General features: G+C 58.8%; 49 protein-coding genes. 24 read left to right on the forward strand and 25 right to left on the reverse strand.

Annotated elements, in window-relative coordinates; translation table 11 throughout:
• Window positions 1-71 precede the first annotated feature (71 nt).
• From ACODR8_RS17350 to ACODR8_RS17400, 11 genes are all read right to left on the reverse strand, one after another.
• Window positions 72-2,312 (reverse strand): acyl-CoA dehydrogenase family protein, encoded by a 2,241-nt coding sequence (locus tag ACODR8_RS17350; RefSeq protein WP_489008418.1) that lies wholly within the window; start codon window positions 2,310-2,312, stop codon window positions 72-74.
• A 43-nt stretch (window positions 2,313-2,355) separates the two neighbouring features.
• Entirely contained in the window at window positions 2,356-3,108 is a 753-nt protein-coding gene (locus tag ACODR8_RS17355) for a 2-oxo acid dehydrogenase subunit E2 (protein ID WP_489008419.1), read from the reverse strand.
• Between the two features lie 2 nt (window positions 3,109-3,110).
• Window positions 3,111-3,341, reverse strand: a complete 231-nt coding sequence (locus ACODR8_RS17360) for a biotin/lipoyl-containing protein (protein ID WP_224551141.1) — start codon at window positions 3,339-3,341, stop codon at window positions 3,111-3,113.
• Entirely contained in the window at window positions 3,342-4,334 is a 993-nt protein-coding gene (locus tag ACODR8_RS17365) for an alpha-ketoacid dehydrogenase subunit beta (protein ID WP_489008420.1), read from the reverse strand. It lies immediately after the preceding gene.
• A 12-nt stretch (window positions 4,335-4,346) separates the two neighbouring features.
• A complete protein-coding gene (locus ACODR8_RS17370) occupies window positions 4,347-5,330 on the reverse strand; it encodes a thiamine pyrophosphate-dependent dehydrogenase E1 component subunit alpha (RefSeq protein ID WP_489008421.1) in 984 nt (327 codons plus the stop codon).
• A 14-nt stretch (window positions 5,331-5,344) separates the two neighbouring features.
• Window positions 5,345-6,493, reverse strand: a complete 1,149-nt coding sequence (locus ACODR8_RS17375) for an acyl-CoA dehydrogenase family protein (RefSeq protein ID WP_224551138.1) — start codon at window positions 6,491-6,493, stop codon at window positions 5,345-5,347.
• On the reverse strand, window positions 6,493-7,689 hold the full coding sequence (locus ACODR8_RS17380) for an acetyl-CoA acetyltransferase (protein ID WP_489008422.1): 1,197 nt from the start codon (window positions 7,687-7,689) through the stop codon (window positions 6,493-6,495). Before ACODR8_RS17380 ends, ACODR8_RS17375 begins: the two co-directional genes overlap by 1 nt.
• A gap of 2 nt (window positions 7,690-7,691) precedes the next feature.
• The gene (locus ACODR8_RS17385) at window positions 7,692-9,146 is read right to left on the reverse strand and encodes a 3-oxoacyl-[acyl-carrier-protein] synthase III C-terminal domain-containing protein (RefSeq protein WP_489008423.1); all 1,455 of its coding nucleotides are present in this window, start codon (window positions 9,144-9,146) and stop codon (window positions 7,692-7,694) included.
• 58 nt (window positions 9,147-9,204) lie between these two features.
• On the reverse strand, window positions 9,205-10,017 hold the full coding sequence (locus ACODR8_RS17390; RefSeq protein WP_489008424.1) for an enoyl-CoA hydratase/isomerase family protein: 813 nt from the start codon (window positions 10,015-10,017) through the stop codon (window positions 9,205-9,207).
• A 5-nt stretch (window positions 10,018-10,022) separates the two neighbouring features.
• Entirely contained in the window at window positions 10,023-10,943 is a 921-nt protein-coding gene (locus tag ACODR8_RS17395) for an SDR family NAD(P)-dependent oxidoreductase (protein ID WP_224551134.1), read from the reverse strand.
• 68 nt (window positions 10,944-11,011) lie between these two features.
• Entirely contained in the window at window positions 11,012-11,872 is an 861-nt protein-coding gene (locus tag ACODR8_RS17400; RefSeq protein ID WP_489008425.1) for a MaoC/PaaZ C-terminal domain-containing protein, read from the reverse strand.
• A gap of 321 nt (window positions 11,873-12,193) precedes the next feature.
• On the opposite strand from ACODR8_RS17400, the gene ACODR8_RS17405 reads away from it, so the two are divergent.
• From ACODR8_RS17405 to ACODR8_RS17420, 4 genes are all read left to right on the forward strand, one after another.
• Window positions 12,194-12,706: a PaaI family thioesterase gene (locus ACODR8_RS17405; protein ID WP_489008426.1), complete on the forward strand. Its 513-nt coding sequence runs from the start codon at window positions 12,194-12,196 to the stop codon at window positions 12,704-12,706.
• Window positions 12,707-12,760: 54 nt separating this feature from the next.
• A complete protein-coding gene (locus tag ACODR8_RS17410) occupies window positions 12,761-14,899 on the forward strand; it encodes a molybdopterin-containing oxidoreductase family protein (protein ID WP_489008427.1) in 2,139 nt (712 codons plus the stop codon).
• 33 nt (window positions 14,900-14,932) lie between these two features.
• Window positions 14,933-15,667 carry an NADPH-dependent F420 reductase gene (locus ACODR8_RS17415; protein ID WP_489008428.1) on the forward strand — a complete coding sequence of 245 codons (735 nt, stop codon included), beginning with the start codon at window positions 14,933-14,935 and terminating at the stop codon, window positions 15,665-15,667.
• Window positions 15,668-15,743: 76 nt separating this feature from the next.
• Window positions 15,744-16,604, forward strand: a complete 861-nt coding sequence (locus ACODR8_RS17420; protein ID WP_489008429.1) for a TIGR03619 family F420-dependent LLM class oxidoreductase — start codon at window positions 15,744-15,746, stop codon at window positions 16,602-16,604.
• Between the two features lie 51 nt (window positions 16,605-16,655).
• Here the strand turns inward: ACODR8_RS17420 and ACODR8_RS17425 are convergent, their stop codons facing one another.
• Together ACODR8_RS17425 and ACODR8_RS17430 are read right to left on the reverse strand one after the other, a co-directional pair.
• Window positions 16,656-17,444 carry an SDR family oxidoreductase gene (locus ACODR8_RS17425; protein ID WP_489008430.1) on the reverse strand — a complete coding sequence of 263 codons (789 nt, stop codon included), beginning with the start codon at window positions 17,442-17,444 and terminating at the stop codon, window positions 16,656-16,658.
• A gap of 95 nt (window positions 17,445-17,539) precedes the next feature.
• Complete coding sequence (locus ACODR8_RS17430) at window positions 17,540-18,307, reverse strand: SDR family NAD(P)-dependent oxidoreductase (RefSeq protein WP_489008431.1); 768 nt, start codon at window positions 18,305-18,307, stop codon at window positions 17,540-17,542.
• Between the two features lie 94 nt (window positions 18,308-18,401).
• Here ACODR8_RS17430 and ACODR8_RS17435 point away from each other — a divergent pair, with 94 nt between their 5' ends.
• On the forward strand, window positions 18,402-19,202 hold the full coding sequence (locus ACODR8_RS17435; RefSeq protein WP_489008432.1) for an enoyl-CoA hydratase/isomerase family protein: 801 nt from the start codon (window positions 18,402-18,404) through the stop codon (window positions 19,200-19,202).
• A 10-nt stretch (window positions 19,203-19,212) separates the two neighbouring features.
• On the opposite strand, the gene ACODR8_RS17440 is transcribed toward ACODR8_RS17435, so the two are convergent.
• A complete protein-coding gene (locus tag ACODR8_RS17440) occupies window positions 19,213-20,451 on the reverse strand; it encodes an acetyl-CoA hydrolase/transferase family protein (protein WP_489008433.1) in 1,239 nt (412 codons plus the stop codon).
• A gap of 116 nt (window positions 20,452-20,567) precedes the next feature.
• Here ACODR8_RS17440 and ACODR8_RS17445 point away from each other — a divergent pair, with 116 nt between their 5' ends.
• The 3 genes from ACODR8_RS17445 to ACODR8_RS17455 are packed head-to-tail and all read left to right on the forward strand — an operon-like array spanning window position 20,568 to window position 23,061.
• Entirely contained in the window at window positions 20,568-21,020 is a 453-nt protein-coding gene (locus ACODR8_RS17445) for a MaoC family dehydratase (RefSeq protein ID WP_489008434.1), read from the forward strand.
• Between the two features lie 11 nt (window positions 21,021-21,031).
• On the forward strand, window positions 21,032-21,883 hold the full coding sequence (locus tag ACODR8_RS17450; RefSeq protein WP_489008435.1) for an HpcH/HpaI aldolase/citrate lyase family protein: 852 nt from the start codon (window positions 21,032-21,034) through the stop codon (window positions 21,881-21,883).
• On the forward strand, window positions 21,883-23,061 hold the full coding sequence (locus ACODR8_RS17455) for an acyl-CoA dehydrogenase family protein (RefSeq protein ID WP_489008436.1): 1,179 nt from the start codon (window positions 21,883-21,885) through the stop codon (window positions 23,059-23,061). The genes ACODR8_RS17450 and ACODR8_RS17455 overlap by 1 nt, the downstream gene beginning before the upstream one ends.
• Before the next feature lie 86 nt (window positions 23,062-23,147).
• Here the strand turns inward: ACODR8_RS17455 and ACODR8_RS17460 are convergent, their stop codons facing one another.
• Complete coding sequence (locus ACODR8_RS17460; RefSeq protein ID WP_224551122.1) at window positions 23,148-23,564, reverse strand: nuclear transport factor 2 family protein; 417 nt, start codon at window positions 23,562-23,564, stop codon at window positions 23,148-23,150.
• Window positions 23,565-23,839: 275 nt separating this feature from the next.
• On the opposite strand from ACODR8_RS17460, the gene ACODR8_RS17465 reads away from it, so the two are divergent.
• Window positions 23,840-24,364 carry an SRPBCC family protein gene (locus tag ACODR8_RS17465; RefSeq protein ID WP_224551121.1) on the forward strand — a complete coding sequence of 175 codons (525 nt, stop codon included), beginning with the start codon at window positions 23,840-23,842 and terminating at the stop codon, window positions 24,362-24,364.
• A 320-nt stretch (window positions 24,365-24,684) separates the two neighbouring features.
• Window positions 24,685-26,109 (forward strand): FAD-dependent oxidoreductase, encoded by a 1,425-nt coding sequence (locus ACODR8_RS17470; RefSeq protein WP_489008437.1) that lies wholly within the window; start codon window positions 24,685-24,687, stop codon window positions 26,107-26,109.
• Window positions 26,110-26,186: 77 nt separating this feature from the next.
• Here ACODR8_RS17470 and ACODR8_RS17475 read toward each other — a convergent pair whose 3' ends face one another.
• Together ACODR8_RS17475 and ACODR8_RS17480 are read right to left on the reverse strand one after the other, a co-directional pair.
• Entirely contained in the window at window positions 26,187-26,936 is a 750-nt protein-coding gene (locus ACODR8_RS17475; protein ID WP_489008438.1) for an NADPH-dependent F420 reductase, read from the reverse strand.
• 47 nt (window positions 26,937-26,983) lie between these two features.
• A complete protein-coding gene (locus ACODR8_RS17480; protein ID WP_489008439.1) occupies window positions 26,984-27,409 on the reverse strand; it encodes a MarR family winged helix-turn-helix transcriptional regulator in 426 nt (141 codons plus the stop codon).
• Window positions 27,410-27,557: 148 nt separating this feature from the next.
• Here ACODR8_RS17480 and ACODR8_RS17485 point away from each other — a divergent pair, with 148 nt between their 5' ends.
• From ACODR8_RS17485 to ACODR8_RS17495, 3 genes are all read left to right on the forward strand, one after another.
• A complete protein-coding gene (locus ACODR8_RS17485; RefSeq protein WP_224551117.1) occupies window positions 27,558-28,466 on the forward strand; it encodes an LLM class flavin-dependent oxidoreductase in 909 nt (302 codons plus the stop codon).
• Between the two features lie 103 nt (window positions 28,467-28,569).
• On the forward strand, window positions 28,570-29,667 hold the full coding sequence (locus tag ACODR8_RS17490; RefSeq protein WP_224551116.1) for an NADH:flavin oxidoreductase: 1,098 nt from the start codon (window positions 28,570-28,572) through the stop codon (window positions 29,665-29,667).
• 69 nt (window positions 29,668-29,736) lie between these two features.
• Window positions 29,737-30,138, forward strand: a complete 402-nt coding sequence (locus ACODR8_RS17495) for a putative quinol monooxygenase (RefSeq protein WP_224551115.1) — start codon at window positions 29,737-29,739, stop codon at window positions 30,136-30,138.
• A gap of 85 nt (window positions 30,139-30,223) precedes the next feature.
• On the opposite strand, the gene ACODR8_RS17500 is transcribed toward ACODR8_RS17495, so the two are convergent.
• Window positions 30,224-31,807, reverse strand: a complete 1,584-nt coding sequence (locus tag ACODR8_RS17500; RefSeq protein WP_489008440.1) for a class I adenylate-forming enzyme family protein — start codon at window positions 31,805-31,807, stop codon at window positions 30,224-30,226.
• A 401-nt stretch (window positions 31,808-32,208) separates the two neighbouring features.
• Between ACODR8_RS17500 and ACODR8_RS17505 the strand changes: the two genes are divergently transcribed.
• The 3 genes from ACODR8_RS17505 to ACODR8_RS17515 are packed head-to-tail and all read left to right on the forward strand — an operon-like array spanning window position 32,209 to window position 35,274.
• The gene (locus ACODR8_RS17505; RefSeq protein WP_489008441.1) at window positions 32,209-33,453 is read left to right on the forward strand and encodes an acyl-CoA dehydrogenase family protein; all 1,245 of its coding nucleotides are present in this window, start codon (window positions 32,209-32,211) and stop codon (window positions 33,451-33,453) included.
• On the forward strand, window positions 33,446-34,519 hold the full coding sequence (locus tag ACODR8_RS17510; protein ID WP_489008442.1) for a phosphotransferase family protein: 1,074 nt from the start codon (window positions 33,446-33,448) through the stop codon (window positions 34,517-34,519). The genes ACODR8_RS17505 and ACODR8_RS17510 overlap by 8 nt, the downstream gene beginning before the upstream one ends.
• A gap of 8 nt (window positions 34,520-34,527) precedes the next feature.
• The gene (locus tag ACODR8_RS17515; protein ID WP_489008443.1) at window positions 34,528-35,274 is read left to right on the forward strand and encodes an SDR family NAD(P)-dependent oxidoreductase; all 747 of its coding nucleotides are present in this window, start codon (window positions 34,528-34,530) and stop codon (window positions 35,272-35,274) included.
• 69 nt (window positions 35,275-35,343) lie between these two features.
• On the opposite strand, the gene ACODR8_RS17520 is transcribed toward ACODR8_RS17515, so the two are convergent.
• The gene (locus ACODR8_RS17520; RefSeq protein WP_489008444.1) at window positions 35,344-36,207 is read right to left on the reverse strand and encodes an SDR family NAD(P)-dependent oxidoreductase; all 864 of its coding nucleotides are present in this window, start codon (window positions 36,205-36,207) and stop codon (window positions 35,344-35,346) included.
• A 43-nt stretch (window positions 36,208-36,250) separates the two neighbouring features.
• Entirely contained in the window at window positions 36,251-37,009 is a 759-nt protein-coding gene (locus ACODR8_RS17525) for an SDR family NAD(P)-dependent oxidoreductase (RefSeq protein WP_489008445.1), read from the reverse strand.
• Between the two features lie 552 nt (window positions 37,010-37,561).
• On the opposite strand from ACODR8_RS17525, the gene ACODR8_RS17530 reads away from it, so the two are divergent.
• Window positions 37,562-38,722, forward strand: a complete 1,161-nt coding sequence (locus tag ACODR8_RS17530; RefSeq protein WP_489008458.1) for an acetyl-CoA C-acetyltransferase — start codon at window positions 37,562-37,564, stop codon at window positions 38,720-38,722.
• 174 nt (window positions 38,723-38,896) lie between these two features.
• On the opposite strand, the gene ACODR8_RS17535 is transcribed toward ACODR8_RS17530, so the two are convergent.
• Entirely contained in the window at window positions 38,897-39,832 is a 936-nt protein-coding gene (locus ACODR8_RS17535) for an IS5 family transposase (RefSeq protein ID WP_489008446.1), read from the reverse strand.
• Between the two features lie 419 nt (window positions 39,833-40,251).
• Between ACODR8_RS17535 and ACODR8_RS17540 the strand changes: the two genes are divergently transcribed.
• Window positions 40,252-40,917: a TetR/AcrR family transcriptional regulator gene (locus ACODR8_RS17540; RefSeq protein WP_489008447.1), complete on the forward strand. Its 666-nt coding sequence runs from the start codon at window positions 40,252-40,254 to the stop codon at window positions 40,915-40,917.
• Window positions 40,918-41,102: 185 nt separating this feature from the next.
• Here ACODR8_RS17540 and ACODR8_RS17545 read toward each other — a convergent pair whose 3' ends face one another.
• Both ACODR8_RS17545 and ACODR8_RS17550 read right to left on the reverse strand, forming a co-directional pair.
• A complete protein-coding gene (locus tag ACODR8_RS17545) occupies window positions 41,103-42,065 on the reverse strand; it encodes an NAD-dependent epimerase/dehydratase family protein (protein ID WP_489008448.1) in 963 nt (320 codons plus the stop codon).
• A gap of 105 nt (window positions 42,066-42,170) precedes the next feature.
• Window positions 42,171-43,394, reverse strand: coding sequence for a cytochrome P450 (locus ACODR8_RS17550; protein WP_489008449.1), 1,224 nt, complete (start codon window positions 43,392-43,394; stop codon window positions 42,171-42,173).
• A 205-nt stretch (window positions 43,395-43,599) separates the two neighbouring features.
• Between ACODR8_RS17550 and ACODR8_RS17555 the strand changes: the two genes are divergently transcribed.
• The 4 genes from ACODR8_RS17555 (at window position 43,600) to ACODR8_RS17570 (ending at window position 47,997) form a co-directional block, all read left to right on the forward strand.
• Window positions 43,600-44,208 (forward strand): TetR/AcrR family transcriptional regulator, encoded by a 609-nt coding sequence (locus ACODR8_RS17555; RefSeq protein ID WP_489008450.1) that lies wholly within the window; start codon window positions 43,600-43,602, stop codon window positions 44,206-44,208.
• 232 nt (window positions 44,209-44,440) lie between these two features.
• A complete protein-coding gene (locus ACODR8_RS17560; protein ID WP_489008451.1) occupies window positions 44,441-44,794 on the forward strand; it encodes a MarR family winged helix-turn-helix transcriptional regulator in 354 nt (117 codons plus the stop codon).
• 59 nt (window positions 44,795-44,853) lie between these two features.
• A complete protein-coding gene (locus ACODR8_RS17565; RefSeq protein ID WP_489008452.1) occupies window positions 44,854-45,615 on the forward strand; it encodes an SDR family NAD(P)-dependent oxidoreductase in 762 nt (253 codons plus the stop codon).
• A gap of 120 nt (window positions 45,616-45,735) precedes the next feature.
• Entirely contained in the window at window positions 45,736-47,997 is a 2,262-nt protein-coding gene (locus tag ACODR8_RS17570) for a TonB-dependent receptor (protein WP_489008453.1), read from the forward strand.
• A gap of 84 nt (window positions 47,998-48,081) precedes the next feature.
• Here the strand turns inward: ACODR8_RS17570 and ACODR8_RS17575 are convergent, their stop codons facing one another.
• On the reverse strand, window positions 48,082-48,960 hold the full coding sequence (locus ACODR8_RS17575; protein WP_489008454.1) for an SDR family oxidoreductase: 879 nt from the start codon (window positions 48,958-48,960) through the stop codon (window positions 48,082-48,084).
• A gap of 135 nt (window positions 48,961-49,095) precedes the next feature.
• Between ACODR8_RS17575 and ACODR8_RS17580 the strand changes: the two genes are divergently transcribed.
• Complete coding sequence (locus ACODR8_RS17580; protein WP_489008455.1) at window positions 49,096-49,725, forward strand: TetR/AcrR family transcriptional regulator; 630 nt, start codon at window positions 49,096-49,098, stop codon at window positions 49,723-49,725.
• Between the two features lie 2 nt (window positions 49,726-49,727).
• On the opposite strand, the gene ACODR8_RS17585 is transcribed toward ACODR8_RS17580, so the two are convergent.
• Window positions 49,728-50,378, reverse strand: a complete 651-nt coding sequence (locus tag ACODR8_RS17585) for a glutathione S-transferase (RefSeq protein ID WP_489008456.1) — start codon at window positions 50,376-50,378, stop codon at window positions 49,728-49,730.
• A 109-nt stretch (window positions 50,379-50,487) separates the two neighbouring features.
• Here ACODR8_RS17585 and ACODR8_RS17590 point away from each other — a divergent pair, with 109 nt between their 5' ends.
• On the forward strand, window positions 50,488-51,051 hold the full coding sequence (locus ACODR8_RS17590; RefSeq protein ID WP_489008457.1) for a TetR/AcrR family transcriptional regulator: 564 nt from the start codon (window positions 50,488-50,490) through the stop codon (window positions 51,049-51,051).
• Window positions 51,052-51,426 lie beyond the last annotated feature (375 nt).

The following is a 51,426-nucleotide window of genomic DNA, read 5'->3' on the forward strand; positions in this document are numbered from 1 at the left end:
GCGCGCACATCCTGTTCGGGCAGAGTATCAAACACGCTTGGCATTCCACTATCCTTAAGATCAGCGCACGCTCAGCTAGCGAGGAGCGTCTTTGCAATCAGAGTCCGCTGGATCTCGTTCGTGCCGCCAAAAATAGACCAGCATCGACCGTAAAGATACTGATGACCCATGAAACTGGCGCGCTGGGCCGCACTAAACTGTCCAAGGGGTGCCAGGTGCAGATCGTGGGGATCATGGGCACCGCCCAATGGCCCTTCGATCTCCAGCGCCAGTTCAGACAGCTGCTGGAGGATCTCCGTGCTGCGGATTTTCAGGACCGACGCTTCGGGTCCGTCGCGCGACGCGCCTTGCGCCCATTTGGAGATATAGTCCTGCTCCATGGCGCACAGCGTCAACAAAGCAATCTCCGCTCCGGCCAGCTTTTCGGCCAGACGATCCCGCGACGGCGATGGCGGCACATCGGACAGCATCGCCTTGATATTCTTCATCAGGCGCAATTTGGGTCCGGTATCGGCAATCGCGACGCGCTCATGCGACAGCAGGAACTTGGCGATGGTCCACCCCTGCCCTTCGTCGCCCACGAGATTGTCGACCGGAACCCGGACATTATCGAGGAATAGCTGGTTCGTATGATGCTGACCGTCGATGGTGACGATCGGCCTGACCTCAATGCCCGGACTGTTCATGTCGATCAGCAGCATGGAAATCCCGCGCTGGGCCTTGACTTCACGATCCGTGCGCACAAGGCAGTGCATCATGTCGGCCCAGTGCGCCTCGGTCGTCCACATCTTCGTGCCATTGACGATATAATGGTCCCCGTCGCGCACCGCGCTGGTTTTCAAGGAGGCAAGGTCGGACCCGGAATTGGGTTCCGAATAGCCCTGGCACCACCAGGTATCGCTCGACAAGATGCCGGGCAGATATTTTTCGCACTGTTCTTGCGTGCCAAATTCCTGCAACACCGGGCCGATCATGTTAACCCCATAGGGAATGATCATCGGTGCATTGTTGAGCGAGGATTCCTGAAGAAAGATCAGCTGCTGGTCAATCGTCCAGCCTGCCCCGCCATGTTCGACCGGCCAGCCGGCAGCGAACCAGCCCTTATCATGCAGGATTTTCTGCCAACGGACATAATCCTCCTTGTGGATTTCAAGACCGAGTGCGCCCTTGTTGGCGATATCCGCAGGAAGATGGGCGCGAACGAACGCGCGAACTTCGGCGCGGAACGGGGTTTCCTGGACGACATTGACGCCCAGACCGGCATAGCGCGCACGGTGCAGGTCCGCGCTTCCCAGTTCGGCCCGGATGGCGGCCAGACGGCGCATATAATGGCTGACGTCGAGTTCATCACTGACACCCATGCCGCCATGCATCTGCACGGCTTCGTGCCCGATCTTGCGCCCGGCCTCATCGACCAGGGCCTTAGCCGCAGATGCCAGCGCAGACCTGTCCGATCGCCCGGCATCGAACGCGTCGATCGCCAGTTCGGTCAGGACCCGCGCTTCCTCGGCGGTTGCATGCATGTCCGCCGCACGATGCTGCAATGCCTGAAAGGTGCCGAGGGGAACCCCGAATTGCTTGCGCGTCCCCAGATAAGTGTAGGTCGCAGCGTTGAGCGCGACAATAATCCCAGTCGCTTCGGCGGCAAGCGCAATCACGCCCCGCTCGACCGCTTCGACAATCCCGTCGGGACCGCACAGGCGGCGGGCGGCGACATTCGTGAGTTCGATGGTGCCCGCCGATGCGCCGTCGATCATGCGGAAGCTGTCGATGACCATCCCCTCCGCCTTGGCATCGACGAGGAAAGCACCCGCCTCACCGTCCAGCGTCGCGGTGACGACGAACTGATGGGCCAGATCGGCATGGCGGACGGCCAGCTTGCGTCCGGTCAGGCGAATGCCATCAGCGACCGCCAGGGCCTTGCTGCCGGGAAGCGCGAAGGGGTCATACCCTTCCTCATGCGCGAAGGCCGTGATCGCTTCACCCGCGATCAGCCCCGACAAATCCTCGCCCGCGCCGTGCAGGATCGCGCCGCACAGCGCGCTGGCCAGCACCGGCTCGACGACCAGCTTGCGTCCGACTTCCTCCATGACCACGGCAATGTCGCGCATACTGCCGCCAAAGCCGCCCGCCTCTTCGGCAACGGTCGCGCCAAGAATACCCTGCTCGGCAAGGTGCGGCCAGAGTGCCAGCCGATCCGGCTCCTCTGCCGAAAGCCGCCGCCGCCGCTCCTCGAAATCATTTTCGACATCGAGAAGCTTGCCCAGCATGTCGCCGAACATCTGCTGCGTTTCTGTTCTAGCGAACGTCATCTCAATCCTTTTCGTCAGGTTTTGTACGCCCGCGCCTCACCCGTCACTCGAACAGCGTTCCATCGGCGAATATGCCGCCGATCGCCCGGACAAACCGCGCAGCATCCGCGCCGTTGATGACGCGATGATCGTAACTCAGCGAAAGCGGCAGGCATTTCCGCCAGATAATAGCGCCGTCATCGCCAGGGGCTGGCCGAAGCTGAATAGCGGTCGCACCCAGGATCGCGACGTCGGGCGCATTGATGATGGGGGTGAACGCCGTACCTCCGATATGTCCGAGCGAGGTCAGCGACATCGAACTGCCCGACATCTCCGCCATCGACAGGCCCTTGGTCCGCGCCTTTTCCGCGATCGCCGCTATGGCGGCGGCGATATCAGTGAGGGTCATCGTGTCGACGCCCCTCAACACCGGCACGAACAAACCGCCCTGCGTATCGACCGCCACGCCGATGTTCACATATTTCTTGAGAATGATCGACTGGCCATCATCGCTCAACGATGCGTTGAACTGCGGGAAATCAGCCAGCACCCGGCCAAGCGCCCTGACCAGCAGGGCAACCGGGCTGACTTTTGCGCCCGGATTTGCCCTGTTCCAGTCTGCACGCCTGGTTTCGGCCTCGGTCACATCCACTTCATCATGATGCGTGACATGCGGTATCGCCAACCAGTTGCGGCCAAGGAACCTCCCCGTCAGTTTCTGAACGGGGGTGAGTTTCTTGACCTCCACTTCCCCGAATTCGGAGAAATCGGCAACCGGCCAGGCCGGGAGCGACGTGATCAGGCTTTCAAGGCTCATGGCTATTCGATTATACCCAGCACTGTCCCAACGTCATAGGTCTCGCCGGGCTGCATGATGATGCGCAAAGTCCCCGACGCGGGTGCCTCGACCTCATTGGTCGACTTGTCGCTCTCCAACGAAAAGAGCGGCTCACCCTCGACGGCCTGGCCGCCATCGGGTACCAGCCATTCGGACAATTGGCCCTCGCTCATCGAAAAACCCAGTTTGGGAAGCAGAATCTCGGTAGCCATTTAACTATCCTTTCCAGTCACGAGTGCGCGAACCGCAGCTTCGATGCCCGCTGCAGAAGGAACGAAGGCGGTTTCGAGCGGCTTTGAATAGGGCACCGGAGCAAATGCGCCGCCAAGACGTCGGACCGGTGCTTTCAACGTGCCGAAGAAACGATCGCTCAGATCCGCAGCGATCTCGGCACCAACGCCAAACTCCTTCACGGCCTCATGGACAATCAGCGCGCGGTCGGTCTTTTCCACCGAAGCGTAAACCGTTTCCTTGTCCCATGGCGCGATCGTCCGCAAATCGACGACCTCGACCGAGACGCCGCTTTCAGCGAGTGCCGCGGCGGCGGCCATCGCCGGTGCAACCATGGTCGCATAGGTGACGATCGTCAGATCGCTGCCCTCCTGCACGACCTTAGCCTTCCCCAGCGGGATGACTTCCTTGGTAAAAGGGCTGCTGTTCCAGTAGGTCGGCAGATTTTCGATGAAGATGACCGGATCCTCATCCTCGATCGCACTGCGCAACAAACCGTACGCGTCGGTCGGATTGGATGGCGCCACCACCTTGATGCCGGGCGTATGGGCGAACCAGGCTTCCAGATAATCGCTGTGCTGACCGCCGTTCGACATGCCAGCGCCCGTCATCGTGCGGATGACGATGGGAACATGGGTCTGTCCGCCTGACATGAAGCGCAATTTGGCAGCATGATTGATGATCATGTCCATTGCAATGGTGGTGAAGTTCATCAGCATGATTTCGGCGACGACGCGATGTCCCCGCAGGGATGCGCCGATTGCCGTGCCGATGATCGCCTGCTCCGAAATCGGGGTGGATTTGACACGATCGTCGCCGAACGCGGTCGACAGGCCCTTGGTCGCACCGGCCACGCCGCCTTCTTCTCGATCGGCGACATCCTCGCCAAGCACTAGCAGCGTCGGATCGGCGGCGAGCGCATCGTAGAGCGCCAGATTGACGGCCGAAATATTGTTCATGGTCTGCGTTGTCATTATCTTGATCCCTCAGGCCAGTTCGTGGGCGAAGACATCGCGCTTCAATTCAGAAACGTCGGGCCATTCGGCCTCGAATGCCGCCTTTACCGCCTCTTCGATGCGGGCCTTGATATCCGCATCGATCGCGTCGAGTGCTTCCTCACTCGCCGCCTCGTCAGTCAGAACTCGCTTGCGCAAGGTGACGAACGGATCATTCCGCTTCGCCGTTGCTATTTCCTCTTTGGGAATATAGCCCGCAGCGTCGCCGATCAGATGGCCGTTGAAGCGGAAGGTCAGCGCCTCGATCAGCGTAGGCCCCTCGCCCGCCCGCGCACGATCGACCGCGATCTTCGCCGCGCGATACATCTCGTCCACGTCGTTGCCGTTGACCGTCACGCCCGCCATGCCATAGCCGGCGGCGCGCTTCGACAATTGATCGACAGCCGTCGAATTGGCGAAGCTGGTATGTTCGGCATAGCGATTATTCTGGCAGATGAAGATGACCGGCAGCTTCCACAAGGAGGCCAGGTTCAGCGATTCATGGAACGCGCCGATATTGGCGGCACCATCGCCGAAATTGGCGACGGCCACATGGCCCTTACCCTCAAGCTTGGCGGACCAGCCAAGGCCGGTCGCGATCGGCATCGATGATCCAACGACGCCCGTTGTCACCATGCAGCCACTCTCCGGGTGGGTCAGGTGCATCGTCCCGCCCTTGCCCTTGCAACTGCCGGTGATGCGGCCTGCAAGTTCCGCCCACAGCGGGCCAAGCGGAAAGCCTTTGGCGAGCATGTCATGCGTGCCGCGATAGATTGTGCAAATCGTATCACCGTCGTTGAGATTGACCGAAAGCGCCGAAGGAATGATTTCCTGCCCGGCGGGAGAATAATAGGGCGTCATCAGCAAGCCCGCTTTCATCGCCTTGATGACACGCATGTCATTATAGCGAATGAGCGCGGCCTTCTTGTAGATTTCGAGGAGCGTGCCGGCGTCCAATATTGGTAGGTTTGACATCCTGTCCTCCTGGATTATCGTTTGTTCGCAAACAGATCACGGCCGATTATCTGCTTCATCACTTCAGCAGCGCCGCCGGCGATCCGTGCGATCCGCGCATCGATGAATGCGCGCGCGATGGGATATTCGGTCATATAGCCATAGCCGCCAAAAAATTGCAGGCATTCATTGACCACCTTGTTGTGGAGATCGGTGACAAGCAATTTGGCCTTGGCCGCATCGACCGGGCTGAGTTCGCCCTTGAGATGCGTTTCGATGCACCAATCTGTGAACACGCGCAAGGCAGTGGTTTCCGCCGACAATTGCGCGAGCACGAATTGGGTATTCTGGAAATCGGCGATCGTGTGCCCGAACGCCTTGCGTTCGGCGGTATAGTCGACCGTCCACTGGATCGCTGCCTCGCAGACGCAAATGCTGCGGATGGCCTGGGTCAGCCGCTCCTGCGACAATTTCGTCATCAGCATCGCAAAGCCGCGCCCCTCGTCGCCCAGGCGGTTGGCGACAGGCACGCGCATGTCGGCGAAGAACAGCTCGGACGTGTCCTGCGCTTTCAGACCGATCTTCTCCAGATTGCGCCCGCGTTCAAAACCCGCATTGTCGGCCGGAGACAGGATGATGCTGACGCCTTTTGCGCCCGCTTCGGGATCGGTCTTGCACGCAACCAGCGCAAAATCGCAGTTCTGGCCGTTGGAAATATAGGTTTTCTGTCCATTGATCAGATAGTCATCGCCATCGCGAACGGCGCGGGTGCGGATGGCTTTCAGGTCGCTCCCGGCATTGGGTTCGGTCATGGCCACCGCACCGATCGCCTTGCCCGTCACCATCTTAGGCAACCAGGTCTGCTTCAGCTCTTCCGAGCCCCAGGCCAGAATATAGGGCGCGACCATTTCGGAATGGACCATGAAGCCTGGACCGGACATGCCAGCCTTTGCCAACTCTTCGATCACGACGACATTATAGAGCCAGTCCGCGCCGATCCCGCCATAATTTTCGGGAATGTCGCAACAGAGCATGCCGGCCTCGCCAGCCTTGAGCCAGACGTCGCGCGGGACGCGCTGCTGCTTTTCCCACGCATCGTGGAAGGGCACCATTTCGGTTTCGACGAAGCTCCGCACGGTATCACGGAACATCTCATGGTCGGACGAAAATAATGTGCGCTTCATCAGGCGAGCCCCAGAATGGAAATACAGGCGATGCCCTGATAAGGTACGCCGCCCAGATTATGCGTCAGGCCCATGGAGGGCGATGACAGTTGCCTCTCCCCGGTGCGGCCCAGAAGCTGGCTGTAGACCTCATAGGTCATCCGCAGGCCGGTGGCGCCGATCGGATGGCCGAAGCATTTAAGACCGCCGTCGATCTGACACGGCACCTGGCCGGCGGCGTCGTAGAAGCCATCAAGGATGTCGTTGACCGCCTTGCCTTCCTCCGAAATGAACAGATCCTCCATCGTCACCAGTTCGGTGATCGAAAAACAGTCATGCACCTCGATCAGGTTCAACTGGGTGCGCGGATCGGTGATCCCCGCTTCCTTGTAGGCGCGGGTCGCGGCGCTGCGCGTGTTGCGCACATGGCTGCCGTCCCACGTGTTCATCTGGGATTCGACGCCGGAACTGATCGCCAGCTGGATCGCCTTGATCGTCACCAGATCCTTCTTGCCCAGCGCGCGTGCGATCTCCGGCGTCGTCACGATCGCGCAGGCCGCGCCATCGGACACGCCGCAACAATCGAACAGCCCCAGCGGATCGGAAATCATCGGCGCGTTGATGATCGTTTCCATCGGCACCGCCTTGCGCAGATGCGCCTTGGGGCTGTGCACACCATTCTGGTGGCTCTTCCACGACACATGCGCCATACCGCGCTTCAAATCTTCTATCGACATGCCATGTTTGGCGCGATAGCCCGCTGCCAACTGGGCGAACCCGGCCGGTGACGATCCCATCGGCATCCACATATCGTTGAAGGTGCCCTTGAAGGGTATGGGTAGTCCGCCATAGCCCGTGTCCTTGAGCTTTTCCGCTCCAATGGCGACGGCGATGTCGACCGCACCCGATGCGACCGCGTAGGCCGCGCCACGCAAAGCCTCCGTCCCGGTCGCGCACATATTCTCAACGCGCGTGAAGGGAATGCCATCAAGGCGCAGCGCCGTGGAGGCGGGAATGGGCGAATTGCCGACATTCACATTGTCCAGTGCGCTACCATACCAGCCTGCCTCGATCTGCGACCGCTCGATCCCGGCGTCGGCCAGCGCCTCGTCGAACGCTTCGCGCATCAAGGCAGATGAATCGGTATCCCAACGCTCGCCGAATTGCGCACAACCCATGCCCAGGATCGCTACTTTGTCCTTGATGCCTGTCGCCATGATTATGCTCCCGCCGCGCCAGTGGGCGCAGCTTTCCAGAAATAGCGGTTGTAGCCGCGAGAGCGGTCACGCTCCTTGATCCGATACGTCAGCTTGAGCGGCGTCCCGACTTCCAGCCCTTCCGGCCCGACATCGACCACCTCCATCAGGATGCGCGCGCCGTTGTTGAACTGCACGAAGCCGACATAGAGTGGCGGGGCAGGATGGAAGGACAGCCAGTCAGCAGTGTAGGTGAACACCTGCGACGGCTCATCGACCAGCGAATAATCCTCGAACTGGCTAGCTGGCGCATTACAGCCTGGATTGACGCAATATTCGAGTTGAGGAAACTGGATCGTGGCGCATTGCCCGCATTTGCCCGCCACCAGCGCGTCGATTTGCCCACCCGAACGATATTGCTCCGTCAGCGCCGTCTTGGCCACCTTTTCCGACCGCATACCCCATTCCAGATCGATGCCGTCGTAGAAGGAGAGCATACGCAAATAACTGTCTGTCGCGATGCCATTGGCGATTGCACCGCTCACGCCGGTACGCGGCTGCGCGCTGCCAATGGCCGCCGTTACCTCAAACACCAGCGCATCAGCACCCTGTCCAAAACCGACCAGGAGAATCCTGTCGCCCGTAGCCGCCGTTTCCAGCACATGGGCCAGCATGAGCAGAGCATGGGCCGCGCCCGCATATCCGACGCCATCTGACAAGCCGTCCACTGGCTTCCCCGCGAAACCGATCTTCTTGGCCACCGCATCGGCAGCACCGCGCTGTAGCGACGGCATGACGAAATGCGTAAGATCATTCGCAGCGATGCCGGCTTTCGACAATGCCTGAGCAATGGCCTGCGGCGCAAGCTTGGCATAGCCTTCGTCACGAACCCAGCGTTCTTCCCAGAAATAGTCATAACGTTCGCGCGCCGCGCGGAAGTGATCGACAAACGGGGCTGTCACGCTGGCCGCGCCCAGCAACCTTGCCACCACATCGTCGCCCGCGCCCAGCAGGAACGCTGCGGCACCCGCGCCATAGCTTAGTTCCTGCGTGCTGGCAGGCTTTGCAACCGGTGCGTCGCTGGCGATAAACAGGGCCTCTTCGCCCACCTTCAACGCTTGCAGCAGCCCGGACGTGCCGGCACGCTGCGAATAGCCTGTATCACTGCTTGCGATGGCCGTCGGCAAGCCAAGCGCGCTCGCCACAAGCGCGCCATGCTGGAGATCCGCATAAGGCAGGCTGGTCGATGCCAGATACACTGCCTCGATCGCATCGGAGGGCCGGCCGTTGAAACAGTCGCGGGCCGCTTCCACCGCCATGGTGACGGCGTCCTCGTCCCAGCTGGTGAAGGCACGCGCGCCTTTGGCCTGACCGCGCAGATTGGGCGCCATCCACTTGTGCGCGTCCGCGATGAGCGACCGGTCGATCCTTAGACGCGGCACATAGCCGCCAAACCGTTTAATGCCAAAATCTGCCATCGGAACTCCACTCGCGTGTTTGCGACCTGTCAATCTTGCGCGCCGGTCTGCACTGCACTCATGTACCCGACGCGGACGGAAATCTTGCTGGTCGCTTTTCGATGAAGGCACGGACGCCTTCTTCAAAGTCGGCGGTGCCGACCGCCTGCACGATCGCATCGCGTTCCGCTTTGAGCTGCGCGGAAACAGATTGCTGGCCGCTGGAACCGAGCAATGCCTTTGCCTGCCGAACCGCCCCAGCGGGTGCGCGTGCGAACCGTTTCGCCTGCGCCTCCCCTTCCGATGCCAGTTCGGCGGCGGCCACGATACGCGACGCCAGGCCAATCCGGAACGCTTCCTCTGCACCGACGCGCGCGGCAGTCAGGATCAGTTCGGCAGCACGCCGCTCACCGACGACACGCGGCAGAAGCAGACTAACCCCACCGTCAGGCGGCAGGCCGACCCGTTGATGCGAGAACAGGAAAGTGACCGTTTCATCGGCGATCAGATAATCCGCGCCCAGCGCAAACATTAGACCCGCGCCCGCGACTGCACCCTGGCAGACGGCAACAATGGGAACCTCGATCGACAGATAAGCCTCGACCATGCCCCGAACGGCATCAAGCCGCGAGGTAAAGTCAGCACGGCGTGCCTCCACCGGCTGCTCGATGGCGCGCGCGAAACTCCGCACGTCGCCACCGGCCGAAAAATGCGCACCCTCCCCCCGCACTAGCAACACCCGAACGGACGGGTCGCCGGAAATCGAGGAAAAGAGTTCGGTCAGGCCCGGCACAGCTTCCTGCGGTATCGCATTGCCATGCGCAGGCCGGTTGAAGCACAGCGTCAGAACGCCGCCCGCCCGCTCGACCAGATAGGGTGCGCTCTCGCTCATTGGGATCAGAAGGGGTCCCAAGTGAAGACATGCGAGGAAATGTCGAGCGGGTAGAAGCTCGGCTTCATCGCAGGCAGCGCGTGGCTGACGATCGTTTCAGGCGTCCACCCGTCGGACGTCTGCGCCGTGCGGATCGGGCGTGGCTGGCTGAACAGGATGGTCTCATTCATGCGCGAGGAGAATATCTGACCACTGACATCAGCCGCGCCGTCGCTGATCAGGCCGACCGCAAGCGGTGCGATCTTATCCGGCGTCATCCGCTTGGCGATTTCGAGGCGCTTGCGATTGGCTTCGTCGTTGGCCGGAATCGTGCCGACCATGCGCGTGAAAGCGAACGGCGCGATGCAGTTGGACCGGACATTGAAACGCTGCATGTCGATAGCGATCGACTTGGACAGACCTGCGACGCCCAGCTTGGCGGCCGAATAATTGGCCTGGCCCATGTTGCCGATGAGACCGCTGGTCGATGTCATATGGACGAACGCGCCGCTGCCCTGCTCCTTGAAATAAGGTGCCGCAGCGCGCGAGACGTAGAAATAGCCGTCGAGATTGACCGCGCGAACCAGGTCCCAATCTTCCTTGGTCATCTTGTGGAAGATGACGTCGCGCAGGATACCGGCATTGTTGACGACAGCGTCGATCTTGCCGAACGCCTTGATCGCGTCCTGGATGATCTCTTCGGCGGATTCCCATGTCGCAATCGAATGGAAGCTCGGCGCGGCGATACCGCCGGCGGCAGTGATTTCATCGACAGTGCGTTGGGCAGGGGTGGTATCCGCTCCGCCACCGGCAGCAGCGCCGCCAAGGTCGTTCACGAGCACGCTGGCACCGCAAGCGGCCGCAAGCTTGGCGATTTCAGCCCCAACGCCATTGCCGGCACCGGTTACGATGACAACCTTGCCTGCAAGAATTCCCGACTGACTCATGCTTCATCCCATCTTTCTAATTTATGGTATCGACTACAGCGTTAGCACTTAGTGTCAATATACTAATTCTATGCCACGCCTCCAATCGTTGCGCTTCCGCGATCCAGCACCACCAGATCGCGTTCTACCGAACGGCACCGGAAGCGAACGGCGCCTCCTTCCAGGAAAAATTCAACGCGGATCGTTTCGCCCGGGAAAACCGGCTTGCTGAAACGCACCTCCATCGCCTTCAACCGCGCAGGATCGCCATCGCACAAGCGGCTGATGATCGCGCGCGCGGCCAGCCCCATGGTGCAGAGGCCATGAAGGATCGGTCGATCGAAACCCGCCTTGCGGGCGACCGAAGGGCTGGCATGGATCGGGTTCAGGTCGCCGCTCAAGCGATAGATCAGCGCGATTTGCGGCAAAGTGGAAATGTCCAGCACATCGTCGGGATCGCCATCAGGGATCGCCGCCAGACCGGGGCCAATGTCGCCAAATCCACCCTGCCCACCGTCGCCGCGCAGAAATAATGTCTGCGTGACGGTCGCGCACAACAACTCGCTGTCCCTGTCATAAAGGCGCTTCTGCATCTTCATGATCGCGCCCTTGTCGGCACCTTTATCTTCGATGCTCAGGATCGAATAGTCACCGCGCATGCGGCCCTCGGCGGGAATAGTGGAGTGGATTTCGAACGCCTGTTCAGCGTGCAGCACCTTGACCCAATCGATGCCCAATTCCGGTCGATCTATCCAGAAGCCGGGATGCGCAATCGTATTGCACATGGCCGGCACGGCCTTGAGGCCCTTTTCATAGACGAACGCCAATTGCGTTTCATCTGTAGGGTCGCTTCCGTAACCCAGCCCCAACGCATAGAGGATGGTTTCCGGTGCCGAATAATCGTGATGCTTATCGTCGAGCTTGAAACGTTGTAATATGTCCAAATTCACGATGCCCGGCTCCCCTGAATCGAATAATGTTGACTCGCTTAGCCCATTTAGGATTTAGGTACAAGAAGGCTGGAAAGTTGCGATCTGTCGGGATGACGGAACGGCACCGACGTTATCATCACGGCCGGATAGGTAGGCGTTGGACATGAGCGATACGGCTTCATCGACTCGGACATAGCCCATAATGCTGGAAATGGATGACCCATGAGCGACGTTATCGACGATAGAAGGATCGAGGAGCGCGCTGCGCAGCATGGGCTGACGTCGCGCGTGGAGTGCGCGCAGGCGATCCGGTCATTGCTCGATAATTTTTCTTGTTCGATGGCTGACGATGCGCAGCTGGATGAGGCGGCCGCACGCATTCGCATGGTATCGGAACTGCTGGCTGGACAACCCAGCCGACCGGCCCATGTGCGCTTCATCGAAGGCATGTTGACCGGCTTGGGCGAACTGAGCGAGCTTGGCCCATTCACCGGCAGGCTTCATCCTCTGCCTCCACCTTTCAAACTAGTCCTCAATGGCGACCGGGCGGAAGCCTATGCCACTTACAGCCACCCGCACCAGGGGCCGCCCGGACTTCTCCAAGGGGGGTTCATTGCGGCCACGTTCGACGAATTGCTGGGTATCGTTCAGGCAGGCGTCCTGAGGATGACGGTCGACCTTCAGATCGCCTATCGAGCGCCAACGCCGCTTTATAAAGAGCTTCGCTATACGACATGGCTAGACCGGATCGACGGACGCAAAGCCTATGCGAAGGGGACATTGCATGATGGTGATCGGCTGTGCGCCGAGGCCAGCGGCGTGTTCGTGGAGCCACGGCAACGACCCTTTTGATAAAAAGAATAGAGATTCAGTCACCAAAGCATGTGACGGTGAGAGGATAAGAGAATGTCGACGCACACAACCTATTGTCGCAACTGTGCCGCTGCTTGCGGCCTGAAGGTCACGCACGAGGACGGCGTCATTCAGGACATCAGGGGTGATCGCGATCATCCGGTCTCGCAAGGCTATTTCTGCATCAAAGGTGCAGCGACCAAGGACTTTCACAATGGCGAAGACCGGTTGCTGGGCAGTCGACGACGCAATGCGGATGGAACGTTCGAAGACATCGACGCCGAAACGGCGATGGATGAGATTCACGAAAAGTTAAGCGCGATTATTGCCCAATACGGAATTGAGTCCGTCGCGCTTTACTACGGTACCGGGTCCAACTGCAATGTGCTCAGTGTGCCTGCGGCGAAGGCGTGGATGGATGCCATCGGTTCGCCCTATCTTTTCTCAAGCATGACCGTGGACCAGTCAGCCAAATGGGTTACCGCCGGTCGCATGGGCGTGTATCTGGCTGGCAAACATAAATTGCCTGAAGCCGATGTGCTGATGATCGTTGGCACCAATCCGGCAGCGTCGCACGCCTGCTACGGCATGCCTTCGCCTAACCCGATCAAGCATATGCGGGACGCGCGCAAGGCAGGCACGACCTTTATCGTGGTGGACCCGCGCAAAACCGAACTGGCGCGCTCCGCCGATCTCCATCTGCCCGTGCGACCGGGCCAAGACGCAGCGCTGTTTGCCGGATTGATCCGCATCGTTCTGGAAGAGGGCCTTGACGACAAGGCCTTCTGCGCGCGTTTCACGACCTCGCTTGAGCGCCTGCGCGCCGCAGTCGCGCCGTTCACGCCTGATCATGTAGCCGCGCGTACCGGCATCGACTCCGACACGCTGTACAAGGCCGCGCGGATTTTCGCTGGCGCGCGCCGCAAGTCGGCGCTGACGGGCACGGGATCGGCCATGGGGCTCAACTCCAACCTGGCCGAGCAAATGATAGAGGCGCTCACCGCGATCTGCGGCGGCTATCGTCGGGCGGGAGATATTATCCACAACAACGGCTATTATGGCGAAACGCCAGCGCAGGAAGCGGTGCTGCCGCCGAACCGGACCTGGGAAAATGGCCCCAAGCTGCGTACCGTCGATATCGGTCCGATCGGCGGCGAATATCCGACCTCACGTCTGCCCCAGGAGATAGTGGGCAATGAGAAAGGACGGATTCGTGCGCTGATTCATTTGGGTGGCAATCTGGTCAAGGCGCTGCCAGAGCCGGATCGGACGATCCCGATGATCGAGCAGCTCGATTTGCTCGTCTCGATCGATGTGCGGGACAATGTGACGAGCCGCATGGCGGATTATCTGATCGCGACCAGCGGCCATTATGAACATCATGATTTCAACCTGGCGCTGGAATACATGCTGCCGACTACCTTTGCGCAAATTGCCGAGCCATTCCTGACGAAACCCGCAGGCGTGATTGAAGACTGGGAGTTTTTTCGAGGCATGGCCCATCGCATGGGTAAGACATTGCACATGCGTCGTCCATTTTATGGAATGGCACATCGCGACATACCTGGGCCAGAACTGGAAATTACGGACCAGACCACGGGCGAGGACCTCATACGCTGGCTCGCCGACGGCGGTCGCAGCAATTATGATGAACTCAGGGCCAATCCGGGCGGGGTCCATTTCCCGGAGGCTGAGGCGGTTGTCCAAGTCGCGAACGACGACGATAGCGCCCGGCTCGACCTGTGCCCATCCGATGTAGAAGATGAGCTTCGGGGCGTGTATGAGGCGCAGGACGATCTGGCCGACTATCCGTTTCGGGTCATATCGCGTCGGCTTATCGAGGTGATGAACAGCGCCTACACGCAAGCGAGCCAGACCCGTCGCCGCTTCCCGACCAACCCGATCTACATGAATGTGGAGGACATGACCCGACTCGACGTGGCAGAAGGTGGCACAGTCAGGCTAACAGGCCGAACGGGCGGGGTCGTTATAGGTCGCGTTCGCAAGGATACGGGTCTACAATCGGGCGTTATCGCCATGTGTCATGGTTGGGGGAACCCGGAACTGCCTGGTGAGCAGGATCCTGACGTATTTTCCGGTCGGCTCGTGTCACTCGACCAAGATCTTGAATCCATCAATTTCATGCCCAGACAAAGTTCGGTGCCCGTGCAAGCGCAACGGCACGATGCCTAACAAGACCGCAGCAGACACTATTAAGGAGTATTTATGAAGATCGGAATTATCGGCGCCGGCAATATCGGCGCCACCCTTGCCCGCAAACTCGTCGATGCGGGCCATGACGTCAAGATCGCCAATTCCAAGGGGCCGGATACGTTGGCTGACATCGCCAAGGACACTGGCGCTCAGGCGGTGACGAAAGAAGATGCGGTCAAGAATGTCGATACGGTCATCCTGTCCATACCATTTCTCAGCTATCAGACGCTGACCAGCCTGCTCAGCGGCGTCCCGTCCGATGTCATCGTGATCGACACATCCAATTACTATCCTTTCCGCGACGGCGTTCTCGACGGCCTCGATAATGGCACGCCCGAAAGCGTCTGGGTCGGCGAACATATCGGTCGGCCGGTCGTCAAAGCGTGGAATGCCGTCTTGGCGGCCACACTTGCGGAACGGGGCAAGCCGAAAGGTACGGAAGGTCGGATCGCTCTGCCGGTCGCCGGCGACGATGACCGCGCAAAGGCTGTAGCGATGGAATTGGTCGAGGCGACGGGTTTCGATGCCCTGAATGCTGGCTCCCTGGCCGATTCATGGCGGCAGCAACCCGGCACGCCAGCCTATTGCACCGAACTGGCGATCGACGAACTGAAGCCCGCGCTTCTCGCCGCCGACAGGCAGCGAGCGCCTGTAAATCGCGAAACGCTGATAAAGGGCTTTATGGAGAATTACGGTAAACTTTCGCACGATGATACGGTCGCGATGAATCGCGCCGGTACTGCCTGAGAAAAGGCTGCGGATCGACCGGCAAGCCGATCCGCAGCACATGTTCAGCGTGCGTTGCAGTTCCCGGAGGTAGCGGATGAAGTTCGGAATTAGCTGCAGCCAGATTCTTGGCCACACTCCGACTGCCGGTGACATCCTGTCGATGGCCAGAGAAGCCGAAAAGATCGGATATCACTCGATCATGTTGGGCGATCATATCCTGACGCCGAACTGTTTCGATGACTCGAACTATCCGGCCGGCACATTCGACGCCGCAACACCCTGGTATGAACCGTTCGTCCTGCTCTCTGCGCTCGCGGGCGCGACGACAACGATCCGACTGGGCACGGGCATCGCGGTGATCCCTTATCGTCCCCCCATTCAACAGGCACAGGCGATCGCGACGCTCGACTTCATAAGCGAAGGGCGTTTTTACTATGGCGCAGGGATCGGATGGATGCGCGAGGAGTTTGATGCGCTCGGGGTTTCCTTCGACGAACGCGGTCGGCGCAGCGACGAATATCTCGAACTCATCACGCTGCTGCTGTCGGGACGACCCGAAGGATATAAGGGCCAGTTTGTCGATTTTCCCGGAGGGCGTCTCAATCCGCTTCCCCATCAAAAGCCCTACCCGCCCATCATCATCGGCGGAGAATCGCCGCCCGCTATCCGGCGTATCGCGGGATATGGCGACGGATTTTATATCAACTGGAAAAGCCTGCCCGAACTCGACCTGTTCATCACTGCTCTGACCGATCAAATGGAGCGCAACGGGCGCGCCGTTTCAAGCCTCTACAAACAGATCGCGACCACCGATGTCGCCTTCATCCGCGCAGCAAAGGATATGCTGCCCGACTATGCGGCGCGGGGCGTGAACGAGATCATCTTCAGCCCCGTGTGCGATACTCCCGCTGAAGGGATGGAGGCGATCAAGGCATTCGCCGACGAGTTTTTCTGACCCTAAGGCAAGACATACACAAGCCTGTCACACACGCAGATGAACGCTCGATCAATATGTGGCGTTCGTGACGCCGCCATCGATCACCAAGCTCTGCCCGGTGATATAGTTCGACTGCTGGCTACAGAACATCGCCGCGATGGCGCCGAAGTCGATCTCCGACCCGAAGCGCCCAACCGGAATGCCGATCGTCTTGATCGCCTCCTCCAACTCTGCCTCCAGGCTGATCCCCTTTTCCGCCGCGCGTTTGTCATAGATTTCGCGGATCCCGTCTGTGTCGTGCATCGCAGGCAGAAGAGAATTGATCGTCACGCCATGCGGGGCGATCACCTTGGCGACCGCCACGGTATAGTTGACCAGCGCGGCCCGCGGCGCGCCGGACAAGATGCGCCAGGGATGAGGAAATTTCACCGCAGCGGTGGCGATATTGACAATGCGGCCCCATCCCCGATCGCACATGCCATCGACGATGGTGCGGATAAACTCAACGGGTGAGATGAAGGTCATGTCCAGGTTCGCACGCCAGTCCGCGTCCGAAATCTGTCGGAAATCCTCGATATAGGGCGGAGGCGAACAGGTGCCGACGAAAATGTCCGGCTCAGGGCAGAGCTCCAATACACGCTCGCGTCCTTCCGCTGTCGCGTGATCCGCAACGATCGCCCGCACCTGCGCGCCGGTAGTGCTGCGAATTTTCTCGCAGGCTGTTTGCAGCCGTGCCTCATTACGCGCAGAAATGAAAAGGTTAACCCCCTCGCCACCCAAGGCCATGGCGGTGCCAAATCCGAGTCCCGCGCTACCGCCATTGATGATGGCGTTACGCCCCCTGATCCCAAGGTCCATCGTTCCTGATCCTTTCCGCCTGCTCGATTATCTCTGCATCTGCACCCGCTTCCAGTATGACGCCGGTTTGTTCGGTCAGGCCATTTGTAGATGCGTTAAAGTTGCAAGCCACCATCGACGGCCAGCGACTGCCCCGTGATATATTTCCCCTTCTCAGACAGCAGGAAGGTGACGGCGTCCGCGACATCCTGCGCCGTACCGAATGCCTTCATCGGCAGCATCCTGCGAATACCGTCCACCCATTCCTCGATCCCCGGCTTTGAAATCAACTCGCCGCCCAGGCCCGCATTGATGAACCCCGGCGCGACACAGTTGGAGCGGATGCCGAAACGCCCTTCTTCCAAAGCGATGCCCCGGAACAGCATTTCGATAGCCGCCTTGGGCGCTGCCGAACAAATGTCGCGCAGTGGCACTTTTTCAACGGCGGCCGTGATGACGGCCACCAGGGCACCGCCACCACCCGCCTTCAGATGTGGCAGCGTCGCCCAGACGAGATTGAAGGCGGCCTGGACGTCATTGTCGAAAACCTGCTTCCATTCGGCTGGCGTGATCGTGTTTAGGAACTTCATCGGAATGTGCGGGCCGGCGGCGTAGACGACCGAATGCACACGGCCAAATTGCTCGGCGGCGGCGTCGACAAAAGCCTTCATGGCGTCAGCGTCGGTATGATCCACGGACATGGCCATTGCCTGACGCCCCGCAGCCTCAACCTTGGAGACGACTGCATCAGACGCTTCCTTTCGCGACCGATATGTGAAGGCGACATTCGCGCCGGCAATGGCCAGTCCTTCGCAGATCGCAGAGCCAATGCCCCCACTGCCGCCAGCGACGATCGCCACGCCGTCTGTAAACATCCTCTCCATCTACGTTCCTTCTTTTCCTCTTGTAGGCGCAACCCATATGGTGCACCCCTCCAAAATCAGAATTAGTTCGTGTATACTATACTGAGGAAATCAAATGCCCAACCCCGAAATTATCATCACCGAAAGCGAAAGTGTGATTCACGTCGCTTTCAACCGGCCGGAAAAATACAACGCCATCAGCATGGACATGCTCGACGGCCTGCGCGACGCGACGGCGCGGCTGCGCGATCGCGATGACCTGCGCGCGATGCTGTTAACGGCCAACGGCAAATATTTCTCCGCCGGCATCGACCTCAACGGCGGCCTCGCGCCCGATGCGTCGATCAAGAGTCCCAAGGCGTTTCGTAATTGGTATCGGCAGGGTGCCGGCAGTCTGCATGGCCTTGGCGACGAATGGGAAGCGATTGAAAAGCCGATCGTCGTCGCCTTTCAGGGACCGTGCCTCGGCGGCGCGCTGGAATTGTCGCTCTGCGCCGATTTCCGCCTCGCCAGCACCGGCGCTCGCTTCGGCCTACCGGAAATCAGCTTTGGCGCATTGCCCGGATCGGGCGGCACCAGCCGCCTCGTTCGGCTGGCGGGGCCGCATTGGGCGCGCTGGCTGGTACTCGCCAATCGGCAGGTCGATGCGGATCGGGCGCTGGCCATCGGTCTGGTTCACGATGTCGTCCCGCAGGAAGAACTGGCCGACAACGCCCTCGCCTTCTGCCGCTCGCTGGCGGCCCTCCCGCCCGAAGCATTCGGCGCGGGCAAACTGGCGATCGAACTGGCGACCGATCTGGATCGCGCCCAGGCACGCAATGTCGAACGCCTGGCCGTCAGTGGACTGTTCCAGGGCGCCGAACTGCATGATCTGATGCGGGCCATGCAGGAAAAGCTGGCCTCCAAAAAAAGCTGAGGCAGGAACGTCAGAGCTTTTCGATAAAGCTTCGCCAATGCGCGGTCAGGTCGGCACGGTGATCGGGCGCAGCAATGGCGATCAACGCGGCGGCACGCTCTGAATGGGTGCCGCCGCGCAGGTCTGCCAGGCCAAATTCGGTCACTACGATATCGACATCCATCCGGCCCAGCGACACCGGCCCCGCCCCTGCATTGGGCGCGACGATCCGGCTGATGGTGCCCTTGGCGGCGGTGGCTGCCAGCGCAACGATCCGCAGCCCGTCGGCCAGTTTAGCACCCCGCGCGAAATCGCTCGCGCCGCCCGGACCCGACATGAAACCCTTCGGCCCGACTTCGGCGTATACCTGGCCGAACAGGTCCACTTCAGTCGCCGAATTGATGGCAATGAAATCGCGAATGGCCCTGATGGCCAAGCCATCATGCGTGAGTGCTACAGGTGCGAACCGGTAAGCCGGACCGGTGATCGCCTGATAGAGCCGCTCTGAACCGATTGCGACGCCGGCCATCACCGCCGCGCCGGGCGCAAGCGCCCCCGCCTCCTCCAGATCGACCACGGCATCGCCGATCAAACCGGAATGCACGCGCAGATTGCGCCGCCCCGTCAAGGCGCGAAATACAGCGCCCGGCACCTTTCCCAACCCGGTCTGCAACGTCGCACCATCGGGAACCAGCGGCGCTATATATCCTGCAATCGCGTCGGAAACGGCATCGCTGCCGCTGTCGGGCATACCCAGAAGCGGCTGTGGCGACTCGACCATCGCCGTGATGCTCGTCAGCGGAATGCGCGCCTCGCCGCGCGTGCGCGGCATCAGTGGATTGATATGCGCCAGACGCACGGGGATCGATGGCCAGAGTTCCGCCAGGAAATCAACGGTCGAGCCGAAGCTGCAGATCCCGTCCTCGTCAGGCGGCGAGAGCATCATCAAAGCCGCGTCGGGGGGAGCATATCGCAACCGCTGCCGGATATCGGCATAGCAAAGCGGGAGAAATGTTACCGCGTCCCCCGCCGCCTTGAGTTCCGGCGTGAGGAAAAACGTCTCCGTCTTACAGGACAGATTGGCCAGATAGGTTCGGCGATTGAGGGCGGGAACGAAGATGCCGGTGAACGTCATGGCACCCAGCGCTTCGCCGGCGCGATCCAGCGCATCTGCGAACAGCAACGACTCGGCCGAGCAGCCTGACACAATCGTTCGTCCGCCGACGGGAAGGCGCGCTACGAGAGCATCGGCATCTGCTTCGATCGACATAATTGGCAAGCCCCCTCCGCGCAGTCGCGACCGGAACTGCAATTGGAATATTTACAAGCGGGCCGGTTGCTGTCAATCAGCATCTAGTATGTAGAGCCTAGAGGATATCCGAGAGAATGGCGGGTTTGTATTTCGACCAGTTCACGGTCGGCCAGACATTTCAGCACGAGATACGTCGGACGGTGACGGACATGGACAATATGCTGTTCTCGTCACTGACCTATAATCCCGCGCCCATTCATATCGATCACGCCTATGCGGCGGGAACCGAGTTCGGCAAGCCTTTGATGAACTCCATATTCACGCTGGGCCTCGTGATCGGTCTGTCCATACAGGACACAACGCTCGGCACGACCGTCGGCAATCTGGGCATGAGCGAAACCAAATTTCCAAATCCCGTTTTCTCCGGCGATACCATCCGCGCGGAAACGCGCGTCGATGCCCTGCGATCGAGCGCATCCCGACCCGGCCAGGGCATCGTCACGTTTGAGCATATCGGTTTCAACCAGCGCGACGAGATCGTCTGCTCGACCAAGCGCAACGCGCTCATGATGGGAAGCCCGGCATGAGGTTGCGTTCCATGCTTTTTGTGCCCGGCGACAGTGAACGAAAGTTCGCCAAGGGATCGTCTGCGGGTGCCGATGCGCTGATCCTGGATCTGGAGGACGCAGTCGCTCCGTCGATGAAGGACGCTGCGCGCGCGCATGTGGCTTCCCTGCTGGATGATCGCGCCGAACGATCCTGGCGCTTTTTCGTGCGCGTCAATCCATTCGATACCGACATGACATTTGATGACATGGCGGCAGTCGTTAAGCCTGGGCTGGACGGGTTGCTGATCCCCAAGGCAAATTCCGCGCAAGATCTCGTGCGGATCGGTACCGAGCTGGATCGGCTGGAAAGCCAGACCGGCATGGCAGCAGGAACGGTCAAACTGGCCGTCGTCGCAACGGAAACCGCGCAGGCCATGTTCAATCTTGGCAGCTATGCGCCCGCTCATCCGCGCCTGGTCGCCATGACATGGGGGGCGGAAGATCTGGCGGCGGCCATCGGCGCGACTGACAATAAGGAAGAGGATGGCAGCTGGACCTTCCCCTACCAGGTTGCGCGCGCCCAATGCCTGTTCGCGGCCACCGCAGCGGAGGTGCTGCCCCTCGACACGCTCTATGCTGATTTTCGCGATCCGCAGGGGCTGGAAAAAGACTGTCGCCGCGCCCGCCGCGACGGTTTCGTCGGGCGTGTAGCCATCCATCCTGATCAGGTGGACGTCATCAACCGGGCCTTTTCGCCCTCGCCTGAACAGATCGCCGAAGCGCAGGCGATCATCGATGCCTTTGCTGCGTCTCCGGACGCTGGCACGCTAGGCATCAACGGAAAAATGTACGACATCCCTCATCTCAAGGCCGCACGCCGAACGCTGGCAGGAGTAAAATAATGTCCTCACCCCGCCCCCTCCCCACCCAGGAAGAACGCGATGTCATCCGCGAAGGCGTGCGCGCCGTCGTGACGCGGTTTGACGATGAATATTGGCTCGCCCGCGACGAGGACGGTGTCTTTCCGTTCGAGTTCCACAAGGCGATGGCCGATGGCGGATGGCTGGGGATAACCATGCCCGAAGAATTTGGCGGGGCGGGGCTGGGCGTTACCGAAGCAGCCGTGATGATGAACGAAGTGGCCAATCATGGCGGCGGGATGACCGCGGCATCGGCCATCCATGTCAATCTGTTCGGTCCCCATCCCATTGTCGTGAAGGGGACACCGGAACAGAAAGCCCGTTGGGTCCCGCGTTTGATTTCGGGTGAGGATCAGGTCGCGTTCGGCGTGACCGAGCCGGACGCGGGCCTCAACACGACGCGGATCAAGACGTTCGCCGAAAAGGTGCCGGGCGGCTATGTCGTGCACGGGCAAAAGGTCTGGACATCGACCGCACAGGTGGCCAGCAAGATATTGTTGCTGACGCGCACCACCAAGTTTGAGGATTGCGCACGGCCCACGGACGGCATCACGATCTTCTACACCGATCTGGACAGGACCAAGATCGACGTTCACAAAATCCCGAAGATGGGCCGCAAGGCGGTGGATTCCAACGCGATCTTCATCGATGGCCTGTTCATTCCCGAGGAAGACAGGATCGGCGAGGAAGGCAAGGGCTTTTCCTATCTGCTCCACAGTCTGAACCCTGAACGAATCTTGCTGGCGGCAGAAGCGATTGGCCTGGGGCAGGACGCCCTGCGCCGCGCGTCGAAATATGCCCGTGAACGCATCGTGTTCGATCGCCCGATCGGGCAGAATCAGGGGATACAACATCCGCTGGCGGAGCGCTGGATGTACCTCGAAAGCGCATGGCAGATGACGATGAAGGGCGCTGAACTATATGACAGCGGCCTGCCATGTGGTGCAGAGGCCAATAGTGCCAAATTCCTGGGCGCACGCGCCGGCCATGACGCCTGTTGGCAAGCGGTGGCGACGCATGGCGGGTTCGGCTATGCGAAGGAATATCATGTCGAACGGCTCTATCGCGAAGTCGCCATTGCGCGCATTGCGCCAATCACCGAGCAGTTGATCATGTGCTTCATCGCGGAGAAGGTGCTGGATCTCCCGAAAAGCTACTGAATCCGCTATTGGATCGAGCGACAAGCAAAAGAGCGCGCGTGGCACGCGGCCCCGGCGCTCTTTTGTTTACCCCGCTACCGTCAGGATTATGAAATTATCTGGGGCGGAAACATGGGAAGAATGGTGCGCTTTTCAAACTGCCAGCCATCCGACGTCCTGACATAGCTGTCTTCATAGCGGATATAATGGCGGACATGGCCACCGCTGCGTGTATTGGCTTCGACCAGCGCGAACACGCCCCCAGTCGCCCGGCTTTCATCCCAATTCAGGATCACGTGGTTCATCATCAGATGCACCACATGCAGCACATCGGCCTTTAGTTCCGCGCCATAGACCGCGATCGCCTCGCGACCGGCGTAGGTGCCCATGCCCGCGGGGCTTTCGTCGAGCACCCCATCCGGGGTGAACAGACCGGCCCATGCGTCGATCTGCCAGAGGTCGATATAATAGGCATATCGGTTGACCAATTCCTGCAAGGCAAACCTGTCATCTGCATTCAGCATATTTGCTCCTCTCGGCATGACGGCATCGTCGATGATGATTCGCCCCCGATGCCTGACTACCCGCGCGTACACTTGACACCACGGAGGAGCATAATATGTAGTATGTCAGTACTAGACCTGTCAAATGGCCATTCCAATGCCGGGAGATATGCGCGATATAGCCAGGTGTTCCGCCAAGCGTTGCCCAGCGAACAGAGATATTCGTTCATGGCGAGCAAGCGGCAGACGAACGGCCGGCGGGTCCGATCAACAGACCGGTTTCTAAGGAGCAGTAGATGCAGAAGTTTAAGAGAGGTCATGCGGAATATCGTGGGATCGTCGATGCGCCAATCGACGACGTCTGGGAACTGCTGACCGACTGGGCCAATTTTGAACGCTGGTGGATAAAGCCCGAAGATGGCGGTCGCCCCGGTCCAAATATCGCCAGCGTCGAACTGCTAGGCGCGCCTGATGAAGTACCCCGGACCCGCATCGTGCGCCACGTCACCGGCTCGGCTGTCGATGAAAAGCTCTGGATGCAGGACGATGCCACCAAGCGTATCGTTTATGACATGGTTTTTCGCCCGAACCCCGGCGGCGCAGAATTGCGCAACGAGTTCAGAAACTATCTGGCCACGACCATGCTCGACAGCCTGCCCACCGGCGAAACCTTGATGACGTTCAAGTCGGAATTCGACGTGATCGAGGAAGCCGACCTGAACCTTATGATCTCGCTGATCGAAAGAACCTATTCGGACGCAATCCTGAACGGGTTCAGGCAATATTTCGCGAGGCAAAAGGCACAGACCGTCCCGGCCTGATTGCGCCGAAACAACGATATGACGCTGCTTGCTGGAAGGCGCGAAAGGCAACGTCCAATAGCGCATGGCCTAACATGCAACGGCCCTGACTTTGTCGTCGAAAGCCTGCGCAGCTACTTGGCTCCGTTGGCTTTCGCCTCCCCTCGCCTCCGCCGGACGGGAAGGCAAAGATGCACATTTTTTCGGCATTTGACCGTCAAACCTGTCGATGTGGTCTGCGTCATCGGGGAGGCCGGGTTTGAAACGATCATCAACGGATGTTTCGGCTCCCGCAAGCCCACGGCCGCGACGTTGGCCTGATAGACGTAAGGATTATTCGCATGTCGGTAGATTATGACATTGTCGTCGTTGGGGGAGGTGGCGCAGGTTTGTCGGCCGCCTACCACGCCGCCAGGAACGGTGCCTCTGTGATGCTGGTAGAGGCCGGCCCGACGCTAGGTGGCGCTACCGCACTTGCCGGCGGCGTCGTCTATGCGGCAGGAACGAGCGTCCAGCGGGCGGCTGGCATCGTCGATTCCGCTGAAGATATGTTCCAGTATATGATGACTCTCAACCAATGGTCGATCAAGCCCGCCTTGGCGAAGAGGCTCTGTGACAACGGTACCCATATTATCGATTGGCTGATCGAACTGGGCAATGAATTTCCTCCTGATCTGGTGATTGAATCGGGTGTTGGCGGGCGCCCGCGGGGTCATCAGTCGGTCGATGCAGGGTTCGGCATCGCAAGATCGCTGATAAACGCGATCGGCGCGCAGGGGGTCGAGGTCGCGCTTGGCTCGCGTGTATCCGACCTGTTGGTCGAGGATGGCAGGGTGGTGGGAATCCGGTGCGGCGATATCGACTTACGCGCCCATGCGGTCATCGTCACGACTGGTGGATTTGCCAATAATCCCGAGATGGTCAAGCGGCTCTGGCCGACGGCGGCAGCGCATGGCGGTCGGCTGACCTCCTTCTATGCCGAAGCGCCCTACAATGTTGGCGACGGCATCCTTCTTGCCGAGCGGGCGGGTGCCAACATAATGGGGATCGATAACGGACTGTTGGTCATGTCGCCCAATTTCAAGCCGGACATGTCCTATGCTCTTCCTGAGTGGGCGATGGTGGTTAATCGGGACGGCAAGCGTTTCGTTCCTGAAGATGCCTCATACGCCGTATGCGGCTATCTGGTAAACGAGCAGCCGGAAATGCGCTGCTTTGCCATTTTCGATGAAGAGGCCTTGCTGGACGCCTGTGCCGACGACAGCGTTTTCAAAGTCTATATCAACGATCCGGGTAACGACAGCTGGCGTGTCGACGTGATCCGCGATCAGGTTGCAAAAGGCCGGGTCAAGGTCGCGGACACGATCACCGAACTGGCGAAGAGATCCGACATAGATCCGATCACTCTTGAACTGACCGTCAATCGCTACAACGATCTTATGGACCGGGGCAAAGACGTGGATTTCTTCAAGGAGACCGCCAAATATCTGCCCATCCGCACCGGCCCCTTCTATGCTGTCGAAATCCGTGCGACTGCCATGGTTTCGTGCCATGCGGGGATTGAAATAGACGCCGATGGGCATGTGCTGGACGGCCATGGCCGCGTGATTCAGGGGCTTTACGCGGGCGGAGAGGTGCTGGGCTGTACGCTGGGGCGTCGCTATATTGGCGGTGGCATCGGCATTGCGAACGCGCTGACTTTCGGTCGCATCGCGGGAGAGACAGCTGCCGCAGAATGCGCGCAGATGCACCAGATCATAAGCTGACGCCTATCTGCTTCAATGGAATGCCCGTCCATCGACCAACCCATGCCGCTTGCCCGCCAGGGCAAGCGGCATAAATATTACATGAAAAGCACGCGGTTGAGGCTCACCAGGAATTCCGCGCTGGGATCGCGAGCGCCCGTTCCCGTCATGCGCTCGACGACGGCTTCGTAGCCAAGATCGCGGCGCTTGGGCAAACGTTCCTTTACCGCTGAGGCTAGTGCGGCTGGCATTTCCTGCCGCGTCAGATCCGTGCAATAGCAGGGCGACCCCGGCTGCTGCCGCCAGGAGTCGGCCAGTGTGCCAGCATATACCGCGTCAAAACCGCTATCCTCGACCAGCGCCATTCCCACCGTACGGCTGCGATCATCATCGGCAGACACGGGAATGGCAAGACGATCGGGATCGCCCGCGGGCTTGGCTTTGTTCGCGAATGAATCCGACCCTATCGCATTCCACGCCTTCGCGACGGGGCGCCCCAGCTGCTCGACGACCCACAAGCTCTCCACCTGGCCCGCCTCGATAGCATTCATGCCGCTGTCGCGAGCCGGATAATAGTTTGATGTGTCGATGACGACCGTTTCAGCGGGCAGCGCCGCGATCAGTGGCGCTACGTCGGCAATACGCAGCAGCGGGATCGACAGGATCACGACATCGACATCCGCCACAGCCTCGGCGGCCTCAACCGCGCGCGCGCCATTGGCCAACATCTCGGCGTCGATCGACTTGGGACCACGCGAGTTCGCTACCTTCACCTCATGTCCCGCCGCGCTGAGTACCAGCACGAGGGTCTTGCCGATGTGACCGGTGCCAAGAATACCAATTTTCATGAATCATCTCCCAGTTTTCATAAGTGTCCCGGATGTTGACGGACCGGCTACTCTGCGGGAATTGCCAAAGCATCCAGAGTTTGCCGAAGCCCCTCCAAGGCGTCATCACTCAGGTCGCAAACCGACCTGATCTTGGCGGTGACGCCGATGATTTCGCTATCAAGCGACCGGGCGTAGGGCGTCAGGTCCACCAGAACGCGACGCTCATCCCCTGGATCACGCGTGCGCGTAACAATGCCCGCCGCACCCAGCCGCTTGAGGATGGGCGTAATCGTCCCCGCATCCATGTCCAGCCGATCGCCTAGCGTTCCCACAGAAGCCGGCGAAGCCTCCAGCAAGGACAACACCACCAGATATTGGGGGAACGTGAGCCCAAGCCGCGTCAGAAAGGGCGTATGCATACGCACCATTCTGTTGGCCGCCCGATAGAGCGAAAAAGACAATTGCGTACCAAGCGACATAAGATAAACCATTTCTCTTGCCCGCTATTATATAGCGCACTATGTAATATGAGATTATATGTCAAGCCGTCGTTCTTGAGATTGTGGCGACGATGGCTCACCGGTTGTCGATCGAAAAAATATCGTATATGGGTCCTATAATCTATATGAGAGGAACATCATGCCTGCCATCGGTCTCACCCTTGATCGCACCACACATATGTTGTCCGCTGAAGAGCTTGCAGATTTGGCGTTGAAGATCGAACGGCTCGGCTTCGACAGCGTCTGGCTGCTCGATTCGTTCGGCCGTGATCCTTACATGGCGTGCGCCTATATGTTGTCGAAGACATCGACCCTAAAAGTGGCTACTGGCGTTGCGACTGCCTATAGTCGCGATGCAATGGGCGCCCAGCAGACGCGAGAAGCCTTATCCGAATTCTATCCTGGCCGATTTCTCATGGGTATCGGCGCATCCAATCCAATCGTGATTGCCAAACGCAAGGGCGAGTGGGTTGCCCCACTGCCGAAAATGACGTCCTATCTGGAAGATATGGCAGAAGTCCAGTTGATCAGCCCGAAGCCGGAACAGCTGGCCCCTGTCATTCTTGCAGCCCACGCGCCCGGCCTGCAAAAGCTGGCGGTCAAACATGCGCAAGGCATGGTAACGTGGATGATGCCTGCCGGCATCATCACTGAAGCGAGAGAGCGCGTAGGCCCCAACTTCAATATCACCGCGCAGATATTATGTGTGCTGACCACCGATGCTGAAAAGGCGCGCGCCGTCGCCCGCGCCTATCTGGCCATGTATATCGCCCTGCCCTATTACCAAGCGGCCTTCGCCAAATGCGGATTCGAGGAATCCGACTGGAGCAACGGCAACAGCGACCGGTTGATCGACGCCCTGACTGCCTGGGGTAGCAATGACCAAATCCTCGCCCGCGTTGAGGAATTTGCCGGCGCGGGTGCCGACCGTGTCGTGCTCAATGTGATACGTGAAGACGAAACCCAGCGCGCCGACGGAAAGCCACCGGTCATTATCGGTGACTGGGTGGGTATTGAAGACCTGGCCGCCATTCTTGCCACCAACTAGGGCTTTTGCAGCCTAGACGGAGGCCATGCTGGCAGCAACGTAATGACCTGTGAGAAAGGAGGCGCAGCAAAGCCGCCGCTGCAGCCTTCGATTGGGAGAAATAATGCCGCATTCCCGTCTCTTCGACACGCTTCCTATGGCGCGTGGCCCGGCCCTGAAGAACCGCCTGATGCTGGCTCCGCTCACCAACCAGCAGAGCCACATCGACGGCAGTCTGTCCGAGGAAGAGGTCCGCTGGCTCGCGATGCGTGCAAAGGGCGGCTTCGCGCTGGTAATGACTGCTGCCGCCCCGGTTCAGCCTGTCGGACAGGGCTATCCCGGCCAACTTGGCGTCTTCGCTGACGGACATATCGAAGGGCTGACCCGCTTTGCGGCCTCCGTCAGAGACAATGGAGCCGTTTCGGCCGTACAATTATACCATGGAGGCGAACGCGCTGATCCTGACTTGGTGGGAACGCCTGTTGCCGCGTCCGACAGCAAGCGCAACGGGGCCAGGGGTCTTAGCCTAGTCGAAGTCGAAGCCTTGCGGGACGACTTCATAAGTGCGGCCTTACGCGCCGACGCTGCCGGCTGTGACGGCGTACAGATACACGGAGCGCATGGTTATATTCTCGCGCAGTTCTTTTCACCTACGATCAATCAAAGGGACGATCGCTATGGTGGTAGCTTCGAAAACCGCGCCCGTCTCCTCCTGGAAGTCATAGACGGGATCCGCCGCCAGTGCCGTCCCGACTTCCAGATCGGACTTCGCCTTTCACCCGAACGTTTCGGGATGAGGCTCGCCGAAGTCCGTGAACTTGCAACGAGCATCATGCAGGCGGGACAGATTGATTATCTCGACATGTCACTATGGGATGTTGCGAAGGAGCCTCATGAGGAGGAATTTCAGGGCCGCAGCCTGCTGAGCTATTTCACCGAGTTGCCGCGTGGAAATGTACGCCTCGGCGCGGCCGGCAAGATCATGGATGCAGCGACCGCTGTGAACCTGATCGATGCCGGTTGCGATTTCGTGACGATCGGCCGTGCGGGCATACTGCGCCACGACTTCCCCATGCGCGTACATCAGGATTCGGCATTTCTGTCACCGCCGCAACCCGTCGACGTCGAGCATCTGCGAACGGAAGGGGCGACCGACCCATTCATCGCCTATCTGCGCACGTTCCCGGGATTTGTTGCCGAACAGGAACAGGCGAGCACCTGAACTGCGCTCGTGAACCGGTGCAGCGCCGTTTCTATCACGATAGTAGCCTCATCAAGCAGGAGAGTTAACATGACACAAGAATCGCCATTTACCCGTGACCGCAATCTGTTCGCGGTCCGCTGGACGGTGGATCCGGCGCGCCGCGAGGAGTTTCTTCAGACTTTTGAAAATGTATGCGAACAGGCTAAGCCCTATTATTATCGTGGCTGTGTTTTCGCATTTCAGGGTTGGGCGCGCGATCCGAACGAATTCGTCGTGTTCGCATCGTGGGACGATGACGTCGCGGCGGAATTGCGCCTAGTTCCGGAGTTTCAGGAATTTAACCGCCAGCTTTTGGATTGCTGCAGCGGACCTGTGCTGATGGAACAGTTCAGCGGAATGGACATCGATCGTCATATCTTCGACGATTTCCCGGCCGGAAAATCAACGGCGCACAAATTCGGCGACAAGAACGCTTTCATCGTCCGTTAAATCGGCGCTCGGTGCCGCCGCTTGCGGCGGCACCGATATTATCTCCGCCCTGCGCGCCCGCAAAGAGCGCAACCACCAGCCTTGTTCAGCCCTGCGCGCCCCCATCGGGCGAAGCAAACAGGCTGATCAGTTCGAATTTTTGAATTTTTCCCGATGCCGTGCGTGGAAACTCGCTCACGATCTGCCACAGCTTGGGAACCTTATGTCGCGCGATCCGATCGAGCAGGAACGCGCGAATATCCTCGACCTCGACTGTCACCCCCGGATCGCATCTGATCGCAACCGCGACCTCTTCACCCCAGCGCTCGTGCGGTACGCCGACGACCGCGCATTCGGCGATCCCCGGATAGTCGCCCAGCCGATCTTCGATTTCGCGGGGGTAGATGTTCTCGCCACCGCGAATGATCATCTCCTTGAGCCGCCCGGTTACGCGAACATAGCCCAGATCGTCCAGCGTGCCGAGATCGCCCGTCCGCAGAAAGCCGTCATCGTCGAACGCAGCGGCGGTAGCGGAAGGATTGTCGAAATAGCCGCGCGTCATATAAGGGCTGCGTATCCGGATTTCGCCGATCTCGCCAAGTCCCAGCGTTGCGCCGGTGGCAACATCGGAAATTTTCAGTTCGGTGTAAGGATAAGGCTTTCCAACCGTGCCAGCGATGACTTCGACCGGATCTCCGCGCAAGGATTTGCACATGACGCCGCCCGCTTCGGTCTGGCCGAACATGATCTGGACATCGGCATTGAAGCGCGCGCCCAAACGGCGAACGAATTCGGGTGATATCGTTGTGGCACCCGTCTGGATGACTTCAAGGGATGACAGGTCGGTCTTGTCGAAATCCGGATGCTCCATGATAGCGAGTGCCATAGTTGGAACGCAAGGAAACCAGACAATCCGCTCCTGTTCGATCAGCCGCAACACGTCTCCGGCGTCGAAGGCGCGCAATATGATATGGGTGCTAAGCCGCGATATGCACCCCAGGACAGTGCTGACCGATCCCCCGATGTGGAAGAAAGGCATGACCCCCAACCACGGCAGGCCGTCGTCCAGCAGGTAGAGTTCCGATCCCAGCAACGCATTGTTCACGATACCGCGGTGATGCAACTTCACCGCCTTGGGTAGGCCGGTCGTACCGGACGTATAGAGGATAAGCGCCGTGTCATCCGGCTTGACCTCAACATCGACGCGGATTTCCGGCGCGTTCGCGATCTGGTCCTCCCACTCGCGCGTTAGCAATATGGTACGCAAATGCGGCAGCGACGATCGAATTCCCTCGATGGTATCGACCAGGGAAAAGCCACGATATTCCGTATCCGCGATCAGACCGACAGCCTGACTCTGTCGAAGCAACGCCTCGACTTCGCCCAGACGCAACGCCGGATTGAGGGTGACGAGCACAAGGCCCGCCTGCGCCGCCGCCATCTGATACACTATCCATGGCCCGCTGTTGGAGCCCCAGATGGCGACATGCTCACGCGGCTTGAAATGGGTGAGGAGCGTTCGCGCTAGCCGCTCGGCATCAGTTTGCAGTTGCTGATAGGTCCATGCGCGGTCCCCATCTTTTATGGCAATTCGATCAGGCGCGCTATCGGCCGCGCGCTTTAGAAGTTGCCCAACCGTCCAATCCTGGATCCTCGATCCCTCCTGGACCAGAGAATGTACGTCAGCCATCTGATTTCCTCATCTCACATTCGGCTATCATGCCAATATGCGCCCCTATATGGATACTATATCCTATCACAATCACCCTTTCAGGCAACCATAAGCTGAAGCGCGCATTCTGCGATCCCTCGCCGTAGTGCAATCAGGTGAAAGGTTCGACACCCATTGACACGCCATCAGTAGGTCCTATAACCTATAGCCAGATTTGTGGGGAGGGCCAGAGGCTTTTACGTACGGCTGATCATGCATGGTTCAGCGGGCTGCGTACAGTGCGTTGATCTTCCTCTCGATCGGCCCCATAAACTGGACGATGCGATTGGCCGTCGAGTTGATGCACCTTACTCCAAAGTCTGACACGAAAAAATGAGGCATCCGTTCTTGCGGTACGCCGAAACCCGCAACGGAGTTTGATGATGGATTTCGCTTTGAGTGAGCGCGGACAGGAGTGGCTGCTCCGGGTCCAGAATTTTTTGGGGGAGCATGTCTATCCCAACGAGGCTGTCTACGAAGAACAGCTGGGTGACGACACCAATGATCCGTGGCGCGTTCCGCCGCTGATGCTGGAACTGCAGCAAAAGGCCCGCGATGCCGGCCTTTGGAACATGCATATGCACGATACGCGCCACGGGCCGGGCCTGAGCAACCTCGACTATGCGCCGATCGCAGAGGCGCTGGGCCGGGTCCACTGGGCGTCGGAAGTGTTCAACTGCAACGCGCCAGACAGCGGCAATATGGACGTGCTCTCCCTCTATGGCAGTCCCGATCAGCAGGAAAAATGGCTAAAGCCCATGCTGGCGGGCGAGATCAAGTCAAGTTTCGCCATGACTGAGCCGGCGGTTGCCTCTTCCGATGCGACGAATGTGGAGACCCGGATCGAGCGCGACGGTGACCATTATGTCATCAACGGTCGCAAATGGTGGATCACCAACGCCTATAATCCGCGCACCAAGATCTTCATCGTCATGGGCAAGACAGATCCCACCGCGCCCCGTCATCTGCAACAGACGCAAATACTTGTCGAGCCAACCACCCCCGGCGTGACGCTCGTCCGGTCGCTGCCCATCTTTGGCTATCACGACCGTCCGCACGGTCACGCCGAAATCCTTTTTGAAAATGTCCGTGTCCCGGCGGAAAATGTGATCTTGGGCGAGGGACGCGGGTTCGAGATCGCACAGGGACGGCTGGGGCCGGGTCGCATTCACCATGCCATGCGCATCATCGGCGTGTCCGAACGCCTGCTGGAAAAATTATGTTTGCGCCTCACCTCGCGCGTCGCCTTCGGCAAGCGCCTGTCGGACGAAAGCGTGTGGAAGGAGCGGATCGCCCGCGCCCGCATCAATATCGAAATGAGCCGCCTGCTCGTTTACAAGACCGCTTGGCTGATGGACACGGTCGGCGTGCAGCAGGCCAGGAACGAGATTTCCCAGATCAAGGTGATCGTGCCTGAACTCGCGCAACATTTGTGCGACGTCGTCCAGCAGGCTCATGGCGCGGCGGGCATGTGCGACGATTTCGGCCTGGCTTATACCTTCGCGCGACTGCGCGTCATGCGTATCGGCGATGGCCCCGACGAGGTGCACAACCGCGTCATCGCGCGTAACGAACTGGCAAAATACAAGACCGCCAAACCCAGCGAGGTAGCATATCATGGCTAACCGGCAGGAACTGCTCACCGGAACCGAAGTGCCGCCCGAACATCTGGCGCTCGATCGGCTGAAGCTTGCTGCTTACCTCGCGCCGCGCGTGGATGGGCTGGGTGGCGATTTTGCGATCGAGAAATTCAAGGGCGGTCAGTCGAATCCGACCTACAAGCTGGTGGGGCAGGACAAAAGCTATGTCCTGCGTCGCAAGCCGCCCGGCCAGCTATTGGCATCGGCGCACGCGATCGGCCGTGAATATCAGGTCACAAAGGCGCTGGCCGACGCGGGCTTTCCCGTCCCCCGCCCTGCGCTCTATTGCGAGGATGAGTCCGTCATCGGTTCGGCCTTCTACATTACCGAATTTATCGACGGACGCGTATTCTGGAACGCTGATTTGCCAGGCGTGGCGAAAGCGGATCGCACCGCCATCTACGATTCGATGAACGCCTATATCGCCGACCTTCACGCGCTCGACTATAAGGCGCTCGGCCTTGAGACGTTCGGCAAGACAACCGGGTTTACCGCCCGCAACCTCAAACGCTGGTGCACCATATACGAGCAGTCCAAACTGGTCGAGGTGCCGGACATAGACTGGCTGATGCAGGCGCTGCACGATCGCCTTCCCGAGCAGGAGCCGACTACGATCCTGCATGGCGACTTCGGCCTGTATAACGCCATGGTGCACCCGACCGAACCGAAGATCTTGTCGGCGCTGGATTGGGAAATGTCGACGCTCGGCAATCCCTATATAGACTTGGCGCACAACAGCCGCGCCTGGTGGGAACCGCTCGGCTTTGCCGAAGGTAGCGCGACGTCGCTTGTGGGAAAAGATCTCGATGCTTTGGGCATCCCTACGCTGGACGCCTATATCGAAAGCTATTGTCGACGCGTCGGTATCGCCGCGATCCCGCATCTCAGCTTCTATCTGGCGTTCGTGCAATTCCGTTATGCCGTGATGATTCAGGGCATATTGAAACGCGCCAGCACGGGCACGAGCATAAATCAGCGCGTCAGCCACACGCAGGATCGAGTCGCCACGATTGCCGCACTCGCCCGCAAAACCCTCACTGAATCGCTATAGGTCCGGTCATGAAACAATATTTCGATTTCAGCGGCAAGGTCGCGCTGGTGACCGGCGGAAGCCGCGGTCTGGGGGCGGCGATATCGCGCGCCTTTGCCGAACAGGGTGCCGACGTGATCATCGCCAGCCGCAACGCAGAAAATTGCGAACAACTGGCAGCTGAAATTGCAGCCGAGTTCGGCGTCCGCGCCCTTGGCATCGGCGCGCATCTGGGCCGGTGGGACGATATCGACCGGCTGGCCGAGACCGCCTATGCCCATTTCGGCAAGATAGACATATTGGTCAACAATGCCGGTATGTCGCCGCTTTCCGATGGGTCGATCGGGACCCCCGAAGCCTTGTTCGACAAGGTAGTCGGCGTCAATTTCAAGGGACCATTTCGCATGACAGCGCTCGTCGCAAGCCGGATGGTGGAAGGCGATGGTGGCAGCATCATCAATATTTCCTCGATCGGGTCGATACGGCCTCAACCCGAATATGCGCCCTATTCCGGCGCCAAGGCCGCTTTGAACGCCATCACGACCGCGCACGCATTTGAATATGCGCCCAAGGTCCGGGTCAACGCGATCCTGCCGGGCAGCTTCCGCACCGACATTGCCAAGGCCTGGTCGCCCGACAAGGAAAAGAACATCAAGTCGGCGATCAAACGCTATGGCGAACCTGAGGAAATCATATCGACGGTACTCTACCTCGCGTCCGATCATTCAAGCTTCACGACCGGCGCGCTCATTCAGGTCGACGGGGGCCGCCCCTGAGCTGATCGGAGGCTGACCTGACCGAAGGCAGAGGCGCATGGCCGCGCGTCATGATCCTCTGCCGGTCACCTATCGGTCTCTGGCCTGGATGTCCGCTTCCGCGCGCGCCTTTGCCATCTCCAGATAGGCCATGACCTTTTCCCGCGGTACGGAAGGTCGGCATATCGACAGGCCTCCATCCACTGCCAGATGGGTGCCGGTCACAAAGGCGGATTCATCGGACCCCAGATAGGTCGATGCGTAAGCGATATCGACCGGCTTGCCCGCCCTTGGCAGTGGCTGGGATCCCGACGCCATTTCGTCCAGATAGGCTGGCATCAGATCCGCGACATCCTTGCTGGCACCGATCAACTGGCCCCACATAGGCGTGGCGTAAAATCCCGGAACGATAGCATTCACCCGTATATTGTCGGCGGCGAGTTCAAAAGCCGCCCAACGTGTCAGGTAGAGCACGGCCCCTTTGCACACGACATAGACCATGCTGGCGGCCGGCGAAAAATTTTCAGACGCCGCCGAAGCAAGCAGGACGATGGAGCCGCCGCCGCGCCTATTCATGGGACCTATGGCATGTTTGATGGCCAAGACATGGCTACGCAGCAAAGTCGATTGACCGTCATCCCAGGCTTCGCTCGTCAGGTCGACGATTTTCGCCTTATGATCCACCGACGCGGCTGCATGGACGAGGATGTCGAGACCGCCGAACCGCTCTTCGGCCATAGCCATCGTTGCGGCAATGGCATCCTCGCTGCGAATGTCGCACCGGCTGAACGCGACGGATCCCGGAGACTGCGCTTCCAGCATCGCACCCTTCTCAGCCTGGATGTCCGCGACGACAAGCTTTGCCCCCTCAGCCACGTACAGCTCGACGATTCCGCGCGCTATTCCTGATACGCCGCCCGTGATGACAGCCACTTTGCCAGATAGACGTCCCATCCCGCACTCCTTCCCCTATCGCATCTTCATAACAAGGCCGTTGTCACTTGGACCGCCAGCCACCATCTACCCGCAGGGTGGTTCCCGTAATGAAACTGGCCGCGTCAGACGCAAGGAAGAGGACCGGCCCGGCGATCTCCTCCGGTTCTGCGAACCGCCCCATCGGGGTTACGGACCGCACGAAATCGTCAACCTCCGAGGCACCACCCATCACATCGAAGATGTTGGTCCGAACGCCGCCCGGTGCCACCGCATTGACGCGAATGCCGCGCTGTGCGACTTCGCAGGCGAGCTGGTTGACCAGTCCGGCCACCCCATATTTCGATGCGGTATAGGCAACGCCCCCCGCCAGGCCGCCCATGCTGGCGACTGAGGACGTCAGGACAATATTGCCCCGAGTCCGGGCAAGATGGGGGATGGCCGCGCGCGCGCCGAAGAAGCTGCCCGACAGATTGACCTCGATATTGCGGTGCCACAAGCTGTCGGACATTTCGTCGCAGGCTGTACCCGCATCGATGACGGCGGCGTTCCCGAAATAGACGTCGAGCCGACCGAACAAGGATATCGCCTGGTCGATCATGGTATCGACTTCCGCCCGGACACTCACATCAACTTGCCAGGCCTCCGCTGTCGCCCCCGATGCACGGATGAGATCGACCGTCTCCTGCGCTTTATCCCCGACGATGTCGGCAACCAGGACCGCAGCGCCCTCGCGGGCGAAGGCCGATGCTGTGGCCCGTCCGATGCCCGATCCCGCGCCGGTGACAATGACGACCTTATCGATGAAACGACGATCCGGCATGGCTTGGCACTCCTTCAAAATGGCCACTGATATGGTCTGCTTGCGTCTCAACGCTGGCTAGCGCGCCAGAGGGATGCCACACTACAACTGGCTGCTTGAGGGCATAGCGTCGATGGAACGCCAGACCATAGCTAAGGCGATAGGTGCACCTATCTTGGCCAAACCTGCGATCTCAAATCCTCTCGCATTTATTTTAGTATACGGTATCTATCGACTACACTTTGCTCATCGGGTTCGCAAGGTCGGGATGGGCAGCGTGGGGAGATGAGGCATGTTGCAGGCAGCCAACATTTCGGACCGCACCCGCCAGCTTGCTCGCTCCGGGCGCGCGACATTCATCGACATAAATCAGTATATAGTGCCTAATGATTTGAAGTTGCCTCTGTCACCATGTATGAGATGGAATATGGCCCCGCCGCGATGCCTTTGCCCTGACCGAACGGATAAGCTGGGCGGTCGTGGGATCGGATTCGCCCGCCTGGGCGATGGAACATGCATTGGCGACGATCTCTCGTCCGGTTGCGCGCGCGTTATGATGGTGAAGGAATAAATATGAACGCATATATAGTTTCAGCCGTGCGAACCGCAGGTGGCAGGCGTAATGGGCGCTTGTCGGGGCGTCATCCTGTCGAACTGGCAGCAGAGGTCCTGAACGCCGCCGTTGAACAGGCCGGCGTTCCTCCCGAAGCAATTGAGGACGTCATATTGGGGTGCGTCACACAATATGGCGAGCAGTCGCGGCAGATCGCGCGCTTTGCCGTACTGGCGTCCAACCTCCCCCAGTCCGTGCCTTCGATCACCATCGATCGACAATGCGGATCATCGCAACAAGCGATGCAGTTCGCGGCGCAAGCGATCATGTCCGGCACGCAGGATATCGTGATCGCAGCAGGCGTCGAGAGCATGAGCCGTGTCCCTCTCGGCTCAGCGACCAACAGCGCGCAGGGGGCTACTCCCATGGTGCAGTCGATCCGCGATCGCTTTTCAGTCAATGATTTCAGCCAATTCGCAGGCGCGGAAATGATCGCGAAAAAATGGGGCTTCACGCGAGAGGATCTCGATACGTTCGGCCTTGAAAGCCATCGCCGGGCGATGGCCGCGACCAATTCCGGCGCGTTCGATGCTGAAATTGTACCTATCGCGATCACGCTCGCGGATGGGACAACAGACTTGCACTTCAAAGACGAAGGCATCCGCTGGGATGTGTCTGCGGAAGGTATGTCGAGCGTCAAGTCCGTAGTCGACGGCGGCCTTATAACGGCGGCCACATCGTCCCAGATCACTGATGGCGCCGCCGCTGTCGTCATCGTGTCGGAAAAGGCTCTGAAGGAATATGGGCTGACCCCTATTGCGCGGATCGCCAGTTTCATCGTGACCGCAGGAGACCCGGTCATCATGCTGGAAGAACCCCTCTATGCAACGGATAAGGCGCTAAAACGCGCAGGCATGGCAATCAGCGATATCGATCTATTCGAAGTGAACGAGGCGTTCGCGCCCGTGCCGCTTGCTTGGCTGAAGCATACCGGCGTCGACCCTCTGAAAATGAACGTCAATGGCGGCGCGATTGCGCTGGGGCATCCGGTTGGGGCGTCAGGCGCAAAATTGATGGCAACGCTGGTACATGGTCTTCGGGCAAAGGGCCTTAAATATGGGCTTCAGACCATGTGCGAAGGCGGCGGGCAAGCTAACGTAACGATTGTGGAGGCGCTGTAGCCTATGATTGCTGGCTTCACCAAATATAAGAACCCGCAGACGAGGCGAGTGATCGATCCGGCAGTTTCTCGGTCAGCTTATGAGACCTGTGCGCGGGTGGGCGTAGAGCTATGAAATCGCGCAGATATTCGATGGGTTATCGATCCGTCCTGCGCTTTGCGGTCGGAGGCGATATCATGCTGGAACGGAGAGAATATTCATCGTGTGCTTGAGGTTGTAGGCAATGGCGGTGAGGTGGACTTGGACGGCGGCTTTGGCGAGACCTCGCCATCGCATTCGGCGCAGGCCGTAGCATCGCTTCCATGTACCGAAGATCTTCTCGATGCGGGCGCGGACGCGATGGATCGGTTGATTCCATTCATGGAGCTTGCGGAGCGTTTCAGCTTCGTCGCGACCCCACATGCCGGTGGCGACGATCCGGGGAATGCCGCCCTTTGCCAGCACGGCATCACAAAAGTGAATGCCGCGATAGGCGCTGTCGGCAAACACCTCGCCAGGATTGTCGGGCAAGGCACCGGAACCTGCCTTGCCGTCATTGATATTGGCTGAGGTGACGGAGACTTCCTCAACCAACGCGGTATCGGCATCGGCGCCCACGTGAGCCTTAAAGCCGTGAACAGCCCGTTTTCTTTTGTGCTTTACCCAGCGCGCATCATCATCGTCTTCACTGGCCGAGGCGATGATGGTGGCATCGACCAGTGTCCCGGTCTTGACCGTCACCGCCTTGGCCTTGAGCTGCATGGTCACTGTTTCAAACAGCGATCGGTCAAGTTGGTGCGCGACCAGCAGTCGACGGAATCTGACAAACGCGGTACGCTCTGGCGTCGCCTCATTCACGGAAAACCCGCAGAAGCGGCGAAAAGAGGCCCGGTCGTCCAGGGCCTCAGCCAGCTTCACATCGGACAGATCATACCAGATCGACAACAGGAGCGCTCTGAACATTGCCAGGGGCGGCCAAGCGGGCTCACCTTTGGAGGCCGGATAAAGCGGATCGAGAAGAACCGCGACCGCGTGCCAATCAATCAGCGATACAAGCGCGTCCAGCGATGACGTCGTGCGCTCGGACCCTGAAAACCCAAATCGCTCCTGACCAATCGAACGCTGCGCCACGGCCACTCTCCTCCCTGGAAAGCCCATAGAATCAGCAATTAACGCGCCTGTCTACGCCCACCCGCGCACAGGTCTCCTAATACCAACGTGCGATGATTGTGACTCATCCCCCCTCCCCGGCGGGCAGGGTTGGTTGGAGTGACTCCCGTCAAGGGGAGGGGGAGCGTGGCGAAGCCGAGCGCCCACGCTGGCGGTAGCACACCCCAACCCAACCTCCCCCATAAGGGGGAAGAGTGTTAGGGGTCACGATCATTGCAACTTGGTATTATAGTGTTTGCCCTCATGTCGGCCGATGATCCGATTGCGCCGCGATTTCGACAAGCGCCAAGGATATGGCCTCTGCTAATCGAGGTTGACCGACGAACCATGCATGGTAGGGTATTGGTTTTAGCAACTAAACCACTAAAGGGAACGCAATTTTGGGCGAAGAATCTACTCCCGACCGTATCCTGTCCACCGCGCTCAGGCTTTTCAATAGCAGTGGCGTGGATCGCGTTCCCATATATAAAATTGCGTCCAGCCTGAGTATCAGCCCGGGTAATTTGACCTATCACTTTGCAAAAAAGCAGGACATCATTTATGCATTGATAGATCGGCTTGAGCAGGATGCTGCCGACGTATTGGCAAGTCCGCGCAATCCTGGAGCCAAGCAACTCGCTGAATATATAGTCAATTTATTCAGCCTGATGTGGCGTTATCATTTCTTCTTCGAGTCACTGACCTATTTTACTGCCACAGATCCACATCTGGCAGAAAGCTATCATCGAATAATGACAACTGCGATCAAGGGATCGATTCATAGAATAGAGCAGGCGATCATTTGCGGAGACATTGCACCGCTTGTGGCTCCCAACAGTCCTCAAATTCTGGGAGAAAATATGTGGGCAGTCTGGGTGAACCGCCTTGGCGCAGCGCGATCAGGTACTGACGCGGATAGTGACGGGCTGGATGCGATATATGATTGTTGCATCCATCACATTAGCCTGATCCAACCCTACGCAAGTACAACCTATGTTGTGCGGCTACACAATGCCGTCAGAAACCTCTTAAATGTTGAGGAACCGTCAAAATCTTTAGTAGGGTGAAAAGCTGCTCACTTACGTATTGAACTCGTCAGAAATTAGATATTTTCATAGCATGCCATTTTCTATCTACGCAGCGTAGAAGGTTGAACAAAATTAGTTAGATCATCAAATTGTCGACGGATTTTATATTCGCAGCGATTGTTCCAAGGGCTTTCGTCATAGATTTTACTTGGATATGTTTGATTTTATCGTGAAGCCTCATCAACGCCCTGATCTGGATGGCATCGATAATAGTCCACCATTTCAGCAATCGCGGCTCGTACGGTATAATCCGGGTGGAAACCGATTTCGCGAATCGCTCGCGCGCCATCGATATTAGGCGGAAAGGCGGATCCGGGAGGTGCCTTCATATCGCGGCTGATATCACAATCGGGCGCAAGGTCTCGAATGATCGCGATAATCTCGTCTTCAGTGAAAGACCGTTCTGTTGGTGTGTTGAACAGCCAGTGTTCTGACGGCGGCGCGAGCGTCGCATCCACGCAGAATTTAGCCTGATCCTTGTTGTAGATCATTTGGATGCCCGTTTTGGCCCATGAAGGGAAAACGGAGGGGCGCCCGACAGCAGCATTGTAAATGATCCGGTTGTAATTGGCACCCCAACTGCCGGTCAATTTGCCAAGACCGAAGGCAAAGGCGACACGAACGCAGGTGGCATCAAGACCTTTCTCACGATAAATGGCGGTCATGAGTTCGCTGTAATATTTGCTTGTACCATATGTCGTGGTCGGGGCGATCCGGTAATTTTCATCGACAGGCCTGCCATCATAGTCAGGCAGTGTCCCGACAGCTGCGATTGAACTGCTCCAGCATACGCGCTTCACCCCTTGCGCGAGTGCCACCTCAAAGATGTTTGCTGTACCCCGGCAATTCACGTCGAGCGCTCTAATAGGAAAATTGACCGACTCAGGTCCAAGATAACCGGCGAGATGGAGGATATGGGTTATTCCCCTGTCTTTGACGATATCCGTCAACAGATCGACATCCAAGATGTCACCGGCCACGACATCCGCGTCTGGCACGATCGCGGTCAACATCGGCGCTTCGTCATTTCGATCGAGAACGGTGACGTCGTGCCCGCGCCGCGTAAATTCGGCAACCGCATACATGCCAATATTTCCGGTGCCGCCGGTAACCAAGATTTGTCCCATTCCGTCCACCTATGCTGGCTGTTCCCAGGAGTTCTCCATCGGATTGCGCCAAGGTAAACCGTCGGACAGGGTTGGGCACCGAGCTACAACCGCTGCCCCTGCTCACTACCGCGGGTCGAATGACATCCAGAGTTTTTGTAATCCATAAGGCGTGTATCCTTCAAGCGGGACACAACTGTCACCGCCCCGGCTGAACCGGAAATTTTTCATCCGTTGCGTCAGGGCCTGAAACGCCAGGCGCAACTCGCCCCGCGCAAGCTGATTACCGATGCACAGATGGATGCCCGCACCGAACGCCAGATGGCTATTGGCATTTTTCCGTTGGAGGTCGACATCCGCCGGACAGCCGAACTGTGCAGGGTCGCGGTTCGCCGCACCGAAACGCAATTCGACGATCGAGCCGGTAGGGATAGTGACGTTGTCAAATTGGACATCGGCCAAGGCCGTACGCCACAGACATTGCAGCGGCGTAGCGGTGCGCAGTGCTTCTTCGACCAGGGTCGCGATCTTCGCCGGGTCAGCGTGGATCGCGTCGGCAAGCTCTGGGCGCTCAATCAAAATGCGCATGCCCGAAGCAAGTGTTGTGGTCGTCGTCTCGTTACCAGCGACAAGAATCTGAAATACGATGCTGTGGAGTTCCTGATCGTTCAGTCGACGGCCGTCCGTGTCCATATTGACCAGCCGACTGATCAGCATATCGTCTGGTTCGGCGCGTACCCGTTCGATCTGGACCGCCATATATTGTTGCAGTTCGATCAGCACCTTCGCCAGTTCCAACTGGCGCTCGGGCGTCAGCGGACCTGTCGTTTCGACCGCCGCGTTTGACCAGTGCTTGAACATCACCCGGTCTTCGCGCCGGACTCCCAATTGATCGGCGATGACAAACATCGGCAAGGGAATGGCAAAATCTTCGAGAAAATCGATCTCGTCGCGATCCAAAATGCCATCGATCAGGTCGGCGATCATTGCGTTGATCGCAGGCTCCAGCCCTTTCACCTTGGCAGAGGTGAATACCTTGTCGACCAGAGAGCGGTAAGTGCGGTGCTCTGGCTGATCGTTGGACACGAGCGTATCCATCGGCAGCCAGCCGTCCTCCTCAAACATGGCATTCGCCTCCGGCGACCAGCGATCGCCAAGAAAGGGCGTCTTGTTACTGAGTATCGAAGGGCTCAACAACGCTTTGCGGACATCCTCATACCGAGTCAGGACATAATGCCCCGTCTTCGGATCATGGAACACCGGCTGCTCCTCTCGCAGCGTGTCGTAAAATGGAAATGGACACTTTTGAATTTCGGGGTCCGCGAAACTCTGTAGCGATGTCAGCGTCATAGCCTAAAACTCTCCTAACCATCGACATTTTCCGGGCTTCATTGAGCCATGCCAGCGGAACCATGAAGCCAATTGCATCCAACTCGCCGCACGAGTCAATAAATAGTTTGAGCGATCACTCTCTTTTTTGCTATCAAGGCGCAATGTGATAGGCCCGCATGAGCTTTAGCCTTCAGTTCGCTGGGCGATGCATTATGAGGTGGCAATGGCAGGACCAACGGCAGTAATGTTGCGGCGAGAAGAACGGCTTAAGCGTCGGCAGACGCAGATTCTGGATGCAGCGCGCGCATGCGTTCGAGCGGACGGGTTTCATGCGGCAAGCATGAGCCAAATATGTGCCGAAGCATCGATGAGTGTCGGCCACGTCTATAAATATTTCGCTACCAAGGAAGCGATCATGATCGCGCTGGTCGAGCGAGATTTTGAGGACTTCATGGCGCACGTGACGAGACTGCGCAGCGCCGGAAAGCCAGACATCGAACTGGTAATCAATGAGTTTTTGAACGATATCCTGTGGTTTCTTGATTATGATCGCGCTGCCCTCGCTTTGGAAACATTAGCGGAGTCGGCGCGCAATCCCAAATTTGCAGCCCTCGTGGCTCGCGTTGATCGCCTGTTTCGCGATGAGTTCCGAAAGATCGTTGGCCCTCTGCTGGACGGTTTCACGGCGGTTGAAATCGACATTCGTATCGACATGCTCTTGGTCATTACGCGCGCTTTCGCCATCCATATAGGCACACATCCGTCCAGCGATCCGCATTTCATGGCTGGTTGCGAACTCGTACTGCGCGGTATCCTCTCGCCAAAGCAATAGGCGTTAATCCACCGTGCCAGAGCCACGCTTGGCGTGATGTATCCGGATAAAAGCGTGAGCGCGAAGCTCCAGCAGATTCGCCAGTCGCTCCCGCCTCCCCTTGCCTAGTATTTAGTATTTGTGTACCATGCATACTCTATAAACGCGCACGGCAGGTTATCGTTGGTCGAACATAGCGCCAATATCGAATTATTTTTCGCGCTCTTGCCGGGCGGCGAACAGCATAGCGCTCATGCACAAGCCCTGTCTAGAACCGCGATGCCTTACATTCCCGCGATGTCTCGTGATGCCAGAGCTTTTAAGGGGTACGCCTCTTTCCGTGGGATCGATCGGCGTTCGCCTCGACATGGATACCGGCACGATTAGGCCACTGCTGAAGCGCCTGGCGGCTGCGGGGTTGGTGACGCGGACCCGTGATCGGGCAGACGAACGTCGCGTGCTCGTGGATGTGGCGCCGCAAGGCCGCGCCTTGGAAGTTGAAGCCCGTAGTGTCCCTGGCAAAATAAAGGCGGCATGTCAGCTTGTTGAGTCGGAACTAGAGAATCTCCGTAATATGCTGGAAAGCGTTGCATTTCCGGCGATCTGAGCAAGCACAATATTATTTGATCAACAGCGGCGAAGTTCGCACAGGAAAGGATTACTGGAATGGCGGGCAATCTTGCAGGGCGCTCCATATTGATCACCGGCGGCGCAAGCGGTATTGGTCGCGCCGTAGCTTTGCGTAGCGCAGAGGCGGGCGCATCCATTACGGTTACCGACGTTAATGTCGAGGCTGGCACGAAAGTGTCGGACGAGATCATCGGGAATGGCGGAAAGGCGCAGTTCGTCAGGCTGGATGTCTCCGATGAAGCGCAACATCATGCAGCAGTGGCAGCAGCGGTGAAGGCGTTCGGCAAGCTCGATGGGTCCTGCAATGCCGCAGGAAAACCGTTCCAGGGCAGACCGATGCATGAGATCGACCCAGACTTTTGGGAAAGCGTTTATGCGCTCAACCTTCGCAGCGTTTTCTTCGCGACGCGAGCGCAGGTGCCCGCGATGCTGGAGGCGGGCAAGGGATCGATCGTCAATATCGCATCAACGGGAGGTATAGCCGCTTTCCCTGGCGGCGCGGATTACTGCACCGCAAAGGGCGGTGTCGTGGCGGCCTCCCGGGCGGCGGCGATCGACTATGCCAAGCTGGGCATCCGCGTAAACTCGGTGCTTCCCGGAGCCACCCGGACGCCCATGATGCAGGGGCAGATCGACGCGTTCGACGGACTGGAGGACATGATGATGGCTGCCAACCCCATGGGCCGCCTCGCTGAACCAGACGAGATCGCCTACGCCGTTCGCTGGCTGCTGTCAGACGAGGCAAGCTTCGTGACTGGTACAATGATGATCGTGGACGGCGGCCTCACCGCAGCCTGACATCAACATGGGCGATGGAACTTCACAGGAGTTTCCAAGGCACAGTCCGGGCGCCAATTCAAACGGACAACCAGAGATCCGACGAGTACGTCGGACCGATAAAATAAGGAGGGGACTAAAATGACGACAATATCCAAATCCGCGCTTTTGAGCGGCGCCTCTATGGCTCTTGTCGGTCTGGCGATTGCCGCGCCTGCCCAGGGCCAACAGACGCCCGCCGATCCGATGCAAGCGCAGCCGACCAATAGTGCTGCGCCTGCCGGGCAGGTAGGCGAAATCGTGGTGACCGCACAGCGTCGGTCCCAGCGGTTGCAGGATGTTCCGATCGCGATCACGGCCATTTCGCCCCAAAGCGCAACGCAGCTCGGCCTGCGCAACCTTCGCGACATCCAGTTGGCGATGCCAGGCACTGACCTTGCAGCCGCAACCGGCTTCACGATGCTTTTCATCCGCGGCATTGGCGTTCCCTTCACCACGCCTGGCCTTGAACCGCCGGTCGCGATCTATCTCGACGGCGCATATCTGCCGCGTGCCGGCGGCCTCAATTCGCTTCTGGACATGGTAGATCCCGGCCAGATCGAAGTTCTGCGTGGGCCGCAGGGCACATTATACGGGCGCAACGCGACAGGGGGCGTACTTCTGCTCAACAGCGCGAACCCGACTGACAAATTCGAGGGCCGTGTGATGGCGGAATATGGCCGCTTCGATCACAGGCAGATCGACGGAATGCTGAATGTGCCGGTTTCCGACACCTTCAGCATTCGTGTCGCCGGTCGACTGAGGAAAGAGGACGGCTATATTACCAATTATGATGGTACGAAGCTGGGCCAGCAGAATAATTACACCTTGCGCGCGCGCGCAAGGTGGACGCCGACCGATGACCTTGAAATATATGGCGGAGTCGAGTGGCAAAGGAGCCGCGCGTTCGAGTTCATCGATCAACTCGGTAATGGCGCGCCGATATGCTATGTCTGCCAGACGACCGGTCAAACCAAATCCAGCTTCTATGAGGCCGGGGAAAACGCGCCTACGCCCTATTATAATCGACTTTTTAAAGCTGATCTTCGTGCGAAACTCAGCCTGGGCAGCGTCGACATCTCAAGCTTGACGACCTACTTCAATAATATCAGCGTCCAGCGAGCCGACAATGACTTCACGCAAGCGCCGGTCTTTTTCTTCAATGTGCTGAGAAATGGCGGAAAGGCCTTTGCGCAGGAATTTCAGCTGACATCCAATTTCGATGGGCCATTTTCGTTCATCTCCGGTGTCAATTATCTTCACGACAAGCCTCATCTGGACATCCAGCTGGACGGTTCGGCCTATGATTTTTCCGTTGCTGCAACGGGCTCTTACCCGGCGAGCTTCAACAGCCTGACGACAGATTCCATCTCCGCTTTCCTCGAAGGAACGTATGAGATTACGGATCAGATCAAGGTGATTGCTGGTGGGCGCTACACCCATGACAAGCGGCGGATATCCGTAACCAACGGCCCGGGCTTCCAGTTGTTCGGCGCGCCAGCGGCCTACACCAGGTCAGCCTCGTTCGAGGCCTTCACGCCGCGCTTCGTCCTTGCCTGGGACAACGGCCCCGTGAACATATATTACAGCTATACGCGCGCCTTCAAGGCAGGCGGATTTTCCTCCGCCGCGCCGTTTCCCGGAGCGCCCGTCGACCCGGAAAAAATGTTCAATCACGAAGTCGGCGTAAAAACATCGTCATTCGGTGGCAGGCTGCGGACCGCGCTGTCGGCCTTCTATTATAAGAATAAGGGGCTACAGACGCAGATCCTTGATGCCACCGGATCCGGGACCGTCACCCAGAATGCAGGTGCGACCGAAGGCTATGGCGTAGAGTTCGAAATCAACGGCGATCCAGTACGCGGTGTACAGCTCGGCGCGTCGTTCGGCTATCTCCATGCCGACTATCTCCGCTACCCGAATGCCTCGCAGGTGTGTTTCGATCCAACCGGCACCTCCAATCCTACGGCACCAGGCGCAACATTATATCCTTGCTCGATGGACCTGTCGGGAACACGAGTGCCGCACGCACCGAGGGTAACTGCGTCGCTGAACGCCCGCTACAGCTTCGACATTGGGGGCTGGGAAGCCAGTCTTTCCGGCATTGCCCAATATCGCTCGCGCTTCCTGTTCTGGCCAGGCGCTGGTGGGCAACTGGGCCATGATCAGCAGAAGGGATACACCGTCGCCAACATCTCTGGCTATGTAAGCCCCCCGGGCACGGGCATCCGGCTTGGGCTATATGCCGATAATGTATTCGGCACGAAATATACGCTCATCAGGACGACAAGCCAGCCCTATGGAACATATTTCAGCGCGGCTAAGCCTGTCACATATGGAATGCGCGTAGAATATAATTTCTAAAGAGCGGGTGTCCGACTGTCAGCAAAGTGGCTGACAGAGTTGGGACAAGATCGGCGGGCCCTGCCCGCCGATCTTGTCCGACTCTCAGATCAGATGTTCCATACCCATGGCGGTGAGGACGCCGTTCTGGATGGGCGCAACGGCTTCATTTATCGCGGCAACGCCGAAATCCAGGCCGTCTGGCATGACGACCGTGCGCAGCGGGCGCCGCTCAGTCGCTTCGACCAAATGTGCGATCGCATCGGCAACGAGTTGCGGGCGTGGCGGATTGGCGGGATCGTGCGACTGGTCGGAACCGGCCTTGATCTGGCCAGGGATCGCCGCGACGTCACCATAGGATGCGAGCACGCCCGTGTCCGACGGCTCAGGGCTGGACGAAATGAGATTGCTGGGGAACGGACCCGGCTCCACGATGACTGAATCGATCCCGAACGGGGACAATTCGTAGCGATAGGTTTCGGCCAGCGCTTCGAGAGCAAACTTGCTTGCTGAATAGATGCCAAAAAAAGGGATGGTAAACCGCCCCATCAACGACGTGACCTGAATCAGAAGTCCGCTGCCAGCGGCGCGCATATGCGGCAACACGGCACGATCGGTACGGATGGCACCAAAGAAATTGACCGCGAACAGCCGTTCGACGTCGGCCATCGTATAGGCTTCGGTCACCCCGATCGGCATCAGCCCGGCATTGTTGACCAGCGCATCGATCTTGCCATGCTGCGCGATGATGCTGTCGATCGCCGACTGGACCGATGCGTCCTCGGTGACATCCATCTCAAGCACCTGCAGCGGATTGCCTTCCGCCTTTGCGGCCCCGATCAGTTCGTCGCGGATCTGGCTGTTGCGCCCATCAACGTCGCGCATGGTCGCGATGACGCTATGTCCACGCCGGGCCAGTTCCAGCACGGTGAGTTTCCCAAACCCGCTGCTTGCGCCGGTCACGACAATTATTTTCTTGCTCATTCCATATCCCATCGACTCGTTTGTAGGTGACGTAGACATAGACAGACCTGTCTATCTATGCAAATATAAAATCGACAAGGCGCTCTGGTCATGCTTCGACATCGTTCAGGGCCAGGTGGAAAATGGAGCCGTGGCATGCAGGAAACGATCAATCTCGACGATCAGGCTTTCGCCGCACTCCCTCCGCGAGAGCGCATCCTGAGAACCGCGTCGGATTTATTCTACCGGTTCAGCGTCCATACCGTCGGCATTGATCGGATCATCGCCGAAAGCGGCGTTGCCAAGATGACCTTCTACAAGCACTTCCCCTCCAAGTCCCGATTGGTGGCGGATTATCTCCGGCACAAAAACATTGTCTGGCTAGAAATGCTCGCGAACGCGACCGACCGGCCCGAACTGAAACCGGTCGAGCGCGTCCTGGCGATCTTTGACGCACTTGGCGGATCGTTCCAAACGGCACCCTTTCGTGGATGCCCATTCGTAAGGGGCCTGGCGGAATTTGGCCCGGACGCCGACTCTCCAGAGGTGCAGGCGACGATCGCCGCCTATTTCCAAAGCCTACACGACTTGGTCGCTGACCTCATCGCGCCATTGGCGTTGAGTGAGCCGGATAAGACGGTGTTGCAGATATTGTCGCTCATTCAGGGGGCGATCGTCATGGCACAAACGACGTCCGACTCACAAATAGCGCAAGCCAACCGCGAGGCCGCCGCCGTGTTGCTCCGGGCCGGCGCGATTACGCAACGCCCGGAGAATATATGCTAAGGCTACGCTGTCGTTGTGTCAGACATGGTAATCCGGTTTTTCACGCTCGGGCGCTCCTGCATCTTGTCATACCACGTCACTAGCGTGTCGCACTCCGCGGGCACGGCCACGTCAAGCAAACCTGTAAAGATCAGGCCAGCGATAACGGCTATGTCGGCCATGGAAAATACATTTCCGGCAACGAATGGCTGATTGCGCAATATGGTGTTGAAGTAGCGCATGCCACGAAGAGCCTTGTCTCGCTGATACAGGCCCCACTCCTCGTTCTGATATAGTTCGACATCCGGACCAAGGCCGGGAGTGGCATGGTGGAAGTAGATGCTGATGGCATCGAGCATTTCCAGTTCGGCGCGCTTCGTCATCATGTGGATCAGGCCCTGCTCCAGGGGCGTCGTACCGGTCAGCGTGGGATGGCCGTCCAGAGTATCCAGATACTGGGTGATGGCCGTGCATTCGCCGATGAACGTGCCGTCGTCGAGTTCGAGCACCGGCAAGGTACCGGAATAATTTTTTGCCAGGAATTCTGGCGTCTTATGCTCGCCTTTGAGAAGATCGACCGGCACGAACTGGACCCGCGACTGCATGTTCTTCTCGGCCAGAGCGATGCGCACCCGCGCGGGATAAGGACCCATAGCCATATCGTGAATCTTCATGACAATTCGCCTACCTGCCAGTTGATAGATTCGGTATGGCTATCATGATCGCCACGTCAACGACTATCTGTTGATTGACAGACAACGGTGGAGGTCCGAGGACATTGAGATGAGTATGAACACCAGGGAGGCGATCCTGAATGCAGCCACGCGATCGGCGCAGGCACACGGCTATGGCGGACTGAATTTTCGCGATCTTGCAAAGGAGGTTGGGATCAAGGCGGCAAGCATCCACTATTATTTCCCCAGCAAGGCCGAACTCGGTGCCGCGGTGGCAAGCCGCTATCGGGAGAATGCGGCAACTGCCCTTGAAGCGCTGTCCGACGAAACGCCGGACCCGATAGCTTGTCTGCACTGCTATCCCGACACTTTCCGAACGGCGCTTGAGAACGACAACCGCATGTGTCTCGGCAGTTTCATGGCGGTCGAATATGATGATTTGCCCGACGCTGTGGCAAAGGAGGTGCAAGCCTTTGCCGACGTCAATATCGCGTGGATCGGGCGCCAACTTTCTGCGGCTTCCCTTATTGCCGCCGAGGACTGTGAGCGGAGGGCGCGGGCTATATTTGCCGCTATTTGTGGTGCGCAGCTCTTGGCGAGAAGCCGTTCAGATATCTCGATTTACGATTCGGCAATCGGAAGCTATCGCGAGGCGGGACTCTTGCCTGGCTAGATGGCGGCGGGCGTCTTCGTCTGCAACAGCGACACGCTGATTGATGCCCTGACCGCCTAAGGTAGCAATGAGAAAATTTTCGCCGGCGTCGAGGAATTCGCTTGTACCGAAGCCGACCGTGTCATGCATAATGTTGTGCGTGAGGAAGAAACCCAGCGTTTCGATCGAGATGCTCCCGTCATCATCTGCGGCTGGCAGGGCATCGATGACCTAGCTGCAATCCTTCCAGGGACGTAGCATATCGCCTGGCTTTGGATATCTTGGCGGCGTGCGGCGGCGGCCATGCGGCCGCCGCCTTTCCCGATCATGTAACGGCGCTTTGATCTGCCCCCCGCTGAGTGGCCCAGAGACTGTGATAGTCTGGACCACGAAAGG

This window comes from Sphingobium sp. FG58 (assembly GCF_057809055.1).

Excerpts from the sequence above, each read along its gene's own strand:
- ACODR8_RS17440 (WP_489008433.1), bottom strand. The coding sequence starts at position 20,451 with ATGTCGATCGAAGCAGATGCCGATGCTCTCGTAGCGCGCCTTCCCGTC.
- ACODR8_RS17355 (WP_489008419.1), bottom strand. The coding sequence starts at position 3,108 with ATGAGCCTTGAAAGCCTGATCACGTCGCTCCCGGCCTGGCCGGTTGCC.
- ACODR8_RS17485 (WP_224551117.1), top strand. The coding sequence starts at position 27,558 with ATGCCTGCCATCGGTCTCACCCTTGATCGCACCACACATATGTTGTCC.
- ACODR8_RS17460 (WP_224551122.1), bottom strand. The coding sequence starts at position 23,564 with ATGCTGAATGCAGATGACAGGTTTGCCTTGCAGGAATTGGTCAACCGA.
- ACODR8_RS17590 (WP_489008457.1), top strand. The coding sequence starts at position 50,488 with ATGAGTATGAACACCAGGGAGGCGATCCTGAATGCAGCCACGCGATCG.
- ACODR8_RS17530 (WP_489008458.1), top strand. The coding sequence starts at position 37,562 with ATGAACGCATATATAGTTTCAGCCGTGCGAACCGCAGGTGGCAGGCGT.
- ACODR8_RS17585 (WP_489008456.1), bottom strand. The coding sequence starts at position 50,378 with ATGAAGATTCACGATATGGCTATGGGTCCTTATCCCGCGCGGGTGCGC.
- ACODR8_RS17505 (WP_489008441.1), top strand. The coding sequence starts at position 32,209 with ATGATGGATTTCGCTTTGAGTGAGCGCGGACAGGAGTGGCTGCTCCGG.
- ACODR8_RS17515 (WP_489008443.1), top strand. The coding sequence starts at position 34,528 with ATGAAACAATATTTCGATTTCAGCGGCAAGGTCGCGCTGGTGACCGGC.
- ACODR8_RS17360 (WP_224551141.1), bottom strand. The coding sequence starts at position 3,341 with ATGGCTACCGAGATTCTGCTTCCCAAACTGGGTTTTTCGATGAGCGAG.
- ACODR8_RS17490 (WP_224551116.1), top strand. The coding sequence starts at position 28,570 with ATGCCGCATTCCCGTCTCTTCGACACGCTTCCTATGGCGCGTGGCCCG.
- ACODR8_RS17550 (WP_489008449.1), bottom strand. The coding sequence starts at position 43,394 with ATGACGCTGACATCGCTACAGAGTTTCGCGGACCCCGAAATTCAAAAG.
- ACODR8_RS17465 (WP_224551121.1), top strand. The coding sequence starts at position 23,840 with ATGCAGAAGTTTAAGAGAGGTCATGCGGAATATCGTGGGATCGTCGAT.
- ACODR8_RS17560 (WP_489008451.1), top strand. The coding sequence starts at position 44,441 with ATGCACAAGCCCTGTCTAGAACCGCGATGCCTTACATTCCCGCGATGT.
- ACODR8_RS17455 (WP_489008436.1), top strand. The coding sequence starts at position 21,883 with ATGTCCTCACCCCGCCCCCTCCCCACCCAGGAAGAACGCGATGTCATC.
- ACODR8_RS17520 (WP_489008444.1), bottom strand. The coding sequence starts at position 36,207 with ATGGGACGTCTATCTGGCAAAGTGGCTGTCATCACGGGCGGCGTATCA.
- ACODR8_RS17500 (WP_489008440.1), bottom strand. The coding sequence starts at position 31,807 with ATGGCTGACGTACATTCTCTGGTCCAGGAGGGATCGAGGATCCAGGAT.
- ACODR8_RS17350 (WP_489008418.1), bottom strand. The coding sequence starts at position 2,312 with ATGACGTTCGCTAGAACAGAAACGCAGCAGATGTTCGGCGACATGCTG.
- ACODR8_RS17385 (WP_489008423.1), bottom strand. The coding sequence starts at position 9,146 with ATGGCAGATTTTGGCATTAAACGGTTTGGCGGCTATGTGCCGCGTCTA.
- ACODR8_RS17430 (WP_489008431.1), bottom strand. The coding sequence starts at position 18,307 with ATGGAGAGGATGTTTACAGACGGCGTGGCGATCGTCGCTGGCGGCAGT.
- ACODR8_RS17450 (WP_489008435.1), top strand. The coding sequence starts at position 21,032 with ATGCTTTTTGTGCCCGGCGACAGTGAACGAAAGTTCGCCAAGGGATCG.
- ACODR8_RS17370 (WP_489008421.1), bottom strand. The coding sequence starts at position 5,330 with ATGTCAAACCTACCAATATTGGACGCCGGCACGCTCCTCGAAATCTAC.
- ACODR8_RS17390 (WP_489008424.1), bottom strand. The coding sequence starts at position 10,017 with ATGAGCGAGAGCGCACCCTATCTGGTCGAGCGGGCGGGCGGCGTTCTG.
- ACODR8_RS17580 (WP_489008455.1), top strand. The coding sequence starts at position 49,096 with ATGCAGGAAACGATCAATCTCGACGATCAGGCTTTCGCCGCACTCCCT.
- ACODR8_RS17555 (WP_489008450.1), top strand. The coding sequence starts at position 43,600 with ATGGCAGGACCAACGGCAGTAATGTTGCGGCGAGAAGAACGGCTTAAG.
- ACODR8_RS17395 (WP_224551134.1), bottom strand. The coding sequence starts at position 10,943 with ATGAGTCAGTCGGGAATTCTTGCAGGCAAGGTTGTCATCGTAACCGGT.
- ACODR8_RS17405 (WP_489008426.1), top strand. The coding sequence starts at position 12,194 with ATGGCTGACGATGCGCAGCTGGATGAGGCGGCCGCACGCATTCGCATG.
- ACODR8_RS17380 (WP_489008422.1), bottom strand. The coding sequence starts at position 7,689 with ATGGCGACAGGCATCAAGGACAAAGTAGCGATCCTGGGCATGGGTTGT.
- ACODR8_RS17510 (WP_489008442.1), top strand. The coding sequence starts at position 33,446 with ATGGCTAACCGGCAGGAACTGCTCACCGGAACCGAAGTGCCGCCCGAA.
- ACODR8_RS17475 (WP_489008438.1), bottom strand. The coding sequence starts at position 26,936 with ATGAAAATTGGTATTCTTGGCACCGGTCACATCGGCAAGACCCTCGTG.
- ACODR8_RS17495 (WP_224551115.1), top strand. The coding sequence starts at position 29,737 with ATGACACAAGAATCGCCATTTACCCGTGACCGCAATCTGTTCGCGGTC.
- ACODR8_RS17545 (WP_489008448.1), bottom strand. The coding sequence starts at position 42,065 with ATGGGACAAATCTTGGTTACCGGCGGCACCGGAAATATTGGCATGTAT.
- ACODR8_RS17420 (WP_489008429.1), top strand. The coding sequence starts at position 15,744 with ATGAAGTTCGGAATTAGCTGCAGCCAGATTCTTGGCCACACTCCGACT.
- ACODR8_RS17365 (WP_489008420.1), bottom strand. The coding sequence starts at position 4,334 with ATGACAACGCAGACCATGAACAATATTTCGGCCGTCAATCTGGCGCTC.
- ACODR8_RS17525 (WP_489008445.1), bottom strand. The coding sequence starts at position 37,009 with ATGCCGGATCGTCGTTTCATCGATAAGGTCGTCATTGTCACCGGCGCG.
- ACODR8_RS17410 (WP_489008427.1), top strand. The coding sequence starts at position 12,761 with ATGTCGACGCACACAACCTATTGTCGCAACTGTGCCGCTGCTTGCGGC.
- ACODR8_RS17570 (WP_489008453.1), top strand. The coding sequence starts at position 45,736 with ATGACGACAATATCCAAATCCGCGCTTTTGAGCGGCGCCTCTATGGCT.
- ACODR8_RS17575 (WP_489008454.1), bottom strand. The coding sequence starts at position 48,960 with ATGAGCAAGAAAATAATTGTCGTGACCGGCGCAAGCAGCGGGTTTGGG.
- ACODR8_RS17435 (WP_489008432.1), top strand. The coding sequence starts at position 18,402 with ATGCCCAACCCCGAAATTATCATCACCGAAAGCGAAAGTGTGATTCAC.
- ACODR8_RS17425 (WP_489008430.1), bottom strand. The coding sequence starts at position 17,444 with ATGGACCTTGGGATCAGGGGGCGTAACGCCATCATCAATGGCGGTAGC.
- ACODR8_RS17565 (WP_489008452.1), top strand. The coding sequence starts at position 44,854 with ATGGCGGGCAATCTTGCAGGGCGCTCCATATTGATCACCGGCGGCGCA.
- ACODR8_RS17415 (WP_489008428.1), top strand. The coding sequence starts at position 14,933 with ATGAAGATCGGAATTATCGGCGCCGGCAATATCGGCGCCACCCTTGCC.
- ACODR8_RS17470 (WP_489008437.1), top strand. The coding sequence starts at position 24,685 with ATGTCGGTAGATTATGACATTGTCGTCGTTGGGGGAGGTGGCGCAGGT.
- ACODR8_RS17445 (WP_489008434.1), top strand. The coding sequence starts at position 20,568 with ATGGCGGGTTTGTATTTCGACCAGTTCACGGTCGGCCAGACATTTCAG.
- ACODR8_RS17480 (WP_489008439.1), bottom strand. The coding sequence starts at position 27,409 with ATGGTTTATCTTATGTCGCTTGGTACGCAATTGTCTTTTTCGCTCTAT.
- ACODR8_RS17375 (WP_224551138.1), bottom strand. The coding sequence starts at position 6,493 with ATGAAGCGCACATTATTTTCGTCCGACCATGAGATGTTCCGTGATACC.